This window comes from Curtobacterium sp. NPDC098951 (assembly GCF_044759965.1).
Classification (GTDB): Bacteria; Actinomycetota; Actinomycetes; order Actinomycetales; family Microbacteriaceae; genus Curtobacterium.
The window spans coordinates 288,585-344,496 of record NZ_JBIWAG010000001.1; the positions used below are offsets into that span (position 1 = coordinate 288,585).

The 55,912-nt window shown below is 72.3% G+C and carries 51 protein-coding genes and 1 other RNA gene (2 of these 52 only partly in view); 31 read left to right on the top strand and 21 right to left on the bottom strand.

What is annotated here, in order from left to right:
- Positions 1-205 carry the 5' portion of an SDR family oxidoreductase gene (locus ACIQUC_RS01345; protein ID WP_022906491.1) on the bottom strand. The gene continues 695 nt to the left of window position 1, outside the view, so only the first 205 of its 900 coding nucleotides appear in the window; its start codon is at positions 203-205; its stop codon lies beyond the left edge, outside the window.
- A gap of 84 nt (positions 206-289) precedes the next feature.
- On the opposite strand from ACIQUC_RS01345, the gene ACIQUC_RS01350 reads away from it, so the two are divergent.
- Genes ACIQUC_RS01350 through ACIQUC_RS01360 form a run of 3 tightly spaced genes read left to right on the top strand, consistent with a single transcriptional unit; the run spans position 290 to position 1,146 of the window.
- Positions 290-625, top strand: a complete 336-nt coding sequence (locus ACIQUC_RS01350; protein ID WP_031261847.1) for a DUF3140 domain-containing protein — start codon at positions 290-292, stop codon at positions 623-625.
- Between the two features lie 25 nt (positions 626-650).
- Complete coding sequence (locus ACIQUC_RS01355; RefSeq protein ID WP_031261845.1) at positions 651-905, top strand: Rho termination factor N-terminal domain-containing protein; 255 nt, start codon at positions 651-653, stop codon at positions 903-905.
- 22 nt (positions 906-927) lie between these two features.
- Positions 928-1,146: a hypothetical protein gene (locus ACIQUC_RS01360; protein WP_022906489.1), complete on the top strand. Its 219-nt coding sequence runs from the start codon at positions 928-930 to the stop codon at positions 1,144-1,146.
- Positions 1,147-1,195: 49 nt separating this feature from the next.
- On the opposite strand, the gene ACIQUC_RS01365 is transcribed toward ACIQUC_RS01360, so the two are convergent.
- The 3 genes from ACIQUC_RS01365 to ACIQUC_RS01375 form a co-directional block, all read right to left on the bottom strand.
- The gene (locus ACIQUC_RS01365) at positions 1,196-2,029 is read right to left on the bottom strand and encodes a glycoside hydrolase family 16 protein (protein WP_402262375.1); all 834 of its coding nucleotides are present in this window, start codon (positions 2,027-2,029) and stop codon (positions 1,196-1,198) included.
- Between the two features lie 110 nt (positions 2,030-2,139).
- The gene (locus tag ACIQUC_RS01370) at positions 2,140-3,450 is read right to left on the bottom strand and encodes a PP2C family protein-serine/threonine phosphatase (RefSeq protein WP_402262378.1); all 1,311 of its coding nucleotides are present in this window, start codon (positions 3,448-3,450) and stop codon (positions 2,140-2,142) included.
- Between the two features lie 61 nt (positions 3,451-3,511).
- Positions 3,512-3,772, bottom strand: a complete 261-nt coding sequence (locus tag ACIQUC_RS01375; protein ID WP_402262381.1) for a hypothetical protein — start codon at positions 3,770-3,772, stop codon at positions 3,512-3,514.
- 102 nt (positions 3,773-3,874) lie between these two features.
- Here ACIQUC_RS01375 and ACIQUC_RS01380 point away from each other — a divergent pair, with 102 nt between their 5' ends.
- Positions 3,875-4,837 (top strand): SDR family NAD(P)-dependent oxidoreductase, encoded by a 963-nt coding sequence (locus tag ACIQUC_RS01380; RefSeq protein WP_402262384.1) that lies wholly within the window; start codon positions 3,875-3,877, stop codon positions 4,835-4,837.
- A 79-nt stretch (positions 4,838-4,916) separates the two neighbouring features.
- On the opposite strand, the gene ACIQUC_RS01385 is transcribed toward ACIQUC_RS01380, so the two are convergent.
- The 6 genes from ACIQUC_RS01385 to ACIQUC_RS01410 form a co-directional block, all read right to left on the bottom strand.
- The gene (locus ACIQUC_RS01385; protein ID WP_402262386.1) at positions 4,917-6,275 is read right to left on the bottom strand and encodes a glycoside hydrolase family 125 protein; all 1,359 of its coding nucleotides are present in this window, start codon (positions 6,273-6,275) and stop codon (positions 4,917-4,919) included.
- On the bottom strand, positions 6,272-7,303 hold the full coding sequence (locus tag ACIQUC_RS01390) for a Gfo/Idh/MocA family protein (RefSeq protein ID WP_402262389.1): 1,032 nt from the start codon (positions 7,301-7,303) through the stop codon (positions 6,272-6,274). The genes ACIQUC_RS01385 and ACIQUC_RS01390 overlap by 4 nt, the downstream gene beginning before the upstream one ends.
- Positions 7,304-7,334: 31 nt before the next feature.
- Entirely contained in the window at positions 7,335-8,315 is a 981-nt protein-coding gene (locus tag ACIQUC_RS01395) for a Gfo/Idh/MocA family protein (protein WP_402262392.1), read from the bottom strand.
- Positions 8,316-8,398: 83 nt separating this feature from the next.
- On the bottom strand, positions 8,399-9,787 hold the full coding sequence (locus ACIQUC_RS01400) for an extracellular solute-binding protein (protein ID WP_402262395.1): 1,389 nt from the start codon (positions 9,785-9,787) through the stop codon (positions 8,399-8,401).
- Complete coding sequence (locus tag ACIQUC_RS01405) at positions 9,784-10,692, bottom strand: carbohydrate ABC transporter permease (protein ID WP_402262397.1); 909 nt, start codon at positions 10,690-10,692, stop codon at positions 9,784-9,786. The genes ACIQUC_RS01400 and ACIQUC_RS01405 overlap by 4 nt, the downstream gene beginning before the upstream one ends.
- A 4-nt stretch (positions 10,693-10,696) precedes the next feature.
- Complete coding sequence (locus ACIQUC_RS01410; RefSeq protein ID WP_402262399.1) at positions 10,697-11,701, bottom strand: carbohydrate ABC transporter permease; 1,005 nt, start codon at positions 11,699-11,701, stop codon at positions 10,697-10,699.
- Positions 11,702-11,855: 154 nt separating this feature from the next.
- On the opposite strand from ACIQUC_RS01410, the gene ACIQUC_RS01415 reads away from it, so the two are divergent.
- Together ACIQUC_RS01415 and ACIQUC_RS01420 are read left to right on the top strand one after the other, a co-directional pair.
- Entirely contained in the window at positions 11,856-13,067 is a 1,212-nt protein-coding gene (locus ACIQUC_RS01415; protein ID WP_402262402.1) for an ROK family transcriptional regulator, read from the top strand.
- A 95-nt stretch (positions 13,068-13,162) separates the two neighbouring features.
- Positions 13,163-13,969, top strand: coding sequence for a DUF1684 domain-containing protein (locus ACIQUC_RS01420; protein ID WP_022907231.1), 807 nt, complete (start codon positions 13,163-13,165; stop codon positions 13,967-13,969).
- A gap of 268 nt (positions 13,970-14,237) precedes the next feature.
- Here the strand turns inward: ACIQUC_RS01420 and ACIQUC_RS01425 are convergent, their stop codons facing one another.
- On the bottom strand, positions 14,238-14,798 hold the full coding sequence (locus ACIQUC_RS01425) for a histidine phosphatase family protein (protein ID WP_402262405.1): 561 nt from the start codon (positions 14,796-14,798) through the stop codon (positions 14,238-14,240).
- 97 nt (positions 14,799-14,895) lie between these two features.
- On the opposite strand from ACIQUC_RS01425, the gene ACIQUC_RS01430 reads away from it, so the two are divergent.
- The 5 genes from ACIQUC_RS01430 (at position 14,896) to ACIQUC_RS01450 (ending at position 21,042) form a co-directional block, all read left to right on the top strand.
- Positions 14,896-16,380, top strand: coding sequence for a reverse transcriptase domain-containing protein (locus ACIQUC_RS01430; protein ID WP_402262408.1), 1,485 nt, complete (start codon positions 14,896-14,898; stop codon positions 16,378-16,380).
- 593 nt (positions 16,381-16,973) lie between these two features.
- Positions 16,974-17,336 (top strand): carboxymuconolactone decarboxylase family protein, encoded by a 363-nt coding sequence (locus ACIQUC_RS01435; protein ID WP_402262411.1) that lies wholly within the window; start codon positions 16,974-16,976, stop codon positions 17,334-17,336.
- Positions 17,337-17,348: 12 nt separating this feature from the next.
- Positions 17,349-18,545: an LLM class flavin-dependent oxidoreductase gene (locus tag ACIQUC_RS01440; RefSeq protein ID WP_402262414.1), complete on the top strand. Its 1,197-nt coding sequence runs from the start codon at positions 17,349-17,351 to the stop codon at positions 18,543-18,545.
- Positions 18,542-19,903, top strand: a complete 1,362-nt coding sequence (locus ACIQUC_RS01445; RefSeq protein ID WP_402262417.1) for an NtaA/DmoA family FMN-dependent monooxygenase — start codon at positions 18,542-18,544, stop codon at positions 19,901-19,903. The genes ACIQUC_RS01440 and ACIQUC_RS01445 overlap by 4 nt, the downstream gene beginning before the upstream one ends.
- Positions 19,900-21,042: an LLM class flavin-dependent oxidoreductase gene (locus ACIQUC_RS01450; protein ID WP_402262420.1), complete on the top strand. Its 1,143-nt coding sequence runs from the start codon at positions 19,900-19,902 to the stop codon at positions 21,040-21,042. The genes ACIQUC_RS01445 and ACIQUC_RS01450 overlap by 4 nt, the downstream gene beginning before the upstream one ends.
- A gap of 686 nt (positions 21,043-21,728) precedes the next feature.
- On the opposite strand, the gene ACIQUC_RS01455 is transcribed toward ACIQUC_RS01450, so the two are convergent.
- The 3 genes from ACIQUC_RS01455 to ACIQUC_RS01465 form a co-directional block, all read right to left on the bottom strand.
- Complete coding sequence (locus ACIQUC_RS01455; RefSeq protein ID WP_402262423.1) at positions 21,729-22,745, bottom strand: ABC transporter substrate-binding protein; 1,017 nt, start codon at positions 22,743-22,745, stop codon at positions 21,729-21,731.
- Between the two features lie 78 nt (positions 22,746-22,823).
- A complete protein-coding gene (locus ACIQUC_RS01460; RefSeq protein WP_402262425.1) occupies positions 22,824-23,597 on the bottom strand; it encodes an amino acid ABC transporter ATP-binding protein in 774 nt (257 codons plus the stop codon).
- Positions 23,597-24,724 carry an amino acid ABC transporter permease gene (locus ACIQUC_RS01465; RefSeq protein WP_402262428.1) on the bottom strand — a complete coding sequence of 376 codons (1,128 nt, stop codon included), beginning with the start codon at positions 24,722-24,724 and terminating at the stop codon, positions 23,597-23,599. Before ACIQUC_RS01465 ends, ACIQUC_RS01460 begins: the two co-directional genes overlap by 1 nt.
- Before the next feature lie 132 nt (positions 24,725-24,856).
- Here ACIQUC_RS01465 and ACIQUC_RS01470 point away from each other — a divergent pair, with 132 nt between their 5' ends.
- Together ACIQUC_RS01470 and ACIQUC_RS01475 are read left to right on the top strand one after the other, a co-directional pair.
- On the top strand, positions 24,857-25,108 hold the full coding sequence (locus ACIQUC_RS01470) for a DUF4287 domain-containing protein (RefSeq protein ID WP_402262430.1): 252 nt from the start codon (positions 24,857-24,859) through the stop codon (positions 25,106-25,108).
- Positions 25,109-25,189: 81 nt separating this feature from the next.
- Positions 25,190-26,161, top strand: coding sequence for a hypothetical protein (locus ACIQUC_RS01475; RefSeq protein ID WP_022907235.1), 972 nt, complete (start codon positions 25,190-25,192; stop codon positions 26,159-26,161).
- Between the two features lie 18 nt (positions 26,162-26,179).
- Here the strand turns inward: ACIQUC_RS01475 and ACIQUC_RS01480 are convergent, their stop codons facing one another.
- Both ACIQUC_RS01480 and ACIQUC_RS01485 read right to left on the bottom strand, forming a co-directional pair.
- A complete protein-coding gene (locus tag ACIQUC_RS01480; RefSeq protein WP_031262492.1) occupies positions 26,180-26,752 on the bottom strand; it encodes a GIY-YIG nuclease family protein in 573 nt (190 codons plus the stop codon).
- Positions 26,753-26,818: 66 nt separating this feature from the next.
- Positions 26,819-27,664, bottom strand: a complete 846-nt coding sequence (locus ACIQUC_RS01485; protein ID WP_022907237.1) for a siderophore-interacting protein — start codon at positions 27,662-27,664, stop codon at positions 26,819-26,821.
- Between the two features lie 74 nt (positions 27,665-27,738).
- Here ACIQUC_RS01485 and ACIQUC_RS01490 point away from each other — a divergent pair, with 74 nt between their 5' ends.
- From ACIQUC_RS01490 to ACIQUC_RS01535, 10 genes are all read left to right on the top strand, one after another.
- Positions 27,739-28,440, top strand: a complete 702-nt coding sequence (locus ACIQUC_RS01490; protein ID WP_022907238.1) for a heme oxygenase (biliverdin-producing) — start codon at positions 27,739-27,741, stop codon at positions 28,438-28,440.
- Between the two features lie 135 nt (positions 28,441-28,575).
- On the top strand, positions 28,576-31,233 hold the full coding sequence (locus ACIQUC_RS01495; protein WP_402262436.1) for a phosphoenolpyruvate carboxylase: 2,658 nt from the start codon (positions 28,576-28,578) through the stop codon (positions 31,231-31,233).
- 143 nt (positions 31,234-31,376) lie between these two features.
- Positions 31,377-32,597 (top strand): multidrug effflux MFS transporter, encoded by a 1,221-nt coding sequence (locus ACIQUC_RS01500; protein ID WP_402262438.1) that lies wholly within the window; start codon positions 31,377-31,379, stop codon positions 32,595-32,597.
- A gap of 56 nt (positions 32,598-32,653) precedes the next feature.
- Positions 32,654-32,992, top strand: coding sequence for an STAS domain-containing protein (locus ACIQUC_RS01505; protein WP_022905596.1), 339 nt, complete (start codon positions 32,654-32,656; stop codon positions 32,990-32,992).
- Positions 32,989-33,402 carry an ATP-binding protein gene (locus ACIQUC_RS01510; RefSeq protein WP_402262441.1) on the top strand — a complete coding sequence of 138 codons (414 nt, stop codon included), beginning with the start codon at positions 32,989-32,991 and terminating at the stop codon, positions 33,400-33,402. Before ACIQUC_RS01505 ends, ACIQUC_RS01510 begins: the two co-directional genes overlap by 4 nt.
- 211 nt (positions 33,403-33,613) lie before the next feature.
- The gene (locus ACIQUC_RS01515; RefSeq protein WP_402262444.1) at positions 33,614-34,573 is read left to right on the top strand and encodes an AraC family transcriptional regulator; all 960 of its coding nucleotides are present in this window, start codon (positions 33,614-33,616) and stop codon (positions 34,571-34,573) included.
- 24 nt (positions 34,574-34,597) lie between these two features.
- The gene (locus tag ACIQUC_RS01520) at positions 34,598-35,161 is read left to right on the top strand and encodes an RBBP9/YdeN family alpha/beta hydrolase (protein ID WP_402262446.1); all 564 of its coding nucleotides are present in this window, start codon (positions 34,598-34,600) and stop codon (positions 35,159-35,161) included.
- A gap of 231 nt (positions 35,162-35,392) precedes the next feature.
- Positions 35,393-36,514, top strand: a complete 1,122-nt coding sequence (locus ACIQUC_RS01525) for a hypothetical protein (RefSeq protein WP_402262449.1) — start codon at positions 35,393-35,395, stop codon at positions 36,512-36,514.
- A gap of 98 nt (positions 36,515-36,612) precedes the next feature.
- Positions 36,613-37,458, top strand: coding sequence for a Nif3-like dinuclear metal center hexameric protein (locus tag ACIQUC_RS01530; RefSeq protein ID WP_402262451.1), 846 nt, complete (start codon positions 36,613-36,615; stop codon positions 37,456-37,458).
- 2 nt (positions 37,459-37,460) lie between these two features.
- Positions 37,461-38,195 (top strand): zinc ribbon domain-containing protein, encoded by a 735-nt coding sequence (locus ACIQUC_RS01535; protein ID WP_402262454.1) that lies wholly within the window; start codon positions 37,461-37,463, stop codon positions 38,193-38,195.
- Positions 38,196-38,973: 778 nt separating this feature from the next.
- On the opposite strand, the gene rnpB is transcribed toward ACIQUC_RS01535, so the two are convergent.
- From rnpB to map, 3 genes are all read right to left on the bottom strand, one after another.
- Positions 38,974-39,332: RNase P RNA component class A (gene rnpB / locus ACIQUC_RS01540), an RNA gene on the bottom strand.
- Between the two features lie 154 nt (positions 39,333-39,486).
- Positions 39,487-40,236 (bottom strand): polyphosphate--glucose phosphotransferase, encoded by a 750-nt coding sequence (gene ppgK, locus ACIQUC_RS01545; RefSeq protein WP_022906369.1) that lies wholly within the window; start codon positions 40,234-40,236, stop codon positions 39,487-39,489.
- Between the two features lie 22 nt (positions 40,237-40,258).
- Positions 40,259-41,122 (bottom strand): type I methionyl aminopeptidase, encoded by an 864-nt coding sequence (map, locus tag ACIQUC_RS01550; protein ID WP_402262457.1) that lies wholly within the window; start codon positions 41,120-41,122, stop codon positions 40,259-40,261.
- 317 nt (positions 41,123-41,439) lie between these two features.
- On the opposite strand from map, the gene ACIQUC_RS01555 reads away from it, so the two are divergent.
- The 6 genes from ACIQUC_RS01555 (at position 41,440) to ACIQUC_RS01580 (ending at position 51,094) form a co-directional block, all read left to right on the top strand.
- Complete coding sequence (locus ACIQUC_RS01555) at positions 41,440-41,619, top strand: SPOR domain-containing protein (RefSeq protein ID WP_022906735.1); 180 nt, start codon at positions 41,440-41,442, stop codon at positions 41,617-41,619.
- Positions 41,620-41,664: 45 nt separating this feature from the next.
- Complete coding sequence (glnA, locus tag ACIQUC_RS01560; RefSeq protein ID WP_402262460.1) at positions 41,665-43,002, top strand: type I glutamate--ammonia ligase; 1,338 nt, start codon at positions 41,665-41,667, stop codon at positions 43,000-43,002.
- 22 nt (positions 43,003-43,024) lie between these two features.
- Positions 43,025-45,997, top strand: coding sequence for a bifunctional [glutamine synthetase] adenylyltransferase/[glutamine synthetase]-adenylyl-L-tyrosine phosphorylase (locus tag ACIQUC_RS01565; RefSeq protein ID WP_402262462.1), 2,973 nt, complete (start codon positions 43,025-43,027; stop codon positions 45,995-45,997).
- A 504-nt stretch (positions 45,998-46,501) separates the two neighbouring features.
- The gene (locus tag ACIQUC_RS01570; protein WP_402262464.1) at positions 46,502-48,109 is read left to right on the top strand and encodes a glycosyltransferase family 2 protein; all 1,608 of its coding nucleotides are present in this window, start codon (positions 46,502-46,504) and stop codon (positions 48,107-48,109) included.
- Entirely contained in the window at positions 48,102-49,679 is a 1,578-nt protein-coding gene (locus ACIQUC_RS01575) for a glycosyl hydrolase (RefSeq protein ID WP_402262466.1), read from the top strand. Before ACIQUC_RS01570 ends, ACIQUC_RS01575 begins: the two co-directional genes overlap by 8 nt.
- Positions 49,676-51,094 (top strand): UDP-glucose dehydrogenase family protein, encoded by a 1,419-nt coding sequence (locus ACIQUC_RS01580; protein WP_402262468.1) that lies wholly within the window; start codon positions 49,676-49,678, stop codon positions 51,092-51,094. The genes ACIQUC_RS01575 and ACIQUC_RS01580 overlap by 4 nt, the downstream gene beginning before the upstream one ends.
- 496 nt (positions 51,095-51,590) lie before the next feature.
- Here the strand turns inward: ACIQUC_RS01580 and glnA (ACIQUC_RS01585) are convergent, their stop codons facing one another.
- Entirely contained in the window at positions 51,591-53,015 is a 1,425-nt protein-coding gene (glnA, locus tag ACIQUC_RS01585) for a type I glutamate--ammonia ligase (RefSeq protein ID WP_022907114.1), read from the bottom strand.
- A gap of 141 nt (positions 53,016-53,156) precedes the next feature.
- Here glnA (ACIQUC_RS01585) and ACIQUC_RS01590 point away from each other — a divergent pair, with 141 nt between their 5' ends.
- On the top strand, positions 53,157-53,624 hold the full coding sequence (locus tag ACIQUC_RS01590; protein WP_402262471.1) for an RDD family protein: 468 nt from the start codon (positions 53,157-53,159) through the stop codon (positions 53,622-53,624).
- Between the two features lie 709 nt (positions 53,625-54,333).
- Here ACIQUC_RS01590 and ACIQUC_RS01595 read toward each other — a convergent pair.
- Entirely contained in the window at positions 54,334-55,062 is a 729-nt protein-coding gene (locus tag ACIQUC_RS01595) for a DUF4191 family protein (RefSeq protein ID WP_402262474.1), read from the bottom strand.
- A 127-nt stretch (positions 55,063-55,189) separates the two neighbouring features.
- Here ACIQUC_RS01595 and ACIQUC_RS01600 point away from each other — a divergent pair, with 127 nt between their 5' ends.
- On the top strand, positions 55,190-55,912 hold the 5' portion of the coding sequence (locus ACIQUC_RS01600) for a hypothetical protein (RefSeq protein WP_402262476.1). Its footprint extends 60 nt past the window's final position; only the first 723 of its 783 coding nucleotides appear in the window; it begins with the start codon at positions 55,190-55,192; its stop codon lies beyond the right edge, outside the window.

The window sequence follows — 55,912 nt, forward strand, 5'->3', positions numbered from 1 at the left end:
CCGCGCCGCCGATCCCCGAGTCCGCGCCGGTGATGAGCGCCTTCCGGCCGGCGAGCCGGCCGCTCCCGCGGTAGGTCGACTCGCCGAGGTCCGGCACCGGGTCCATGCGGCTCTGGAGGCCCGGCTCGGCTTGCGTCTGCGGCTCCGGTCGGACGTCGGGGTAGCGGGTGCGCGGGTCGGCGGGCTCGTACTGGTCGGTGGGCATGGTGCGGGTCCTCTCATCGGTTCCCACCCAGCGAACCGGACGGCCTCTGGAACCGTTTCCAGGAGTGCGGTGTTCGGTGGTCGGATGAGTGATGACGACCAGCAGACCCGCGCGGACTTCGCCGATGCCGTGAACATGACGGCGTCCGAGCTCCGGAAGTGGCTCGACACGGACGAGTCGAAGCACGTCGGGCAGAAGCCGCCGGGTGGCGGCGAGTCGACCGGGCACGCCAGCGGTCGGCACATCATCCGGATCCTCGAGAAGCACCAGGCGGACTACACGAAGGACGACTACGCGCACATGCGGAAGGTCGTCGGGTACGTCGCCCGGCACGCCGAGCAGCGGCCCGAGGGCGACGTGCACGACACCCCGTGGCGGTACTCGCTCATGAACTGGGGCAACGACCCCGAGAAGCACTGAGACGCCCGAGCGTACGGTGTGCGCCATGCCGAACCAACTCAAGAAGCCGGACATGTACGAGGAGCTCCGCAAGGAGGGCGCCTCGAAGGAGAAGGCGGCGCGGATCAGCAACGCCGCAGCGGCGCGGGGCGAGCACGCGGTCGCGAAGAAGGGCGGGGAGTCCGGCTCCTACGACGACTGGACCGTGGCGGACCTGAAGCGCCGGGCCAAGGAGCTCGGACTCACCGGGTACTCGTCGAAGCGGAAGGCCGAGCTCATCGAGGCGCTCCGGCAGCACTGACCGCATCTGGCACCATGGAGTCGTGAACGAGACGGGCATGCCGCGCTTCCGACGGATCTGGTCGACGGTGCAGGTCGGCGTGCTCGCGGTGGCCGTCGTGTTCTGCATCGTGATGCTCGTGATCGGCCAGGGCAAGCTCGACCGTGTCTACGCCGTCGCCGCGGTGTTCTTCGGCCTCGCGCTGATCGGGCACAGCACGTACCTGTGGCTCATCGCGCGCAACGGGCGCGGTCGACCCTGACGCGCGACGCCCCCAGCGGTGGCCCGGTCCCATCGGCCTCGGACGGCGCTCAGGCGTTGCTGGAGACCCGCACCCAGTCGACGGTCATCTGCTGCGGGAAGCGGGTCGACGCATCGGGCGAGCCGGGCCACGACCCACCGACGGCGACGTTCAGCACGACGAAGAACGGCTTGTCGAACACCCACGGGTTCGTCCCGACGTCCTGTCGGGTCACCGTCCGGTAGGCGGTGCCGTCGACCGTCCAGGTGACGGCGTCGGGGCGCCAGTCGACGCCGAACACGTGGAAGCCGTCGGCGAACGCGGCTCCCGTCGGGTTCCGGTAGGCGGCCGACACGCCCTGCGCGCCGGAGTACCCCGGTCCGTGCACCGTCCCGTGCACCACCGCCGGTTCGTACCCGACGTTCTCCATCACGTCGATCTCACCGCAGGCCGGCCAACCGACCGACCCGATGTCGGCGCCGAGCATCCAGAACGCCGGCCAGATCCCCTGTCCGCGGGGGATCCGGATGCGTGCCTCGATCCGGCCGTACTGCGCCGTCGTGGTGCCCTCGGTCTTGAGCCGTGCCGAGGTGAACGAGCCGTCCGCCTCGCGCCGGGCCGTGATCACGAGGTTGCCCGCTCCGTCGAGGGCCGCGTTGCGCCGCGAGTCCGTGTACGTCTGGAGCTCGCCGTTGCCCCAACCGCCGCCGCCGAGGTCGAACCGCCAGACGGCGCTGTTCGGGGCACTGCCGGCCGGGCCGTCGAACTCGTCTGCGGCGAGCAGCGTCCCGGCGGCCGCTGCGGCGGGGGCCGACCGTCCGAGGGTGCTCGCGCCGAGCACCGCGGCGGCCGTGACGGCGATGCCGGAGGTCATGAACCGGCGACGGTCGACCGTGTCGTCCATGTCGTGCTCCCTGGGCGCGGTGGGTGTGCGGTCGTCGGATCATGCCCCATCCGCGCGGGCGCCGCCACCCCTCGCGGTCGATCCGTCCGGTCCGCGCCGAGTCGGAGGCGTCAGGGACGGTAGGCGACGCAGAGCACCGTGACGTCGTCCGGGTGCTCACCGCGGTGCGCGAGCTCGGCGATCCCGTCGACCAGCTGCTGCGGGTGCGACCGCTCCGCGACCCAGGCCTCGAAGCGGTCGAGCGCGTCGAGGTCGCCACCGAAGAGGTCGAGCACGCCGTCGCTCACGCTCACGATGAGGTCACCGGGGGCGAGGTCGGTCGTCTCGCTCGACCACGACGTCCCGACGCCGATCGGCAGGTGTCCGGAGCGGAGTGACCGGACCGACCCGTCGGCGCGGCGGAGCAGGGTCAGCCCGTGCCCGGCGTCCACCCAGCGCGCGTGTCCGTCGCGGTCGATCCGCACGTGGAAGCAGGTCGTGAACTGCGCGCTCTCGACGTCCGACGTGCCGGTGGCGAGTCCGGCGGCGGCACGGCGGATCGCGGTGGCCGCGTCCGTCTCGTCGACGGTGCTGCGGACGAGGGAGCGGACGGCGGCGGCGATCATGCCGGCACCGACGCCCTTGCCCATGACGTCACCGAGCGTGAACGCGGCGCCGTCGGGGGTCGGGAACCAGTCGTAGAAGTCGCCGCCGACGGTCTTCGCCGGGATGCACACCCCGATCGCACGGAGCTCCGGCGGCAGCCCGTCGGTGGACGCGGGCAGGAGCGACTGCTGCACGAGCGCGGCCCGGTCGATCTCGCCCTCCGCCACGCGTCGCCGACGCTGCGCGGTGCTGAGCCGGCGGTCCGCCTGCCGGGACAGCTCGTTGGTGACGGCCGCGGTCGCCCCGTAGACGATGACCGCGAAGGCCAGTCGGACGAGTTCGCTCGCGCGCGGCTCGGTCATCTCCAGAAGGAACGGCAGCAGCAGTGTGGCGCAGGTCCCGAGGAGCGGGTAGAGCACGTGTCGACGTCCCGGGCGCGCCGCCATCCAGATCACCGGCAGGACCACGACGGCGAGGAAGACCGACCGCGAGTCGCCCGTGCCGTACCGGAGCAGACCGATCGCCACGAAGTCGATCGCGGGCACGACGAGTTCCGCCCGTGCCACGCCGGGCCAGCGCGCCATGACGCCCGCGAGCAGCAGGCCGGCCACGGCGAGCGCGACGCCGGTCCACATCCGTGGCGCGTCGGTGACCGTCAGCCACGGGGTGGTCACGCTCAGGACCGCGGCGACGACGACGAGCGCGGCGACGACGGTCTGCTTCGCGAGGGGTGCCCACGACGAGCGGAGTCCGACGAGCACGATCGGACCGGTGTCCTCTCTCGCGGAGACGGTCCAGGTCCTGGGGGTCGCGGTGGGGCCCGCCGTGCTGGTCATCGTGTCGAGTCAACCGGGTGCAGCTGAGCGGAGCAAGTCTCGACACTCCGGCGCGCCGCGGTCACCCGATCCGGACGGCGAGCGGCACGAGCAGTCCGGCGACCCAGACGAGCACCATCACGAGCGCCCCGATCGCGATGACCTTCCGCCGCCGCCGGAGTCGGGGACTCGGTTCGTCGCCCCACATCTGCGCCCGGACGAGGACGCGGTTCGCCTGCTCGACGACCTTCCGCACCTCGGGGTCGTCCAGCTCCAGCACGCCGTCGCGGGCGTGCTGGGCGATGACGGTCGCCTCGTCGACGGTGAGGTCGTCCTTGCGCATGCGCCCATCGTGACAGCTGCCCCGGGTCAGCGCACGTGGTCGCGCCGCACGGCCACCCGGCCCTGGACGGGGACGGAGCCGCCACCGCGTAGCACTGACCCCATGTCACAACGGTTCCGCGGGAAGATCGTCGTCATCACCGGTGCATCGAGCGGGATCGGGAGGTCGGCGGCACACGCCTTCGCCCGGCAGGGTGCCACGCTCGTCCTCGCCGCCCGGAGCCACGAATCGCTCGAGGCCGCCGCCGCGGAGTGCCGCGCGCTCGGCGCCGAGGCGGTCGCGATCCCGACCGACGTCGCCGACGAGCACCAGGTCGCCGACCTCGTCGCCACGGTCACGTCGCGGTTCGGCCGCATCGACGTGTTCGTCGGCAACGCCGCGCTGTTCGTCTACGGCCGCTTCGAGCAGACCCCGACGGCGGCGTTCAAGCGCGTCGTCGACACGAACCTCTACGGCCACCTCAACGCGATCACGCACCTGCTCCCGCACTGGCGGCAGCGCGGCTCCGGCACGTACGTGCTCGTCGGTTCGATCCAGTCGTTGCTCTCCGCGCCGTACCAGTCGGCGTACGTCACGAGCAAGCACGCCGCGCTCGGCCTGATCGACGTCCTCGGCGACGAGTTCGCGCACACCGGCATCCGGTTCACGACGCTGCTCCCGTCCACGATCGACACCCCGATCTACCAGAACGGCGCCAACTACACCGGGAAGAACTCGCACCCGCTGCCGCCGACCGTCTCGGTGGACCGCGCCGGTCGCGCGGTCGTCCGGGCGGCGGCGCACCCGAAGCGCTACCGGTACGTCGGGCGGGTCCAGGCCTCGCTCGTGCCGCTGCAGTACGTCTTCCCCGGGCTGTTCCACAAGATCACGAAGCCGATGGTCGAGCTGTTCGCGCTCCGCGGGACCGGCGCGCCGACCGACGGCAACCTCTGGACCCCGGCGGACGCCGGCAACGCGACGGACGGCGGCTGGGTCGCGAAGCGGCGTCGCGTCACCCGCCCCCTCCTCGTGCTCGGAGCGGTGGCCGCGGTCGCGACCGTCGCCCTGGGTCGCGCGCGACGGTAGACCGGGGGAGCCGGTCCCCGGGCGCGACGACGTCACGGACGGGAGGCGCGGGGCGGGTCCGACCCGCGCCTCCCGTCCGTCAGGTGGTCACCTCGGCGACGGACGGGGCGCTCGTGATCGACGCGCCGGCGTCCGCGACCGCGGCGAACGCGAGCTCACAGAACATCGCGTCCGCCCACGAGAACCACGGCCGCGAGAACGCCGACGGGTCGTCCACGTCGAAGGACTCGTGCATGCGTCCCGTGCCGGCGTCCGTCCCCAGCAGCACGTCGAGCAGCTCCAGGCGGCGTGACGGCGTGCCGGTGAGGCCCTCGACCGCGAGCGCGATCGGCCACACCCGGTGCGGTTCCGTGTGCGGGCTCCCGATGCCCGCGGCGACCGCACCGCTGAACCAGTAGGGGTTGTCCGGCCCGAGTGCGAACGCCCGGGTCGCGGCGGCGACCGACGGGTCGAGGACGTCCGGCGCGTCGAGCGGCAGGGACAGCAGCGACGGGGTGTTCGCGTCGTCCATCAGGACCACGCCGCCGAGGCCGTCGACCTCGTATGCGTAGATGCGGGCGTCGGGGTCACGCGGGTGCGGCACGACGCCGTGCTCCGACACCCCGCGGAGGATGCCCTCGCGGAGCGCGGTCGCGTCCGCAGCCAGTGCGTCGTCCGACCAGACGTCAGCGGCGAGGGTTGCCAGGTCGCCCAGCGCCGCCGCGGCGTGGAGGTTCTCCGGCACGTTGTACCCGTACGTGCAGGCATCGTCCGAGGGGCGGAAGCCGCACCATGTCATGCCGGTCACCGCGACGGGGGTGCCGCGGCCATCGCGGACGAGCGTCTCGGTCGGCTCGGGCACGTCCCGGACGAACCGGTACGGCGAGCGCTCGTGGTCGGTCTCGAGTCGGAGCTGGTCGACGATCGTCCGCGCGACCGCGTGGGCCTCGGGGCCGAGGTGGTCGGTGCGGCCGGAGGCGCGGTGGACGGCCGCGGCGAACTGCACCGGGTAGGCGAGGCTGTCGACCTCGTACTTCTGCTCCCACACGGTGGGGTCGTCGCAGAGGTCGCGGTCGTCGTAGTGCGCTCCGGTCGGACCACGGTTGAACGCGTTGGCGTACGGGTCGTGCGCGATGCTGGCGAACTGCCGACGGGCCACCGCGACGAGGACGTCGGCGAGCTCTCGGGCACCGGTGGCGAGCGGCGCGGTCGCCGACGGGCCTGCCGCCTGGACGAGTCGCAGGTACGGGAGCATCTGCGTCGTCGAGTCACGCATCCACATCGCCGGGATGTCGCCGGTGATGACGAACGCGGTGCCGTCGTCCTCGATCGTGATGGTGTGCTCGAGCGTCCGGTGGAGGGCGTCCTCGACCACGTCCCCGGCGCGTTCTCCCACGCTCGACCGGACGGCGTCGGCCGCGGCCCGGACGAGCGCGGAGACGCCGTCGCTGACGATCACACCGACACCGGGCGGTCGGCCGTCCGCACCGGCGCGATCGTGCCGGAGCGAGCGCCCTCGTAGGCGGCGAGGATCATGCCGAGCACGGCGAGCCCCTCACGCTCGGTGTGGATCGGACGTGTGCCGTCGCGGAGGCACGCGCCGAACGCGGCGATCTCGGCCGAGAACGTGTCGACCTCGTCGAACGTCACGGTCTCGCTGGTGCCGTCGCGGAGGTCCCACCGGAGCGTCGTCCCGTCGCTGGTCAACGACCCGGCCTCGCCGACGACGCTGAACCGCTCCGTCCCGGCGGCCGGCTCGTACGCCCAGCTCGTGACGAGCTGTCCGACCGCGCCGTTGTCGAAGCGGAAGAGGCACTGCGCGGAGTCCTCGCCCTCCATGAACGCCAGACGGTGGGTGGAGAGCATCGCGGTCGCCGACACCGGGACGCCGCCCGCGAGGTGCATGAGCAGGTAGCTCGGGTGGTAGCCGGTGTCGATGAGCTCGCCGCCGCCGCTCGTCGAAGCATGTGCGCGCCAACCCATGTTCCACGGGTCGAACTCGTTCCGGAACGAGTCGGTCGTGCGGACCTCGTACACGGTGCCGAGTGCGCCGCCGTCGATGAGCTCCTTCGCCTTCGCGACCGCGGGCATGAAGAGCTGGTTGTGGGCGCACATGAGTGTGACACCGGCCTCGCGGACGGCGGCTTCGACGTCGGCGGCCTCCTCGGGCGTGAGGCAGAGCGGCTTCTCGCAGAGGACGTGCTTGCCGGCCCGGGCAGCGGCGACGATCGCGTCGCGGTGCAGGTGGTGCGGCAGGCAGATGTCCACGGCGTCGATGTCCGCCAGGTCGAGCATCTCGCGGTAGTCGGTGAACGACGGCACGCCGAGTTCGGTGCCGCGGGCCTCGGCGGTCGCGGGGACGGCGTCGGCGACGGCGCCGATCGTGATGGTCTCGGCGTGCTCGCGGTAGCGGTTGATGTGGAACGTGGCGATGCCGCCGCCGCCGATGAGGCCGACGCGGATCGGGGTGGTCAGGGTCGTGGTCATGCGTGTTCTCCGGTTGGTGGTGTCGTGCGGGTCAGGCGGGCACGGGTGTCGCGGCCGCGGCGTTGGCCGCGGCGACGAGCCGGGTGAGTTCGATCGCGCGCACGAGGTTGTCGTCAGCCCGGGTGCCGTCCTGGGCGTGCGCCACCCATCGTGCGAAGGCGTCGGGGGCGTCGTCCGGTACCGGCAGTTCGACGGTCTCGCCGCCGTACGCGGGTCCACCGGCGGTGAGGCGGTTGCCGTCGTCGGTGTACGACACCCGTCCGGTGGTGCCGAACAGGTCGATCGTGAACGGCGTCGCGGCGACGAACCCGGCCTCGATGACGCCGATCGCCTGCGAGGCGTAGCCGACCGTGACGACCGCGTGGTCCTCGACCGCGCGGCCGGTGACCGAGCGGTACACGGCCTCCACCGTCTCCGGTGCGGCGCCGAGGAACAGCTGCGTCAGGTACACCGGGTGGCAGCCGAGGTCGGTCAGGGCTCCGCCGATCGCCGTCGCCGGGTCGAAGAACCGCTCGGGCAGCCACGGGGCGATCGCGCCGTCGTGCGACAGCCGCACTCGGGCCGAGGTGAGCTCGCCGAGGCGGCCGCTCGCGATCTCGTCCGTGATCGCCCGCGTGTACCCGTGGTACAGCCGGGGGAGCGACACGACGAGAGCGACGCCGGCGTCGTCGCAGGCGCGCACGATCGCCTCGCTCTCCTCGACGGTCGGTGCGAGCAGCTTCTCGGTGAAGACGTGCTTGCCGGCACGGGCCGCGCGGGTGATGACGTCGTGGTGCACGTCGGTCGAGGTGGTGATCGTCACGGCGTCGACGTCGTCCCGGGCGAGGAGCGCGTCGAGGTCGTCGGTGTACGGCACGCCGAAACGCTCAGCGCCCTCGCGGCCGCGAGGCTCGTCGTCGTCCCAGACGGCGACGAGTTCAGTGTCGAGGTGGTCGACGGCCTGCTGGGCGTAGTCGCCGGCGTGGACGTGCCAGAAGCCGAGGACGGCGACCCGGATCGGGGCGGTGGGCATGGGGAGGGTCCTTGTCGGTTCGCGGTGGTCGGTGGGTCCGTCCTGGAGGCACAAGGTGTGCCGGCTGGTCGGGTCGTGGTCCGCTAGACGCGGACCTTGTCGTAGTCCTTCGGCAGCGCGAACGGTGCGTAGGTCTGCATCATCGGGTCGACGCGGTTCTGTGCCCGCTCGACGGCCTGCTCCGGAGTGGCGGTGCCGAGGAGCACGCTGGAGCGCGCGTCGGCGAGGGAGTCCCACCACGCGCCGCCGACGGGCAGCGGCGGGCGGCAGGTGCTCGCGGTGATCGACTCGACGAAGTACCGGATCGACTTCGCGGAGCCGTTCGGGTCCTCGAGCGCGGCGATGTTCGTCGGGACGCTCGTCGCGGGGACCATGTAGGTCTCCTGGCCGCGCTTGCCCGTGAAGTACTTCATGAGCTCCCACACCGCCCTGGTCTTCTTCGACCCCTTCGGCAGGCAGAGCGCGAAGCCGCCCGACCAGGTGTACTTCGGGTCGCCCTCCTGCTGCACGGGCAGGTACGCGGTCGTCCAGTCGAGGTCCTTCGGACCGTAGTTGTCGAACGTCTGGATGGTCGACGGCACGCTGACCATGAAGGCCATGCGGTTCGCGAGGAACGCGGTCTGCCCCGGCGGGTGGCCGGTCGGTTCGTAGGTCGCGATGAAGGTGTCGGCGTCACGGTACCCGTAGCGCTTCGCCCACTCGGCGTAGAAGTCGTAGATGCCGCGGACGCTCGCGGAGTCCATCGTCATCCGGGAGTCCTGTTGGTCGTAGTACGACGCCCCGAGTCCGAGGCCCCAGGTGAACGGCCAACCCTCGCCGTACCACGGCAAGAGCCCCATGTGCGTGTAGTCGCCCGCCGACTTCTTCGTGACCTGCTGGCTGACCTCCCACATCCGGTCCATCGTCACGGGGCCGTTCTGCTCCCAGTCGAACTCGTCGAGGTCCACCCCGGCGTCCTTGAGCATCGTGCGGTTGACGAACATGCCGCGGGCATCGGTGTCGTGCGGGAGGCCGTACGTCTTGCCCTCGTAGGAGACCTCGCCGACCGCGAAGCCGAGCCACTGCGACAGGAACTCCTCCTTCGACTGGTCCTCGTACTCGGCGATGAGGTCGTCGATGGGTTCGATGAGTCCGATCGCCGCGTACTGCGCGGCACTGAACCGGTCGAGCAGCCAGAGGTCCGGAGCGGTCCCGCCGCGGACCGCCGTGATGATGCTCGTCGCGTCCCCGGTGCCCTGTGACGGGACGACGTCCACCCGGACATCCACCTCGGGGTGCAGCTGCTTGAACTGGTCGATCACCTTCGTCTGGAACGGGACGAACGTGCCCGTGACGCCCCAAAGCGACACCTGGTTCGGGTTGGACGACCGGGATCCGGTCGCGCACCCCGCGGCGAGCAGTGCGAGCGCACCGGCACCGGCCGTGGCGGTCGCCCCCCGCAGGAAGGATCGGCGGCTGAACGCGGAGGTCATTTGAAGCTCCCGATCTGGACGCCCTTGAGGAACGTCCGCTGGAACACGAAGAACAGGATCACGAGCGGCAGGATGATGAGCACCGCGGCCGCCATCAGCTGGTTGAACTGGAAGTCCTGCGAGTTGTTGAGCCGGAACACCTGCAGACCGATCGACAGCGTCTGCACACTTTGGTCCTGCAGGTAGATGAGCGGTCCGAGGAAGTCGTTCCACGCGCCGACCGCGGCGAAGATGCCGACCGTCACGAGGGCCGCACGCGCCTGCGGGAACACGATCGTCCAGAGGATGCGCCACTCGGACGCCCCGTCCATGCGGGCGGCGTCGAGGAGGTCCTTCGGGATCTGCAGCAGGAACTGTCGGAGCAGGAAGGTGTAGAACGCGGACCCGAACAGCGCCGGCACCACGAGCGGCAGGAAGGTGTTGATCCAGCCGAGCCGCGCGTACAGGTCGAACATCGGGATGAGGGTCACCGGGAAGGGGATGAACAGCGTCGCGAGCACGACGTAGAACAGCCGGTCGCGGCCGCGCCACTCGATGCACGCGAACCCATACGCGATGACGAGGTTCGACACGACCGAGAACATCGTCACGAGGACCGTGATGACGAGCGTGTTCCGGAAGAACGTGAAGAACGGCATCGCCTGCACCGCTTGGGCGAAGTTGCCCCAGTCGAGCCAGTGCGGGAACCACGTCGCGGGGAAGGCGCCGAGCTCGGTGTTGCCCTTGAGCGCCGAGATGACCATCCAGTAGATCGGGATGAGGAACAGCACGCTCATGGCGATGAGCACGATGCGCGCCGTGACCGACGACCAGACGGAGCGGACGGACCCGTCGGCGTTGCGGGACGCCCCGCGGTCACCCTTCGCAGCGGCGGTGGTGATGGACTTCGTCACTTCGGTGGTCATGGCGTCACTCCCCGGTCACGTCGTAGTTCACGAACCGCTTGGACAGCCAGTAGACGAGCCCTGACAGGAGCATCCCGGCGAGGAACAGCAGGACGGCCATCGCGCTCGCGAACCCGAGCTGCGCGTAGCTGAACGCGTTCTTGTAGAGGTACAGCATGTAGAACAACGTCCCGTTGTCCGGCGACCCGAGGCCTCCCGTCCCGGACGAGATCACGTACGCCTCGGTGAAGACCTGCAGGCCGTTGCTGATCCCGGTGATGAGGTTGAACAGGATCACGGGGGAGAGCAGCGGCAGCGTCAGCGCGAAGAACTGCCGCACCGGACCCGCGCCGTCCACGCGCGCGGCCTCGTAGAGTGTCTTCGGGATGCCCCGCATGCCGGCGAGGAAGATCAGCGCCGCGTTGCCGGCACCCATCTGGGCGAGGGCGATGATGACGAGCTTCGCCGTCGTCGGGTCGCCGAGCAGGTTCGTCGCCGGCACGCCCACGAGCTTGAGCGCCTGGTTCACGAGCCCGGTCTGCGGGTTCACCAGCACGACGAAGATGAACGCGAGCGCGAACGTCGGGATGAGCGACGGAATGTACAGCGCCGTCCGGTACCAGCTGATCTCGCGGACGTCCTGGTTCATGGCGATCGCGATGATGATCGCCACCACGATGCCGACCGGCACCGCGATCACCGCGTAGAACACCGTGTTGCCCACCGCGGTGTGGACCAGCGGGTCGATGAACGCTGCGACGTAGTTGCCCAACCCGACCCAGGTCGCGCCCTGCATGCCCGAGTACCGGGTGAGGCTGATCGCGAAGGAGTACACGAGCGGGTACCCGATGAACACGAGCACGCCGACGATCCACGGGGACACGAACGCGAGCCCGATCCGCAGACGGCGCTTCTCGGCAGCGGTCCACGGGCGCTTCTCGCGGTGGCGTCGGCCGGAACCCGCGGTGGTGATGCTGCGGGTCGTCGGCCTCGGAGGTGCTGCGGTCCCAGTTCGTGTCGTCGTCGTCACGAGCGTCCTCTCGGATCCCGGGCCACCTCGTCGTGGCCTCGGTCGAACTCGAGGTCCGCCCGACGGGATCGGTTCAATCCAATCGATTGACAAAACCTCTCGGGCAAGGATGCTAGGGAGCATGGAGCAGCCCCGTCAACCATCTCGGCACACCGTGCTGCATGGTGGAACGCCCCACGGCGGGACGAACATCGCCGACGTCGGGACGCGCAACCGCGCCCTCGTGCTCGACCTCGTCCGCCGCTCCGGCCCGCTCCACCGCGTCGCCCTCGCCCGCAGCACCGGACTCAGCGCCCAGACCGTCTCGAACATCGCCGCGCGGCTCGTCGCCGAGGGACTCGTGCGCGAGGACGGGGAGCGGGCGCTCGCCGTGGTGCCGTCGGCGCGGACGGGGATCGGCGTGCACCTCGATCCCGCCGCGTTCGAGGTCGTGCTCGTCGACCTCACGGGGACCGTGCTCGCGGCCGAGCACCACGACATCGCGGCGCACACGGCTCCTGGAGCGGTGGTCGACGCGATGGCCGCCGCGATCGGACGCCTCCGGACCGAGGCTCCGGGGCGGACCGTGGACGGGGTCACGGTGGCCGTTCCCGGTCCGATCGACACCGTCTCCGAACGGCTCGGGACGCCCGCCCAGCTGCGGCCGTGGTCCGAGTACCCGCTCGCCCTCGAGCTCGCCGCACGCACGGGCGCCGCGGTCCACCTCGAGAAGGACGCCACCGCCGGGGCGTTCGGTGAGGCCTGGACGGCGCCGGAGCCCGAGGACCTGGTGGCGGTGCACCTCGGCAGCGGGGTCAGTGCTGCCGCGGTGGCCTCGGGCGAGGTCGTCCGGGGATCGACCGGGAACGCGGGGGAGTTCGGCGGCATGCCGGTGTTCGCCCACGGTCGGTGGACCGCGGTGTGGGAGGCGTGCCAACCGCTGCAGCAGGTCCGGCGCGCCGTGTCCGCGGGGGTCCTCGACGCCGAGGTCGCGTCCGACGACGCCGCGGCCGTCCGCGCCGCCTACGCCCGGATGTGTCGGGAGCCAGCCGCTGCCGGCCTCGTCGCCGAGGGCGGGTCGGCGCTCGGCTCGGCGCTCGCACACGTGGTCGAGCTCCTCGACGTGCCGCGGGTCACGATCGGCGGCAGCGCAGCGGTCCTCGGTGGTGAGCGGTTCCTCGACGCGGTCCGCTCACGACTCCGCGACCGATTGCCACGTGGGCCGTTCGCCGAGGTCGCGTTCTCCACCGCCGGCGTCGTGGCCGTCGCACGCGGCGCGGCGTGCTCCGCGATCGCGCGGAGCCTCACGACAGCGGCTCCGGTCCCGACGGCGCGGCAGCGGACGGGAGGCTCGGTGCAGGCCCGCAGCATCAGCCATCCCTGGTGAGCGACGTGCGTCGGGCAGGCGGGGCGTGCCTCCAGGACGGCACTGTCGTCACGCGCCGCGTCGCGGCGGCGACCAGGACGCCGTAGGTTCGCTGCATGACGACCGCGACGACCGCTCCCGACTTCGCCACCGCCTGGACGACCTGGCACGACGCCCACGAGGCAGCCCGGGCCAGCGAGCACGGGTTCCTCGCGATCACGAGCATCCGGTGGCTGCAGGCCGAGCCCGAACGGTTCGAGGACGCACCCGGCGCCTGGTCGACCTCCGAGGACGGGCCGGTGGTGGCGCTCGACCCGGGGCAGTCGATCGAGGTCGACGGACAGGTCGTGACCGGCACCCACCGGTTCGGGTCGCTCGCCGAGCGGTCCGGCGTCGACGTGGTGTGGCACGACGGTGACGAGTCCGTCGTCATCGAGGTCGCGCGGCGCGGCGGCAGCGACATCGTCCGGCCGCGGCGTCCCTCGGCGCCGCTCCGCGTGTCCTACCGGGGCACACCGGCGTACGCGCCAGACCCCGCGTTCGCCGTCGAGGCACGGTTCGAGCCGTTCGACGAGCCGCGCGAGGTCACGGTGGGATCGGTCGTCGACGGGCTCCAGCACGTGTACACCGCGCCGGGTGTGCTGCGGTTCGAGCTCGACGGGCCGCGCGCGCTCACGGCGTTCAACGGGTACGGCGACGGGCTGCTCGTGCTGTTCACCGACCGGACCTCGGGCGTGACGACGTACGCCGCGACGCGGAGCCTCGACGTGCCGGCCCCGGACGCCACCGGCCGCACGACGATCGACTTCAACCGGGCGACGAACCTGCCGTGCGCCTACACCCCGCACGCGACGTGCCCGCTGCCTCCCGCGGAGAACCGGCTCGACGTGGCCGTCGAGGCCGGGGAGCGCCTGCCCGCCTGACGCGGGGCGCGGGGGCGCGGACTCCGTACGACATCGTCGATGTCGTACGACGTCGGCGTAGTCGTTGATTGCGTGCGCGGGGTGTTGCGCACGCCAGGTTGCGACGAGCCCGCTGTCGTACGACGTCGACGTCGACGTTGTCGTTGATTGCGTGCGCGGGGTGTTGCGCACGCCAGGTTGCGACGAGCCCGCTGTCGTACGACGTCGACGTTGTCGTTCGGCGTCAGCACGCGCGTCGGCGGCAGCGGCCCCCGGACCCCCGGACCCGTCAGGGCGCCCCGACCCGGACCCACCCGCTCGTGGCACGCCACGTGACCGGGTCGAACGAGAACACGCTGCCCATGCCCGGCTGGTCGAGCGCACGGGAGACCGGGACGCCCCGCAGATCCGCCAGCAGCAGCGCTCCGACCGCACCGTGCGACACGATCGTCACGTCGCCGTCGTCTGCCAGCGCCCGGACGGCACGGACGATGCGCGCCCGGGTGTCGTCGGCGCGCTCCCACCCGCGGACCGACACCTCCGGCGCGGCGAAGAACGCGTCGACGACACCCTCGAACTCGTCGAACGGCAGGTGACCGGTGGCGCTCCGGTCGATCTCGCCGAGGGCGGCGTCCGTCGAGGGGACGACCCCCACCGCCGCCGCCAGGATCCCGGCCGTGTCGATCGCCTTCTGCTCGGTGCTCGACACGATGCGACCGACCCCGGGGGCCCAGGCCACCGCGGCGGCACCGGCGGCGCGCTCCCGACCCGCGGCGGACAGCCCCCACGACTCGATCGGACGCGCCGGGTCGACGACCACCTCGGCGTGGGTCAGGAAGAACGAGGGCACGTCCCGACCCTACGCACCCGCGGCGTGCGGACGGGAGGCGCGGGGCGGGCCCGACCCGCGCCTCCCGTCCGTCAGCGGGTCGCCGTAGGGTGAGCGCGTGGAGTTCCCGGGGGAGGCGGCCGACGCGCGTGACGCGTCGACCTCTCCGGGGTCACCCCGGGGCACGCAGGACCAGCAGGACGACACGCCCCGAGCGGGACGGCGCGCTCCGCGCGCGACGCCGCACGGAGGCACCGACGGGTCCTCCGGGAACCCCACGCCCCTCACCGTCGTCGCCGGCGCCCTCGCCGACGCGTTCCTCGCCGCCGAACACTGGCGACCGGACGACCTGACCGCCGCCGGCTGGGCCGTGGTCGGCGTCGAGCGCGCCTACGTCGGACTCGCCGTCGCCGCGGCCCTCGCCGCCCACCCGCGGCCACCGGTCGACGCACCCCGGCAGCTCGCGGCGGTGCTCGAGGCGTCGCCGCGCCTCGCCGAGCAGCACCGCGCCCGCGAGGCCCGTCGTCCGGTGCGGGTCCTCGTGCGTCGGGCGACCGCGGTCCGGGCCAGGCCGGAGACCACGAGCCGACTGCTCGTCGACACCCTCCCGGAGCTGGCACGGGAACTCGACCTGACCGTCGGCCGGCTGCTCTGGCTCGCGGACACCCGCGGATGGAACCGCCGGGCCGGTGCGTCGAGTCCGCTGCACCACCACCGGCACGAGTGGGTTCGTCGCCCGGGTCGGACGCCCCGCCTGCTCGAGAAGCCGATGGACATGCTCCGGCGCACCCAGCGGACGATCCTCGACGAGCTCCTCACCGCCCTGCCCGTGCACGACGCGGCGCACGGCTTCGTCGGCGGTCGCAGCGTCGTCACCGGGGCCGCGCTGCACACCGGACAGCAGGTCGTCGTCACCGCCGACCTGACGTCGTTCTTCGCGAGCGTCACCGCTCCCACCGTGTACGGCGTCTTCCGCACCGCGGGCTTCGCGGAGCCGCTCGCGCACGTGCTCACCGGGGTCTGCACGAACCGGGTGCCCGTGCACGTGCTCAGCGCGATGCCGGACGGCGGGACGCCCGAGGAGCGCCAGGTGCTCCGCAGCATGCTCCGCGAGGCGCACCTGCCCCAGGGCGCACCGACCTCACCCGCCCTGGCCAACACCGCGCTGCGACACCTCGACGCCCGCCTCGCCGGGTGGGCGGCCTCGGTCGGCGCGGTCTACACGCGGTACGCCGACGACCTGACGTTCAGCGGTGACGACCGGCTCGCCGCACGACCGGACGCGTTCCTGCGCGGCGTCGACCGGATCGTCACCGAGCAGGGACTCCGGCTGAACCCGTCGAAGACCCGGGTGCGGCGACGGGGCTCGCGGCAGTCGGTCACCGGGGTCGTCGTCAACGAGCGGACGTCTCCCGGTCGGCGCGAGGTGGACCGGCTGCACGCGATCCTGCACAACGCCGCCGAGCACGGTCCGGCGTCGCAGAACCGTGCTGGGCACCCCGACTTCCGGGCACACCTGCTCGGACTGATCGGCTGGGTCGAGCAGGTGCACCCGGGGCGCGCCCGGCGTCTGCGCGAGGAGTTCGCCCGCATCGTGTGGTGACCCCGGGCTGCTCGTACGCGGGTGTGCCTCGCACGGTGCGAGTTTGTTCCGTGGGTGCGGGGTTGCCCGCTTGGTGCGAGCTTGTAGCGGCGCACGGGGCGGGCAAGCTCGCACGGAGTGGCGGGCGTCGCACCGTGCGGCGAGGCGGTGTGGCGGTTCGCACGGTGCGTGCTCGTTCACCGGGTGCGAGGCTGATCGCTCGGTGCGGGGTTGTAGCGGGGCACGGGGCGGGCAGGCTCGCACGGAGTGGCGGGCGTCGCACCGTGCGGCGCGGCGGTGGGGCGGTTCGCACCGTGCGGGCTCGTTCACTGGGTGCGAGGCTGATCGCTCGGTGCTGGCTTGTAGCGGCGCACCCAGCGTGCAAGCTCGCACGGGGTGGCGGAGGTCGCACCGTGCGGCGCGGCGTCCAGACCCCTGCCCGCCGCTCCGGCCCGCCGCCCCACCCCGCCTGCCCGCACTCCCCACCCCGCGCATGACGCCCGGTGACGCCACGCGGCGCCGACCTCGCAGACACCACGTCACACGGGGCAACGCCCGGTCACGCTCCGCAACACCCGTCGCCCCGGAGCACGGTCGGACGTAGCGTCGCCGACATGACCGACTACCTCGACCGCGAGCACGACAAGACCTTCACGAAGGTCTACAAGCAGCAGACCCCGGACATCCTCTCGGCCTTCGTGCAGTTCGACGAGTCGGTGTTCCGGGCCGAGGGGCGCGAGATCCCGCTGAAGTACCGGGAGCTCATCGCACTGGCGGTCAGCATCACCACGCAGTGCGTCTACTGCATCGACGGCCACAGCCAGCGCGCGGTCACGGCCGGCGCGAACGAGGCCGAGCTCGCCGAGGCCGCCTGGGTCGCCACGGCCATCCGCGCCGGCGGCGGGTTCGCCCACGGCCGCCTCGGCTTCAAGTTCGGCGTCGACGCCGCGGCTCCCTCGGAATCCCACTCTCACTAGGAAGCGCACTCCATGCCCGACCGCACCACCCTCGTCACCGCCCTGCAGGGCGCCGGCTGGCACCCCGCCGCCTGGCGCACCGCCGGTCCGGCTGCCAAGCGACTCACCAGCCTCCGGCACTGGCGCGACGTCGTCGTCGAGCAGGACCGGCTCGGCATCGACGCCGTGACGATCGAGGACTCCTTCACCGCCGGTCCGGTGGACGCGGCCGGCGAGCTCGACACGAGCACGGTCGTCGGCCGCCTCGACGCCCTCCTCGTCGCGAACGCGGTCGCACCAGCGACCCGCGCCCTCGGGTTGGTGCCGACCGTCTCGGTGACGCACACCGAACCGTTCCACGTCGCCACGGGCCTCCAGACCCTCGACCACGTCTCGCAGGGGCGAGCCGGGTGGCGGATCCAGATGAGCCCGACGCCCCGCGAAGCAGCGCTCTTCGGGCGCCGTCCCGGCGGCGACGACGCGTCCGTCCTCTTCGCCGAGGCACGCGAGGTCGCCGAGGTCGTCTCCCGCCTCTGGGACAGCTGGGACGACGACGCCATCATCCGCGACGTCACCACCGGCCGCTTCATCGACCGCGACCGCGTCCACAACGCCGAGTTCGAGGGGTCCTTCGTCTCGGTCCACGGCGCGTCGATCGTGCCGCGATCGCCGCAGGGCCGTCCGCCGGTCTTCTCGCTGGCACACCGCGCGGACGCGGCCGCCTTCGCCGTCGACGTCGCGGACGTCGTCCTGGTCACCCCGGGCTTCGCCGGCCGGGAGGCGCGGGACCTGATCGACGAGGTCCGTCACCTCGAGCAGGCGGCAGGGTCGGACGTCCGCCGTCCGGTCCTCGCGGACCTCGCGGTGCTCATCGGGTCGTCGACGGCCGAGGCCGAGGACGAGCTCGCCGCACTCGACGCGGCCGCCGGCGCGCCGTACGTAGTCGGTACCGGCTCGGACACCTCGGTCCTCGCGACGACGGTCGCCGACCTCGTCGCCCTCATCGCTGACCTGGGGACGCTCGGGTACGCGGGCGTCCGGCTCCGTCCGCTGCGCATCCCGGTCGACAGCACCGCGATCGCCCGGCAGCTCGTGCCGGCGTTGGTCACCGCGGGCCTCCGCGCGGACGTCGCCTCCCGCCCGACCGCCGACCTCCGCACGAGGCTCGGCATCGCACCGGCCGTCAGCCGGTACACCCGCACGACGACTGCCCAGGGGGTCCCAGCATGAGCGCCAAGCGTCAGGTCCACCTCGCCGCCCACTTCCCGGGCGTCAACAACACCACGATCTGGAGCGACGACCGGGCCGAGAGCCAGATCGCGTTCTCGTCGTTCGAGCACTTCGCCCGGAACGCCGAGCGCGGGCTGTTCGACTACCTGTTCCTCGCCGAGGGGCTGCGCCTCCGCGAGCAGAAGGGCCGCATCCACGACCTCGACGTCGTCGGGCGCCCGAACACGCTCGCGATCCTCGCCGCCCTCGCCGGGGTCACCGAGCACATCGGGCTCGTCGGGACCCTGCAGACCACGTTCAACGAACCCGTCGAGCTCGCGAAGCAGCTCGCGACGCTGGACCACCTCACCGACGGGCGTGCCGGCTGGAACGTCGTGACCAGCTCGGACGCGTTCCACGGCGCGAACTTCCGTCGTGGCGGGTTCCTGGACCACGCCGACCGGTACACGCGCGCGGCGGAGTTCATCGAGCTGTCCCGCGAGCTCTGGGACTCGTGGGAGTCCGACGCCGTCGTGGCCTCGGCCGTGTTCGCCGACCGCTCCCGGATCCGCGACGTCGACCACCACGGGCCGCAGTTCGACGTGACCGGGACGTTCCCGGTGCCCCGGAGTCCGCAGGGGCACCCGGTGGTCGTGCAGGCCGGGGACTCCGACGAGGGGCGCGACCTCGCCGCGGCGCACGCCGAGGTGATCTTCTCGCTGCACACCGAGTTCGACGACGCCCAGGGCTTCTACCGCGACGTCACCGGACGACTCGAGCGGGTCGGTCGGTCGGAGGACGAGCTGCTCGTCATGCCGGGCGCCACCTTCGTCATCGGAGCCACCCCGGCCGAGGCGGACGAGCGGGCACGGGCCGTCCGACGCGCCCAGGTCAGCCCGGCCACGGCCATCGCGTTCCTCGAGCAGGTCTGGAACCGCGACCTGTCCGCCTACGACGTCGACGGTCCGCTGCCCGACGTCGAGCCGGACGTCGATGCCGACACCATCACCCGCGGCCGGGTCCGCCACGTGCGGGACCCCCGTGCCCTCGTACAGTCCTGGCGCGACCGGGCCGAGGCGGAGCACCTGTCGATCCGCGACCTCGTCATCGCGGTGTCGACCCGCGGCGGGTTCGTCGGGACACCATCGCAGATCGCCGCCGAGATCGACCGGTACGTCCAGGAACGTGCGACGGACGGCTTCGTCGTGGTCCCGCACACCAACCCGTACGGCCTCGACGAGTTCGTCGACACGGTCGTCCCGCTGCTGCAGGAGCGCGGCGTGTACCGGGAGTCCTATACCGAGGGCGCGACGCTCCGCGAGACGCTCGGTCTGCCCGGGACGGTCCGGTCCGGCGAGCGGTCGGGGGTGCTCGCATGACCGCCGTCCCCCTGTCGGTCCTCGACCTCGTCCCGGTCAGCGCAGGGTCGACGCCCGCCGAGGCCCTCCACCGCACCATCGACCTCGCGCAGCACGCCGAGCGCGCCGGCTACGCCCGGTACTGGCTCGCCGAGCACCACCTCAACCCCGGGGTCGCCGGCAGTGCGCCGACGATCGTGATCGGTGCGGTGGCCGCAGCGACCTCGACCATCCGGGTCGGCAGCGCCGCGACCCTCGTCGGCAACGTCCGGGGGCTGCAGATCGCCGAGGGCTTCGGCACGCTCGCCGCGCTGCACGGCCCGCGGATCGACCTCGGGCTCGGCCGCTCCGGTGCCCCCGCGCCCGGTGCGCCGAAGCCGCCGTCCCTCGCGCCGCGCCGGGACGAGGTCGTGGACGGGCTCCTCGTCCCGGCACCGTTCGACTTCCGGATCGCCCCGCGGAGCCGGTTCGCGCTGCAGGGGGAGCTGCTCGGCCGGGTCCCCGGGGACGTCGACCGGTTCGAGGGCGAGCTCGACCTGATCCGGGCGCTGTTCGCCGGCACCTGGTCGAGTGACGGCGCGGTCGTCGAGGCACCGCCCGCCACCGGTACCCCCGTCGAGCTCTGGATCCACGGCTCGACCGGCGGCGCGAGCGCGCGGGCCGCCGGAGCGCTCGGCCTGCCCTACGGCGCGAACTACCACACGTCGCCGGGCACCGTCCTGGCGTCGGTCGAGGCGTACCGCGCCGCGTTCCGCCCCGGCGTCCTCGACGCCCCGCACGTCATCGTGTCGGCCGACGTCGTCGTGGGCCGGGACACCGCCGAGGCGTCCGAGCTCGCCCTCGGCTACGCCCAGTGGGTGCACTCGATCCGCTCGGGGGTCGGGGCGATCGCGTACCCGACCCCGGACTGGGCGCGGGAGCACCCCCTGGACGACGCGCGGGCGGCATCGGTCGCCGACCGCCTCGCCACCCGGTTCGTCGGCGACGCGGCCTCGGTGGCGGACCAGCTGGAGACGCTGCGCCGGGTGACGGGAGCGGACGAGCTCCTCGTCACGACGATCACGCACGACCACGCCGCGCGGGTGCGCTCCTACGAGCTGCTCGCGGCGGAGTGGGCGCGACGGGCCGAGCAGGTGGTGCCGGCCGCGGCGGCGCGGTGATGCGGGTCGAGCGTGCCTGCGCCGGCCGTCGCGGCCTGAGACACGACTGATCGACGAACGGGAGGCGCGGTGTCGGCTGGCACCGCGCCTCCCGTCCGCCGTGCGTGCGCGTCCCGACGCTCGCGGTGCAGGCGGGCCCTTCGGGTCGCCGGGCGAGCACCATGGAGGCCGAGGCGTGAGGAGGGTGTGACGCAGCGCACCCTCCACGGCTGGAAGACGTACGACGTGTTCGCTCCGTGATGGGGTGCGCAGGTCGGTGACGGCGGGTCCGGCGACGCCATCAGCTCGAAGCCGGAGGACCTGGTCTCGAGCACGAGCTGGTCGACGAACTCGACCTGGTGCGGTTCCCGGTGGTCCTCGGCGAGGGAGAACAGTTCTTCCCGTCGCACGGCCCGGACCTCGCTCTCGAGCTGCTGTCCCACCGGGTGTTCCGGACGGGGGTCGTCGCGCGGGGGCGTCGGATGAGCGGGGCCACCGACTCGATGCGACGTCGTCGTCGTCGTCCGACATCGACCATGTCGCTGACCCGCGTCCGCGAATGTGCGCGTGCGCAACGGGCGACGAGGTCGCTGTCGTACGACGTCGACCTTGTCGCTCCGGGGCCGCGTCCGTGCCGCATCCGTGGGCCACGCACGACGACACCCCCGCGGCCGGATCGGCCACGGGGGTGTCGGACGGAGCACGGGTCAGCTGTTGTCGAGCGGAAGGCCCTCCGGGTTCACGTCCGAGTTCTTCACGGCTTCGTTCGAGAGGTTGTACGCCTGCAGCCACTTCGCGTAGGTGCCGTCCGCGATCAGCTCGTCGATGGCGGCGGCCACGGGCTTCGCGAGCCCGCTGTCCTTCTTCGTGGTCGCGGCGATCAGACCCTGCAACGACGAGCCCGCGCCGGAGAACGTGCCCGCGGTCTTCGTCGGCTTCGCGCTGCCCGTGCTCTGCCTGTTCTGGTACGCGATGGTCGGGTTCGGACCGAAGTACGCGTCGATCTTCCCCGAGTCGAGCGCGAGCTTGATCGCGTTGCCGTCGGGGTAGTACTTGACGGTGAAGTCCTTGCCCTCGGCCTGGAGCTGCTGCTGCCACTCGAGCAGGATCTTCTCCTGGTTGGTGCCGGAGCTCACCGCGACGGTCTTCCCGGCGAGGACGGACGGGTCACCGTCGAACGTCCACGAGGCCGACTCGAGCACCTGGAACGCGAGGTTGTCCTGACGGTACGACGCGAAGTCGTACTTCTCCTTGCGCTGCTCGGTGACGGTGATGTTCGAGAAGCCCGCGTCGTACTTGCCGCTGTCGATCCCCACGAAGAGGTTGTCCCAGGTCGCGTTCTGCACGTCGGCCTCCAGCCCGAGCTTCGCGGCGACGAGCCGTCCGAGGTCCGGCTCCGAGCCCGTCAGCGTCTTCTGGTCGTCGCCGGTGAACGCCAGGGGCGGGAACCCGGACGGCAGTGCGCCGATGCCGATGGTGAGCGTGCCGGACTGCTTGACCTCGGCCGGGAGTTCGTCGTGGAGCTTCGTGTCCTCCTCGACGGTGAGCGTCGTCTCGGTCGCCGCGCCGTTGGCGTGGGCACCGATCGTGACGGTCCCGTCGGCATCGGTGGAGGTGCCGGCCGAGGCGTTCGCGGCGCAGCCGGCCAGTGCGACGACGACGCCGGTGGCGAGGACGAGGGCGCCGGCGCGGTGACGCGAGCGGGGCGGGGTGGTCGTGGGCATGGTTCTCCTGGGTCGTGATCGGGTCGTGATCGGGTCGCGATCGGTCGGGGTGCTGTGGGGTGGGACGGAACGGGGAGGTCAGCGGACGCGGGACAGGAAGTCGCGCGTGCGGGGGTGCTGCGGGTCGTCGATGACCTGCGCGGGCGGGCCCTCCTCGACGATGCGGCCGTGGTCGAGGAACACGACGTGGTCGGCGACCTCGCGGGCGAAGGCGACCTCGTGCGTCACGATCACGAGCGTCGTGCCGGACGCGGCGAGGTCCGCGATCACGCCGAGCACCTCGCCGACCAGCTCCGGGTCGAGCGCCGAGGTCGGCTCGTCGAGGAGCACGACCGAGGGCTCGAGCGCCAGCGCGCGGGCGATCGCGACGCGCTGCTGCTGCCCGCCGGAGAGCTGGCGCGGACGGGTCGCCCCGCGGTCGCCGAGGCCGACCCGTTCGAGCAGGGTCTGGGCACGGGCCTTCGCGGTGGCGGCGGGGACGCCCGCGGCGATCGGTCCCTCGGCGACGTTCTCGAGGGCCGTCAGGTGCGGGAACAGGTTGAAGTGCTGGAACACGAACCCGATCCGCGAGCGCTGCCGCAGGATGCGTCGCTCGGGCAGCTCCTTGTAGCGGGGGACACCGTCGCGGCCGGTCCGCACCCGGACGCCGATGGTCTCGCCACCGACGGTCACAACGCCACGGTCGAGGGGCTCGAGGTGGTTGATCGCCCGCAGCAGCGTCGACTTGCCGGACCCGGACGGGCCGAGGATCACGGTGACGCTCCCGGACGGCAGCGTCAGGTCGACGCCGTCGATGACGACGTGCTCGCCGAAGGCCTTCACGGCCCCGTGGATGCCGATGCTCGCGCTCATCAGATCGCCCTGTCGTTCGCGGCGGAGGTACCGGAGGCGACCGCACGCGCGGCCGCGGCTGCGTCGGCGCGGCGACCCGCGCCTCCTGGCCCGTCGCCGGGACGGCCGCCCCGGCCGCGCCCGGAACCACGGCGCACCGCGGACCGCAGCCGCTGGAGGGGCGTCGGCGGCAGCGTGCGGACCGAACCCCGCGCCGTCCACCGCTCGACGTAGTACTGCACGACCGACACGGCGCTCGTGAGGGCGAGGTACCAGATCGTCGCCACCACGAGCAGCGGGATGATGTCGGTCGGGTAGGTGCTCGACAGGTTCTGCACGACGCCGAACAGGTCGAGCAGCGACACGTAGAACAGCAGCGACGACGCCTTGAGCAGCCCGACGATCTGGTTCACGAACGCCGGCACGATCGAGCGGAGCGCCTGCGGGAGGATCACCCGGACGAACTGCCGCCGCCGGGGGAGGCCGAGCGCCTGGGTGGCCTCGTGCTGACCGTGGTCGACGGCGAGCACCCCGGCGCGGACGATCTCGGACGCGTACGCGATCTCGCTGAGGCTCAGGCCGATCACACCGATCGCCAGGTCACCGAGGACGTTCGCGGTGGGGACCTCGAACTGCGGGCCGAACGGGATGCCGATGCCGATCGTCGGGTACAGCGACCCGAGGTTGTAGAGGAAGACGAGCACGAGGATGAGCGGCACCGAACGGAACAGCCACACGTACCCCCACGCCAGGCCGGACAGCACCGGGTTCCGCGACAGCCGTGCGATCGCGACGACGATCCCGCCGGCGAAGCTGATCACCGCGCTGAGGGCTGTCGCCACGAGCGTCAGCTGCAGACCCGTCAGGACGGCCGGGCTGAACAGCCACTTCCCGACGGCGGGCCAGCCCCACTGCTCGTTCGTGAACAGCGTCTCGACGAAGTTCAGCAGCACGACGAGCACCAGCGCCGCGGCGATCCACCGCAGCGGGTGGCGCAGCGGGACGACGGGCCGGTCGAGCGCGGCGCGTCCGGCCGCGTCGATGGTCGGGTCGGTCCCCGGCCGGGAGGCGCGGCTCGCGTCGGTCGCGCCGGTCACGCCGTCGACGTCGGTCGCGTGCCGTGGCGGGGCCTCGGTTGTGTCGGTCATGCCGCGACGGTAGGAGCTGTCGGCGTGCCCCGACAACGCCCGTCGCAACACACCGGCACGGGAGGGAACGCGGCGTCACACGTGCCGTCCGGATGACGCTCCGTGACGCACGCCGGGGGCTATCGTGACGCCATGACCGCACACCGCGTGACCGCTCCGGAGCCCGCCGCCGACGGCAGCACGCCGAAGGGGCCGGCGTCGTACTTCCCGAGCATCGAGAAGACGTACGGTCGCCCGGTGCAGGAGTGGCTCGACCTCGTCGCCGACCGGCTGGACGACCACCGGCACATGGAGGTCGTCGGCTGGCTGAAGGCCGAGCACGGCATGGGGCACGGGCACGCGAACGCCCTCGTCGGGTACGTGCGGAACGCCCTCGCCGGCTGACGGCCGTGCCCGTCGCCGTCGCCGTGGTGGTCGGTGCGGGCGTGTCGGGCGGTTGTCGGTGGTGCTGCCTAGCGTGGGGGCGTGGCCGAACCCGTCGACGCGTGGTGGCGCCGCCGACAGTGGTCGCGCGGCGTCCCGGTGCCGTACGCCGTGGGCGAGTTCCGCGCCGAGTGGTCCTCGTACCCGGTGCTCGTCCGGCAGTACCACCCGGAGTGGAACCACGGCGTCGTCCTCAGTCAGGTGCCGCCCGCTGCCGAGGTCCTGCTGACGTGGGAGTGCGACGTCGGACACGTGTTCGTCGCGACGCCGGCCGAGCAGCGCTCCCGCCCCGGCCGTGAACGGCGCCGGTCGGTCTGGTGCCCCGAGTGCGCCGTGCAGGCGCAGCCGCAGCGCTGGCCGGTGCTGCCCGCGGACTGGCCGAGTGCCGTGCCGACCCCGCAGCGGGTGGTGCGGGTGACCGGTCGGCAGACCCTGCCGGCGGCCCCGGCCAGGGGCGTCCCCGCGGGTGCGGTCGCGTCCTCGCGGTCGGGTCCTCGACGCCCGGACCCGGGAGCACCCCGCAGGCCCCGTGCCGCGGGGGTCCCGCGGTCGATCTGCCCGAAGACACCGCGGCTGCCATCGGGGGAGTCGTTCACGAGCGTCTGCGCCCCGGCGACGGCGTCCGCGGTCGAGGCCGAGCTGCGAGCGGCCCTGGCGGAGCGGTTCGCCTTCACGTTCGACCACTCCGCGATCCGGCTCGACCGGCCCTTCTTCGACCACGTCGAGGTGTGGCCGGACGTCATCCTGCCGGAGCTCCGTGTCGCGATCGAGTACGACTCCACCGGTCGGCACGGCCTCGAGCACGTCGGGCCCCGGCAGGAGACCGACCGCCGGAAGGACCGGGCGGTGCGCGGCGTCGGCTGGGAGGTCGTGCGCGTCCGCACCGGGCGGCTGCAGGCCATCGGGCCGTACGACCTCGAGGTCTCCGGGATCTCCGGCCGGACGATCGCCCGCCTGGTCGACACGCTGCGCGAGGTCCGCGGCGCCCTGTTCGTCGACGCGTACGCGCGCTGACGCGCGGGCGGCCGGGCGTCAGCCGCGCAGTGCCAGCGCCTCGCTCGTCCACCGGGCGTGCAGCTCCCACGGGTCGCTCACCCCGGCGGACACGACGGCGACGTGCTCGAGCAACTCCGGCGTCACCCGGAACCACTCGGTGCCCGGGTACCGCGTCGCCCGGAACTGCCCGTGCCGCCGTCGCTCGAGCGTCCGGTCGCCGCGCTCGAAGCCGAGCAGGTCCTGGTGCGGGATCGCCGCCAGCCGCTGCCGCGGGTTCGTGGTCGTCCCGATCTTGATCCGGTCGCCGAAGTCGTCCCGCATCCGCAGGTAGTAGACGACGTCGACGCGGGGCGGGGCGAGGTCCCCGTCCGGCACCTCACCCCAGCGCCACTCGCACCGCGCGCACACCGCGCCGGACGGGAAGCGCACGCCGACCCCTGCTCCGCAGACCGGGCACGGGCCGGGGAGCACGTCTTCGACGCCGGGGTGCTCGGCGGCGGCGTCGGCCACGAGCAGGACGTGGGTGCCGCACAGCGGCACCGCCGGCACCGTCCACCCGGGGTCGGCACCGGCGTCGCAGCCGGGCACGCAGCACGAGAGGGCGACCATGCCGGGAACGCTATCCCGACCCACCGACGCGAGCCGCGCCTCCCGACCGGCCACCGCGGCACGCGGTCACTCCGTGAAGATGACCCCGATCGGTTCGCGCTTCTCCTCCTGGAACCGGTCCTCGGCACGGCCGAGCGCCCAGTACGCGGACAGCGACATCTCGGACTTCTCGAGCCCCCAGTCGTCCTGCAGCAGCCGCCGGATCGCCTTCATCGCGGTCCGCTCACCGTGCGCGAACACCTGCACCGGCCGGGAGGCGCGCTCCAGCGAGCGGGCCGCCTCCAGCAGGAGCGTGCCCGGCCGGGCGCCGGTGGCGTCGCGGTGCAGCCAGCGCAGGTCGACCCCGGCCGGGTGCGCGACGGCCTGCTCGTCGGCGGGACCGGCGACCTCGACGAGGGCGACGCCGGTGGCGGTGTCGGCCATCGCCTCGAGCGCGGCGGAGATCGCGGGCAGGGCGCTGTCGTCGCCGAGCAGCACGTGCGTGACGTCCGGGTCGTCCGAGGGCGTGTAGCCGCCGCCGGGGCCGGAGAGCGCGAGCAGGTCGCCGGGCTCGGCGGAGGCGGCCCACGGTCCGGCGAGGCCCTCGTCGCCGTGCACGACGAAGTCGACGGCGATGGTCCGCGCGTCGTGGTCGACCGCGCGGACGGTGTACGTCCGCCGTGCCGGGCGGTCGTGCTTCGGCAGGCTCTCGCGGAGGGACTCGAGGTCGTACGGCGGCGTGAGCCCGAGCGACGGCTTCGCGAGCAGGAGCTTCACGTACTTGTCCGTCGTGCGGAGCCGCTCCGGGTCCGCGGCGCCGACGAACGCGTCGAAGGCGGGACCACCGAGGTGGACGCGGACCATGTGCGGCGAGAGGCGTTCGGTGCGCTGGACGACGAAGACGTGCTGGGGACGTGCGGGTTTCGAGCTCATCGGTGCGAGCTTCCTCTCTCGACTTCTGGGTGCGCTGTGCTTGACGCGCAGGTGACTGAGGTTAGCCTTACCTCATGGACGACACCGTCACCCCGTTCTCCGAGCTGCTGCGCCGCCGCACCCGTCGCACGCAGGGCTCGACGGACGGGGTCGGGTTCATGCCGGACCTGCTCGCCGGACGCTGCGACGTCGCCGAGTACGCGGCGCTGCTCGGACAGTACGCGTTCGTCTACGACGCCCTCGAGCGTGCTGCGGAACGGATGGCGGACCACCCCGTGGCGGCCCCGTTCGTCACCTCGCAGCTCACCCGCATGCCGGCCATCCGCGCCGACCTCGAGTACCTGATCGGTCCGGACTGGTCCGAGCTCGTGTGCCCGCTGCCGGAGACCACCGCCTACGTCCGACGCCTGAACGAGGTCGCGGCCACCTGGCCCGGCGGCTTCGTCGCGCACCACTACACGCGGTGCCTCGGCGACCTGTCCGGCGGACGGCTGATCGGCGGGCTGCTCGCCGAGCAGTTCGGCTTCGAGACGAACGGCGTCCTCTTCTACATCTTCGACCAGGTGGCGGACCCGCGGGCCTTCGAACGGACGTACCGGGAGCAGCTCGACGCCGCCCCGTGGTCGGCCGGAGAACGCGAGCGGGTGATCGCCGAGGTCGAGCTCGCCCACCGGCTCGACAGCGGTCTGCTCGCCGGGCTCGACGCGACGCGCGGCCCCGCCGTCCGGCGCCCGGCGGCCGGGCACGCGGGCGGCGACGTCGCCGCGACCGCGTGAGCGCTCCGACCTGATCCCGGCCCGGTCCCGGGCGTGCAGGCGGTCCGTCCGGACGGTTGTCGTCACCGTCCCCGGTGGGCCGATACGCTGCTGGGATACCGGGACGATGCGCCCGGCCGACCCGGAAAGGACCACATGACGGCGATCGACGGTCAGACGCGGCACGGACGCGCGCGGGACGACGTCAGCGGCGCGGTCGACAGCGACCTGCGCTCCGACGTGCGGTACCTCGGCAAGCTGCTCGGACGGGTGCTCCGCGAGACCGGCGGCGAGGACCTGCTGCACGACGTGGAGAGCCTCCGCGCGGCGGTCATCGACGCGTACGAGGGTGGCGAGGCCGCCGGGGCCGCCCGGGCCGAGGCCATCGTCGCGGAGCTGTCCGCCGAGCGTGCCGAAGCCGTGGCCCAGGCCTTCACCACGTACTTCCACCTGACGAACCTCGCCGAGGAGCACCACCGCGTGCGCGTGCTCCGGCACCGCGGGGACGACGGCGGGCTCGCCGGTGACTCGTTCCCGGCGACCTACGCCTCGCTCGTCGAGCAGCTCGGCGACGAGGCCGCTGCCGCCCGGCTCCGCGAGCTGCGGTTCCACCCGGTCCTCACCGCACACCCGACCGAGGCCCGCCGACGCGCGGTGACCACGGCGGTGCGGCGCATCACCGACCTCATCGACGAGCGCGACCGGACGACGAACGCCACGGCCCTCGCCGAGAACGAGCGACGCCTGCTCGAGGAGATCACCACGCTCCTGCGCACCTCGCCGCTCCGCACGACCCGGCCGACCCCGCTCGACGAGGTCCGCACGGCGATGAGCGTGTTCGACCAGACGCTGTTCGAGATCGTCCCGCAGGTGTACCGCCTGCTCGACGACCGACTGCTCGGCGAAGACGCCGGCCGGGTGCCCGTCACCGCACCGGCGTTCGTGCGCTTCGGCACCTGGATCGGCGGCGACCGCGACGGCAACCCGCACGTGACCGCGGACGTCACCCGCCAGGCGGCGGAGATCGCGGCCGAGCACATCCTGCTCGGGCTGTCCCGTGCCGCGACCCGCATCGGCAGCACCCTCACGCTCGACGCGAGCGAGACCCCGGCCGACGCCGGCCTGACCGCGCTCGTCGCCGCGCAGGAGTCCCTCGACCCGGGGATCGCCGAGCGCATCGGCGTCCGCGCACCGAACGAGACGCACCGACGGGCGCTCCTGTTCGTCGCCGCCCGCATCGACGCCACCCGCCGGGGCGAGGCGGACCTGGCCTACCCCGGTCCGGAGGCACTCCTCGCCGACCTCCGCACCATCCAGACCTCGCTCGTCGCGGCCGGTGCCACGCGCCCGGCGAACGGTGAGCTGCAGAACCTCGTCTGGCAGGTCGAGACCTTCGGGTTCCACCTCGCCGAGCTCGAGGTCCGCCAGCACTCGCAGGTGCACCGGAACGCCCTCGCCGAGATCCGCGCCGGTGGCGAGCTGAGCGAGACCACGGAAGAGGTCCTCGCCGTCTTCCGCACGATCGCCGAGCTGCAGGCTCGCTACGGCGTCCGCGCCGCCAACCGCTACATCGTGTCGTTCACACAGTCGGCGGCGGACCTCGCGAACGTCCACGAGCTCGCCGTCGCCGCGCTCGGGTCCCCAGAGGCCGCACCGGTGCTCGACGTGATCCCGCTGTTCGAGACCTTCGCGGACCTGCACGCCAGCGTCGACATCCTCGACGAGGCAGTCCGCACCGAGCCGTTCCAGCGTCGTCTCGCCGCGACCGGTCGGCGGCTCGAGGTCATGCTCGGCTACTCCGACTCCTCGAAGGACGTCGGCCCGGTCTCGGCGAACCTCGCGCTCTACGACGCCCAGGCCCGGATCGCCGACTGGGCGAAGCAGCACGACGTCGAGCTGACGCTGTTCCACGGCCGCGGCGGCTCGCTCGGCCGTGGTGGCGGCCCGGCGAACGAGGCCGTGCTCGCGCAGCCCCGTGGCTCCATCGACGGGCGCCTCAAGCTGACCGAGCAGGGTGAGGTCATCTTCGCCCAGTACGGCGACAAGGACATCGCGGCCCGGCACCTCGAGCAGATGGCCTCGGCCACGCTGTTCGCGTCGTCGCCGTCGAACGAGGACCGCACCGCCGTCGCCGCCACGCGCTTCGCGGACCTGGCGCAGCAGCTCGACGACGTCTCGCGCGAGGCCTTCTACGGCCTGGTGAAGGCCGACGGGTTCGCCCCGTGGTTCGCACGCGTGACCCCGATGGAGGAGATCGGTCTCCTGCCGCTCGGCTCCCGCCCGGCCCGCCGCGGGCTGAGCGTCGAGTCGCTCGAGGACCTCCGCGCGATCCCGTGGGTGTTCTCGTGGACGCAGGCCCGCATCAACCTCGCGGGGTGGTACGGTCTCGGTTCCGCGCTCGAGTCCGTGGGCGACGTGGAGCTCCTCCGCACCGCGTACACCGAGTGGCCCCTGTTCGGCGCCATGATCAAGAACGTCGAGATGTCCCTCGCGAAGACCGACGAGCACATCGCCCGTCGGTACCTCGAGCTCGCCGACCGTGACGACCTCGCCGCCAAGGTGCTCGACGAGATGCTCCGCACGCGCGAGTGGGTCCTGCGGGTCTCGGGCGGGAGCGACGTCCTCGAGGACCGTCCCGTCCTCGCCCGCGCCGTCCGGCTCCGCAGCCCCTACGTCGACGCGCTCTCGCACCTGCAGCTCCGGGCGCTCCGCGCGATCCGCACCTCGGGCAGCACGGACCCGACGGACGGTGACCACCGGCTGCTCCTCCTCACCGTGAACGGGATCGCGGCCGGCCTGCAGAACACCGGCTGATCCGCGCGGACCGACCGACGGTCGTCGACGCGACCGCGTCGGTCCAGGAGGCGCGGTGCCAGCCGGCACCGCGCCTCCTGTCCGTGTCGATGCGGGTCCGCACCCCTTGTCGAATCGATTCGGGGGCGCGTAGCGTTGCCCACGTGACGACGGAGCGCACCGGATCGACCAGGCCGACCACGAGCCTGCCGCCGATCCTGCCGCTCGCCCTGATCGTCGGCGTCTCGCCGTTCGCGACCGACATGTACATCCCGGCCCTGCCGGCGATCGCGCGGGACCTCGGGACGACCCCGGGTGCCGTCCAGCTGTCCCTGACGGCGTTCCTCGTCGCGTTCGCGGTCGGCCAGCTGCTCGCCGGTCCCGTGAGCGACGGCATCGGCCGGCGTCCGCTGATGCTCGTCGGCACGGCGGTCTTCGCGGTGGCCTCCGTCGGCTGCGCGCTGGCGCCCGACGTCGGCACGCTCGTCGTGGCACGGGTGTTCCAGGGGTTGGCGGGGGCGGCCGCCGCGGTCGCCGGACGGGCGATGGTCTCCGACGTGGTCGGCGGTCCGCGCATGGCGAAGGTGTTCGGGACGCTCGCGGCCATCAACGCGATCGGGCCCGTGGTCGCGCCGCTGGCCGGGGGAGCGGTGCTGACGATCGGTACCTGGCGGCTCATGTTCGTCGTGCTCGCGGTGCTCGGCACCGTCTTCTTCGTCGCGGTCGTCGTCCGCTTCCACGAGACGCTGCCGCGGGCGTTCCGCGGTGGGGTGGGGCTCGGTGCGAACTGGGCGCGCATCCGTGAGCTGATGGCGATCCCGCGGTTCCGTGCGTACGTCCTGACCGGGGTGCTGTCGACGATCGGGTTCTTCGCGTACATCGCCACCAGCTCGTTCGTCTTCCAGACGGGGTTCGGGTTCTCCGAGGGGATGTACACGCTCGTGTTCGCCACGAACGCCTCGATGATGATCGTCACGACGCTCGTCTTCCGGCGCGTGGTCGGCCGGTTCTCCGAGGACGCGCTGCTGTCGTCCGGGCTGGCGCTCGGCACCCTGGGCGCGACCGGTGTGCTCGTCTCCGCCCTCGTCGGGGCCGGGCCGGTGGCGGTCTGGGTCTGCCTCGCGGTCGTGACCGCCGCGTGGGGGTTCGTGCTCCCGGCGGCGATGACCCGGACGCAGCACGTCGGCGCCGCGCACCCCGGGACCGCCGCGGCGCTGCAGGGCGGGTTGACGTTCGGCCTCGGTGGGCTCGGCACGCCGCTCGCGGGGGCGCTCGGCGGGACGGCGGTCGCGATGGGCGCGGTGATGGCGGTGCTCATGGCCGCTGCGGTCGTCGTCCAGCTCGCGGCGACGCGGCGGGACGGACGAGCCTCGACGAGTTCGTGACCCGGACCCGGTAGGTTGCTTGGTGCACCCATGCACCGACACCAGGAGGCACCGACATGGACATCGTCGTACACGAAGCGGACGCGGGTTCCGCCGTGCTCGAGTGCAGCGGCCGGCTCAACATGGTGTCGGCGCCGACCTTCCGCGAGACCGTCGCCAAGGTCGTCGGCGAGGGTCGGAACCGCGTGGTCGTCGAACTGTCCGGCGTGGAGTTCATGGACTCCTCCGGGCTCGGCGCGCTCGTCGGGTCGCTGAAGGCCGCGCGACAGGCCGGGGGCGACCTCCGCATCGCGGCGCCGTCCGACCAGGTCGAGATGGTCCTCAAGCTCTCCAACATGGACAAGATCCTCCGCACGTACCCGGACGGGGACGCCGCGGTGACCGACTGGGCATGAACGCCGCGGTGGGCGGGCACCGCCTCGACCTGGCGTGTCCGCCGGACGACGTCACGGCGGTGCACACGTTCCTCGCGGGCGTGTGGGACACCGAGCCGACCCTCTCGGCCGAGGACCGGATGGCCCTCGAGCTCGCCCTCGTCGAGCTCACCTCGAACGTCATCGAGCACGCCGCGGCCGGTCGTGGCGTGTCGTGCTCGCTCCGGCTCGACGTCGGGTCCGACGCGGTCGAGGTGCACCTGACCGACGACGGCGTCCCCGTCCCGATCGACCCGTCGGCCGCCCGGCTCCCCGACGCCCTGGCCGAGAGCGGGCGCGGGCTCGCCCTCGTGCAGATGGTCGTCGACGACCTGCGGTACGAGCGGGTCGCGGACCGGAACCGCTGGACGGTGCGGCGCGGGCGGCACTGAGCGCCGTCGCCGTCGCGGTCGCGGTCGCGGCTGCTGCCGGTGCAGCGGCGGCGCCGGCGACCGTGCCGACGCCCGCGGTTGCGGCCGGATCGAAAGGGGTGCTCGTCTCGATCCGGCCACGTCGTCCGGATCGCGCACCCGGTGAGCCGGTATCCGCAATACGTGCGTATCGATCCGATGACTGGCGCGGCGTCGTGTCACGATCCAGTCGATGAACGTCGAGCCCGACCCCAGGATCAGTTTCGAGACGTCCGGGGCCGACCTCGACGCGGCGGTCCACATGTACGAGGACGCCTACGCGAGCGTGGGGTTCCGGGCGCAGCGGACCGAGCGGCCGTTCGCCTACCGCTTCCGGGTCACCGGTGACGAGACGATGTCATTCCGGTCCACGCGGTTCGACGCCCGGATGCAGGGGGAGCTCGAGGCCGGCGACGAGTACGTCGTCATGTGGCTCGCCGACGGCGGCGGGACCGTGGACGTCGGCCGGGACGAGGTCGCCTTCACGCCGGGCACGCCGATGATGTTCCCGACCGGCCGGCCGTTCGCGTTCGACCTGCAGGACGTCCGGCAGAGCCTCGTCCAGTTCGACCGCACGTTCCTCGAGCGGGTCGCGGCCGAGGAGCACGGCACGCAGCCGGCGCCGCTCGTCTTCGACCACACCACGCCGCCGCGACGCGAGGCCCTGCAGGGGTGGAACGCGCAGGTGCGTCGGGCTGCCGAGACCGTGCTCGGGGAGGCATCCGTGTCCCCGCTCGTCCTCGCCGAGACCGCCCGCGAGACCGCCCTCGCCCTGCTCCGCACGTTCCCGCACACCGTCCTCGCTCGCGACGTCGCCCTGCCCCAGGGTGCCACCGGGCGGGTGCGTGAGGCGGTCGAGTACATGCACGCGTTCGCGCACACGCCGATCACCACGACGGACGTCGCCGAGCACGTCGGGCTGAGCGTGCGCGGGCTGCAGCAGGCCTTCCAGCGCCAGGTCGGTTCGGCCCCCAACGCGATGCTGCGCGGGATCCGGCTCGACCGCGTCCACGAGGAGCTCCGCCGTGCCGCCCCGGGCGAGGTCACGGTCGCTGCGATCGCGGTCCGGTGGGGGTTCGCCCACCTCGGACGCTTCTCCGGGGCCTACGCCGCACGCTTCGGCGAGTACCCGCGCGACACCCTGCACGCCTGACCCGCTCCCCGCTACGCTTCGAGGGTGCAGCGACCTCGACCGTGGGTGATCGTCCCCGGGATCTGGAACTCCGACCCGGACCACTGGCAGTCGCGGTGGCAGGACGAACTTTCCGCCGCCGGTCCGGACGCCGGGGGCGTCGTGCGGATCGCACCGACGTCGTGGAGCGGACCCGACCCGGACGACTGGTCCGCCGCGATCAGCCGGGCCGTGGCGAGTGTCGACGAGCCGCCGCTGCTCGTCGCGCACAGCCTGGGCGTGCTCGCGGTCGCCGCGTGGCTCGGGCAGCCCGGACACGCCCCGGTGGCCGGTGCCTTCCTCGTCGCGCCGCCGGACCCGCTCGCCCAGGGGTTCCCGGCGGCTGCCGCGGGCTTCACCGGACCCGCTGCGCGGTCCGTGGTCCCGACGCGGCTCGTGGTCAGCGACGACGACCCGTACTGCACCGTCGACCGTGCGCTCGTGTTCGCCGACGCCCTCGGTGCCGACGTCGTCCGGGTGGGGGCGCTCGGCCACGTGAACGTCGCGAGCGGCATCGGAGCGTGGCCGGCCGGCCGGGCCCTGGTCGAGGACTTCGAGCGCACGCTCTGAGCCCTCCGCCGGTGCTTCCGCATCGGTCCGTACGGGTCCGTGCGCGTCCGTGCGGGTGTCCCGTGTGCCGTCGGCGTCGTGCCCCGCGGACGACTCCGCCGTGGCCGCGTCGCGGCGGCGTCCTGGTCTTCGTTCGACACGCCGTTCACGTTCGAGGCGATATGGCACGGACTCCGGCGACACACCGCGGATGTCCGCGGAGTTGAGCGTCGCGATATTTATGCTGCGGACATGGAAACGCAGTCCGGTGCACGCACCCCCCTCGTGGACCCGTTCGGTCGCGAGCTCGAGGAGTGGCTCCGTGACGCCCCGGCGACGCGCGCCCCGTACCTGTCGGACCTCGTGGTCCCGCCGGTCACCGGTCCCGTGCAGCGTCCGGACGCAGCGTCGGACGCCCCCGTCGAGTCCGCTACGACCGTCCCCGCTGCGGCCGACACCGCTGCGGCCGTCCCCGCCGACACCGCTGCGGCGCTGCCCGCCGCCGTCGAGCCGGCCGCCGTCGTCGCCGCCGTGTCGACCGACGAGGTCGTGTCGGACGCCGCCGCCTTCCGCCGTCCCCGGGACCGTGCCCGGCACGCAGCTGCGTGCGCCCCGTCCTTCCCCGAGCCGCCGGAGCGCATCGCCCTCCGCATCGAAGACCTCGCCGTCGAGGTGTCCTCGACCAGCGGGCGCACGACCATCGAGCGCATCGTGATCCTCGAGGACGAGGTCCGCCGTCGCGACGAGGACCTCGCGCGTCTCGCCGCGTGGGAGGCCACCGTCGCCGGACAGCGCGACCCCGAAGTCGAGGCCGCCCGTGCCTTCGCCCACAGCGTCTTCGCGGACCTGCTGGCCGACGCCGCACTCGAGGCCGATCGTCGCGACCGTGCCGCGGCGCGTCGCGCCGCCACCGGGAGTGTGTCCGTCGCCGCCGTCCGCGCCGCCACCCCCGCTCCCGTCCACCCGGCCGGCGAGACGGGCGCGGCTGCCCCTGCGCTCGTCGAGGCGACCGACGTCGACGACGTGATCGACGCCCCGGACGCGACCACGTCCGAACGCGAGGTCGCCGTCCGACCCGTGCTGTCCCTCCCGGTCGTCTCGCCGGTGTCCGCGAACACGCGACCGACGCCGCTCGTCCAGCCGGCGACCGGACCGACGGTCATCGACCGCGCCGCGTTCGCCGCCGCGCTCACGGCGCACGCCGGCGCGACGGCGAGCACGCCGGTCGTGCTGCCGGACGCCGTGGTGCCGCCGACCGTCGACGGTGCCGCCGCCCACGTCGCGACCGCCGACCACGCGTCGGCCGACCACGCGTCCGCCGGCTGGTGGACCCGGCTCGTGGCCCGCATCCTCCGCGCGTTCGGTCGTCGCTGATCCCCGGTCGGTGTCGGAGGTCGTCCACAGGGGCGATCGGCACCGCCGTCGTCCACAGGACGCCCGGGGTCGCCCGGTCGGCTCGGTAGACTGACGGGATGCCGACGCTCCGCGAACTCCAGGCCGTGATCGAGGACCTGTGGCCCGCCACCGGCGCCGAGTCCTGGGACTCCGTCGGGCTCGTCGCGGGCGACCCCGACCAGACCGTCGACCACGTGCACCTCGCGGTCGACGCCGTCCCGGCCACCGCGCGTGAGACGGTCGAGCTCGGTGCCGACCTCCTGCTCACGCACCACCCGCTGCTGCTCCGCGGGGTCACGACCATCGCCGAGTCGACGTACAAGGGCAGCGTGCTCGCCACCCTCGTGCGCGGCGGCGCGGCACTCGTCGCGGCCCACACCAACGCCGACGTCGTCACGACGGGCACCTCGGCCGTGCTCGCCGACCGGCTCGGGCTGACCGACCAACGGCCCCTCGAACCCGGCACGGACCCGTCGACGGGCATCGGCCGTGTCGGCGAGCTCACCGAACCGACCACCCTGGGGGCGCTCGCCCGTGCACTCGTGGACCTCCTGCCGGGCACCGCGACCGGTGTCCGCGTCTCGGGTGACTTCGACCAGCGGATCCGGTCCGTCGCCCTCTGCGCCGGTGCCGGTGACGCCTACCTCGGGCACCCCGCCGTGCTCGGGGCCGACGTGTACGTCACGAGCGACCTCCGTCACCACCCGGCGTCCGAGTTCCGCGAGCAGGCGCTGCTCGGCGGCGGGCCGGCCCTCATCGACACCTCGCACTGGGCCACCGAGTGGCTCTGGCTCGACGTCGCCGCCGAGCAGCTCCGCCGTGCGGCGGGCGTCCGCGTCACCGTGAGCGACCTCCGCACCGACCCGTGGGACTTCGCCGTCCTGCCGGCGGCCGAACCCACCACCGACACACAAGGAGTCTGACCATGAAGGCAGCACCCGAGGACCAGGTCATCCTCCTCGACGTCCAGCGCCTCGACAACGACGTCACCCGCATCGCGCACCGCATCACGTCGCTGCAGAAGGGCGACCGGCTCACCGAGCTCAGCACGGCGGCGGCGGGGCTCCGTGCCCGGCTCGCGGCGGCCACGGGCGAGGTCGAGGACGCCGAGCGCGAGCTCGCACGCCTCGAGTCCGACACCGCCACGGCACAGGCCAGGGTCGAGCGCGACACGACGATGCTCCAGAACGTGTCGAGCGCGAAGGACGCCGCGGGTCTGCAGAGCGAGCTCGAGTCGCTGCAGCGTCGCATCGGCGACCTCGAGACGGCCGAGCTCGAGGTGATGGAGCACCTCGACGGCTTCCGCGCCCGGGTCGGCGACGTCGAGGCGCAGCTCGCTGACGTCGAGGCGCAGCGCACCGGGCTCGTGGCCGAGCGCGACGCAGAGATCGCACGGCTCGAGGCCGATCGCGAGTCCGCCACGCAGAGCCGCGCCGCTATCGCCGCGAAGGTGCCGGCCGACCTCCTCGCGCTCTACGACCGGCAGCGGGCGCGTTACGGCTTCGGTGCGTCGTTGCTGCAGGGTGGCGTGTCGACGGCCTCCGGCGTCACGCTGACGAACTCCGACCTGCAGACGATCCGGCGTGCGGCGCCCGATGACGTGGTGCTCTGCCCGGACAGCGACGCGATCCTGGTGCGGACGGCAGAGTCCGGGCTGTAGTCGCTGGCCGCGGTGCGGACACGGGAGGCGCGGCGCCAGGGGGCACCGCGCCTCCCGTGCGTCCGGGGCGGGCGCGGGCAGGATTGGCGCGGGATTGGCGCGGGCGGCGCGGGCGGCGCGGGCGGGCGCGGGCGGCGCGGGGTCGTGCACGGCCGCTGCCCGCATGGTGCGCGCTTCGTCAGCTGGTGCGCCGCTGCCAGCTCCGTGGCAGGTTGAAGCGGCGCACCGGGCGGTCAACCCGGCACGGGTTGGCGTACCGCGCACGGTGCGCTGCGCCCCGCGGCACGCGGGCTGTCGCCGGGGCGGCAGTGAGGCGCGATGCGGGCGCACACCGCGCCTCCCGTCCGCCGCGACGCGCGTCATAGCGCCGGCACGGTGCGCGCTTCGTCAGCCGGTGCAGCGCTGCCAGCTCGGTCACGGGTCGAAGCGGCGCACCTAGCGGTCAACCCGGCACGGGTTGGCGCACCGCACACGCTGCGCGGCGCGGCGCGCGGGCTGTCGCCGCGGTGGACGGGAGGCGCGGTGCGGGCGCACGCCGCGCCTCCAGTCCGCCGCGACGCGCGTCGTGGCGACCGCACGGTGCGCGCTTCGTCAGCCGGTACGCCGCTGCCAGCTCCGTGGCAGGTTGAAGCGGCGCACCCAGCGGTCAACCCGGCACGAGTCGGCGCACCGCGCACGGTGCGAAGGAGCGCCGCACCGCGCGAGAGAGCGAAGGCGCGAGCGCCCGCGCGCGCCGCCCAAGCGCCCGCGCGCGCCGCCCACCGGTAAGTACGGGGTGCGAACGGGCCGGCCGTACGCCGGGTTCTGTCCCGCCGCAAGCGGCGGTGACGGCCATCTCTCTCGGACCGACGTTGCCGTCGGCCTCCAGCGGTCTACCCGAGGACTCGGCGAGCAGCCTCAGCGTCCTCTGTCTGACCTTGCTCCGGGCGAGGTTTACCGAGCGGATCCGGTCACCCGGACCCCTGGTGGTCTCTTACACCACCGTTTCACCCTTACCGACGTCGCCGCCGGCGGTCTGCTTTCTGTGGCACTGTCTCGCGGATTGCTCCGGGTGGGTGTTACCCACCGCCCTGCTCTGTGGAGCCCGGACGTTCCTCGGCACTCCCGGGGGAGTGACGCGACCGTCTCACCGACCCGTTCGCGATGACGAGTCTAGCGGGCACGGACGCCGAGGTCGCCCGAATTGCTGTCCGGCCGAGACGCGAACGGCACCTCGTGCGACCTCGACACGAAGCGCGCGGCGTGTCGTGCGACGTCGACGTCCGGGCGCGCCGACGCCGACGCCGACGTGTCAGGCGCTCTTCGCGGCGAGGGTCGCCGCGCCGATGATGCCCGCGTTGTTCCGGAGCGTCGCCGGGATGATGTCCGCCTGCAGGTCGAGCAGCGGCAGGAACTCCTCGTACTGCTTCGACACTCCGCCGCCGACGACGAAGAGTTCCGGGGAGAGCAGGGCCTCGAGCGTCGAGTAGTACTTCTGCAGCCGCTTCGCCCAGTGCTTCCAGGACAGGTCGTCGCGTTCCTTGGCGGCGAACGAGGCCCGCGACTCGGCGTCGTGTCCGTCGATCTCGAGGTGCCCGAGCTCCGAGTTCACGATGAGCACACCATCGTTGATGAGCGCGGTGCCGATGCCCGTGCCGAGGGTGGTGACGACGACGAGGCCGTCCTTGCCCTTCGCCGCACCGAACTGCTGCTCGGCGAACCCGGCGGCGTCGGCGTCGTTGACGAAGTGGATGGAGCGGCCGAGCTCCTTCTCGAAGAGCGCCTCGGCCTCGAAGCCGATCCACTTCTTCGACACGTTCGCGGCCGACATGGTCTTGCCGTCGCGGACGATCGCGGGGAAGCAGACGCCGACGGGGACGTCCGAGGCCGGGGCGAGCTCCTCGAGGATGGACGCGGCGACGGCGACGATGTCGTGCGGCTTGCCGCCCTCCGGCGTGGCCTTCTTGATCCGGTCGGTGGTGAGTTCGCCGGTGGAGACGTCGACGATTGCGCCCTTGATGCCCGTACCGCCGATGTCGACGCCGACTGCGAGGGAGGTCATGAGGAGCCTTTCGGTGTGGATGTCAGGAGACGGTGAGGAGTTCCGCGCCGCGCTCGGTGACGACGAGGGTGTGTTCGAACTGTGCGGTCCACGACTTGTCGCGGGTGGAGACGGTCCAGTCATCGGCCCAGATGTCCGCCTCGATGCCGCCGAGCGTGAGCATGGGCTCGATCGTGAACACCATGCCGGGCTCCATGACGTCGTCGAAGCGCGGGGCATCGTAGTGGGGGATGATCAGCCCGGAGTGGAACGCGCGGCCGACGCCGTGGCCGGTGTAGTCGCGGACGACGCCGTAGCCGAAGCGCTTCGCGTACGCCTCGATGGCGCGGCCGATCACGTTCACCTGCCGCCCCGGGGCGACGGCCTTGATACCGCGCTCGAGCGCGAGCCGCGTGCGGGTGACGAGGTCCTCGACCTCCTGCGATGCCTGACCGACGATGAAGGTGCGGTTCGTGTCCCCGTGCATCCCGTCCTTGTAGGCGGTGATGTCGATGTTGACGAGATCGCCCTCCTGCAGGACGGTGTCGTCGGGGATGCCGTGGCAGATGACCTCGTTGAGGCTGGAGCAGAGCGACTTCGGGTAGCCGCGGTAGCCGAGCGTCGACGGGTAGGCGCCGTGCGCGACGACGAACTCGTGGCCGATCCGGTCGAGCTCGTCGGTCGTGACACCGGGACGGATCGCTCGGCCAACGGCGTCGATGGCCTGCGATGCGATGCGTCCGGCGACCCGGATCCGCTCCACCTCGTCGGGGGTGTACGTGTCGCCGAGGCCGTGCTCGTGCGGCTCGGCCTTCCCGACGTACTCCGGGCGCTCGATGTCCTTCGGGACGGACCGCTGCGGGGAGATGCGGCCGGCGGTCAGGTGTCCGTGTTCGTCCCGGGGCATGCCGACCACTCTAGTCGGGGCCGCGCGCCGCGCGGACGCGCGCGGTGGGGGTGCCGACGCGACGGCCTGGAGGCGCGGTGCCGGCCCGACGGACCGGCACCGCGCCTCCAGGCCCTCACCCTGCGCGCGGGGCGCGCCCCGAGACTCGGGCCTGCGGACGGAACTTGCGCTCCGGCGCCGCGAAACTGTCCGCCGAGCCGAGACTCGGCCCCCGCCGACCGCGCCCGGCGCGGGCGGCGCACCCGGCGCGCGCGGCGCGCGCGGCGCACCCGGCGCGCGCCCGGGCCACGCACGCGCCCCGTGGGTACGGTGGCGGCATGAGTGACGAACGCATCGAGTCCCAGTGGTGGTTCAACGAGAAGACGCACGCCGTCGAGCAGGGCCCGCAGTCGCCGCAGCGCGACCGCATCGGCCCGTTCGACACGCGTGAGGAGGCGCAACACGCCCTGGACCGCATCAAGGCGAACAACGAGCGTTGGGACGACGAAGACCAATAGGCTGAGACTCCCAGCTGGACCAGCTGCACCACGGAAAGGGCGTCAATGGACAAGCAGACGGACTTCGTGCTCCGCACCATCGAGGAGCGGGGCATCAAGTTCATCCGACTCTGGTTCACGGACGTCATCGGGACCCTCAAGTCGGTCGCGATCGCACCGGCCGAGGTCGAGGGCGCCTTCGCCGAGGGCATCGGGTTCGACGGGTCCGCGATCGAGGGCCTCACCCGCTCGTACGAGGCGGACGTCCTGGCGCACCCGGACCCGTCGACGTTCCAGATCCTCCCGTGGCGCGGCGAGATCGACCCGACCGCGCGGATGTTCTGCGACATCACGACGCCGGACGGGCAGCCCGCCGTCGCCGACCCGCGCAACGTGCTGAAGCGCACGCTGGCGAAGGCGAGCGAGCGTGGCTTCACGTTCTACACGCACCCCGAGATCGAGTTCTACCTGCTGAAGAGCCGTGACTGGAAGGACGGCGGCCCCCAGCCCGTCGACCGCGCCGGCTACTTCGACAACGTCCCCGGGGGCAGCGCGCACGACTTCCGTCGCCGGTCGGTCCGGATGCTCGAGGACCTCGGCATCTCGGTGGAGTTCTCCCACCACGAGGCCGGCCCCGGGCAGAACGAGATCGACCTCCGCTACGCCGACGCGCTGACGATGGCCGACAACATCATGACCTTCCGCACGGTCGTGAAGGAGGTCGCGATCGAGCAGGGCGTCTACGCCACCTTCATGCCGAAGCCGCTCTCCGGGCAGCCGGGCTCGGGCATGCACACGCACGTGTCGCTGTTCGAGGGCGACCAGAACGCGTTCTACGAGGCGGGCGGCCAGTACCAGCTGTCCGACACGGCGAAGCACTTCATCGCCGGTGTCCTCAAGCACGCTCCCGAGATCACCGCGGTCACGAACCAGTTCGTGAACTCGTACAAGCGACTCTGGGGCGGTGACGAGGCCCCGTCGTTCGTGACCTGGGGCCACAACAACCGCTCCGCGCTCGTGCGCGTCCCGCTGTACAAGCCGAACAAGGGCCAGTCCGCCCGCATCGAGTACCGCGGCATCGACTCGGCGGCGAACCCGTACCTGGCGTACTCGCTGCTGCTCGCCGCCGGACTCAAGGGCATCGACGAGGGCTACGAGCTCCCGCCCGAGGCCGAGGACAACGTCTGGAGCCTGTCCGACTCCGAGCGGCGCGCGCTCGGGTACAGCCAGCTCCCGGCGAGCCTCGACCATGCCCTCAGCCTCATGGAGGACTCGGAGCTCGTGGCCGAGACGCTCGGCGAGCAGGTCTTCAACTTCGTGCTGCTGAACAAGCGGCAGGAGTGGAAGGCCTACCGCGACCAGGTCACGCCGTTCGAGCTCGACACCAACCTCGGCGCGCTCTGACGGCACCGGGAGCGCGCACCAGATGACCGGTCGGACGACGACGTCGCGTTCCGAGTTGGCCCGGTTGGGCTTCGCGGAGCTGTCGGAGAGCCTCGAACGCATCGCCGACCTGGAGGCGCGGTTCGGCCCCGACCTGCCGGTGCCGGTGAGCGCCGCCCCGGCCCTCTGGGAGTCCACGGCCGATCCGGACGGCGCGCTCCGCGCGCTCGAGCGGCTGCTCGAGCGCGCGCCGGACGAACTGCGTCCCGTCCTCGCGGACGAGGCCGCGGCCGAGCGCCTCGTCCGGCTGCTCGGCGCCTCGGTCGGGCTCGGCGAGTTCCTGCACCGGCGTCCGGCCGAGATCGACCTGCTGCTCGCCCCGGTGACGGCGCCGTGGTCGCAGGAGGCATACACCGCGTCGCTGCTCGCGGCGATCGACGGCGCCACCGGTGAGGACGCGCGGCTCCGGCTGCGCGTGCGCTACCGCCGGCACCTCGCCCAGATCGCCCTCTTCGACGTCCTGAACGCCGCGCCGACCGAGGCGTTCCCCGCCGTAGCGGCCGGGCTCGCCGACCTCGCGGGCGCCGCGCTCGAGGCCGCGGTGGACGTCGCCCGGCGCGAGGTCCCGTTCCCGGCGGCCGACGTCGCGGCGACGCCGCTCGCCGTCATCGCGATGGGCAAGGCCGGGGCGCGCGAGCTGAACTACGTCAGCGACGTCGACGTCATCTTCGTGACCGAGCCGACCCGTGACGACGAGGCCGACACCGGCGTCGGCACCGACCGGGCCGTGCTCATCGCGACCCGGCTGGCCATCGCGGCGACCCACGCGATCACCGACCTCGCGGCCGAGCCGGCGCTCTGGGAGGTCGACGCGAACCTCCGTCCGGAGGGCAAGGACGGCGCGCTCGTCCGGACGCTCGACTCGCACGTGGCGTACTACGAGCGGTGGGCGAAGGAGTGGGAGTTCCAGGCGCTGTTGAAGGCGCGGCCGATCGCCGGCTCCGTCGACCTGGGGGAGCGCTACGCCCAGGCGGTCGCCGGGTTCGTGTGGACGTCCGCGCAGCGCCCGGGGTTCGTCGAGTCCGTGCAGCGCATGCGACAGCGGGTGACGGACAACATCCCCGACGACGAGGTCGACCGGCAGCTCAAGCTCGGCCCCGGCGGGCTCCGCGACGTCGAGTTCACCGTGCAGCTCCTCCAGCTCGTGCACGGCCGCGACGACGAGACCGTGCGGGTCCGGTCCACGCTCGAGGCGATGGACGCCCTCACCGCCGCGGGCTACGTCGGTCGCCCCGAGGCCGCGCGGTTCGGCCCGGACTACGCCCTGCTCCGCCTGCTCGAGCATCGCATCCAGCTGCGCCGTCTGCAGCGCACCCACCTGATGCCCTCCGACGAGGAGGAGCTCCGCGTCCTGGCACGCTCGAGCGGCCTCGCCCGGTCGGCGTCGGCGCTCGAGACCCGGTGGCGGGCCGTGAAGCTCGAGGTCCGCGGACTGCACGAGCGCCTGTTCTACCGACCGCTGCTGTCGGCGGTGGCGGCGAGCGACGGCGACATCGTGCTGACGAGCGACCAGGCCGTCGACCGCCTCGGCGCGATCGGCTTCGCGGACCCGGCGGGCGCGCTCAGCCACATCCGCGCGCTGACCCAGGGGACGAGCCGTCGCGCCGCGATCCAGCGCAACCTCCTGCCCGTGCTCCTGCGGTGGATGGCCGAGGGGCCGGCACCCGACCGGGCGCTCCTGGCCTTCCGCCGGCTGAGCGACACCCTGGGGGAGTCGAGCTGGTTCCTCCGCATGCTCCGCGACTCGTCCGGTGCGGCGCACTCGCTCACGACGGTGCTGTCCGAGTCGGCCTTCCTGTCCGGTCTGCTCGAGCGCTTCCCCGAGGCCGTCGCCTGGCTCGACGAACCCGAGACGCTGCTGCGGCCCCGCCCGGTCGAGTCGCTGCTCGCCGAGGTCAGCGCGACGACCGCCCGGCACGGCGACGACGTCGACGGCGCCGCGGCACTGGTGCGGTCCGCCCGCCGTCGTGAGACCCTCCGCCTCGGCATGGCGGCGGTGCTCGGGCACCTCGACGTGGACGCCCTCGGGCCCGCGCTCAGCGACGTCACCGAGTCCACCCTCGCCGGCGCCCTCGTGCTGGCACGGCGGGACGCCCCGGCCGGGCTCGAGTTCGGCGTCATCGCGATGGGACGGTACGGCGGGCGCGAGCTCGGGTTCGGTTCCGACGCCGACGTGCTCTACGTCTACCGCGCGCCCGAGGACGTCCCCTCGGAGCAGGCCTCGCGGGCGGCGCAGACCATCGTGCGGGAACTCGGGCGGCTCACCGACGACGCCATCCACCCGCTCGACCTCGACATCGACCTGCGTCCAGAGGGCAAGAACGGTCCCGTGGTCCGCACGCTCGACTCCTACGGCGCCTACTACGCCCGCTGGTCGCTCACGTGGGAGGCGCAGGCGCTGCTCAGAGCCCGGGGTGCGGTGGGGGACGCGCAGCTCCTCCGTGACTTCGAGCACCTGGCCGACCGGACGCGGTACCCGGACCGCATCGACGACCAGCAGGTCCGCGAGGTCCGGCGCATCAAGGCCCGCGTCGAGTCCGAGCGGCTCCCGCGCGGTGCGGACCCGGCACGCCACCTCAAGCTCGGACGCGGTTCACTGAGCGACGTGGAGTGGTTCGTCCAGCTCCTGCAGCTCCAGCACGCGCTGACGATCCCCGGCCTCCGGACGACCTCGACGCTCGAGGCCCTCGACGCCGCACGCGACGCCGGGCTCGTGGCACCCGAGGACGCCGAGCGGCTCGGGGCAGCGTGGCGGTTCGCGTCGCGGACCCGGAGCGCGCTCGTCCTCTGGTCGGGCAAGACGACCGACGTGCTGCCCGTCGACCGTGTGCAGCTCGAGGGCATCGCCCGGCTCATGGAGTACCCGCCGGGGTCGGCGTCGGAGCTCGAGGACGACTACCTCGGGATCACCCGCCGGGCCCGTCAGGTCTTCGAGCGCGAGTTCTACGGCGCCTGACCCCGGTCGCGACACGCCCGAGGTGACGTGTTTCGCAGTGAGTTGACACGTCCTCGGAAGTGAATTCCCCGTAACGCGCAGCGTCCCCCGTTCGACATCTCCGTGTACCCCGGGGCACAGGTGGCCGCCCGTCGTTACCTCGTCGTGATCGTTCCCCGTCGGGTGTCGGGGAGGCGTGCCGGAGCCACGCGGCGACGCGCCCGGCGACCATGCTCTGAACGGGGCTTTCCTGCGGTGGTACGCCGTGCCTCCCGGAACTTGCTCGTGCTCGTGACGGCCATCCGGCACCGCTTCCGGTCCACCGGAGTGCTGTCAGCACCAGTGCGGACAGGATCTTCCCACCGCGAGGGGGACCGACGTGTACCCCGTAACACGCTCGTAACGCCCCCGGACGGGGGCCGCGTTGCGCGTGCGGTCACGGTTCTGCATCAATGGGGTCACCCGAACCGACCCTGATTCCCCGATGAAGCGGAATCTCCACCTCGAACGTTGAAGCAGGGATCGATGTTCACCTTCATTCTGCAGATCAGGCAGATGGTCGAAGGGCATCCCGAGTTCTACCTGTTCGCCGTGTACTCCGCGGTGATCTGGTTGCTCTGGTTGCTCAAGGTCGTCCTGTCCGCCCGCTACCGCCCCTTCACCGGCACCTACACCGGTACCACCAGCGTCGTCGTCCCCGTCGTGGACGAACCGCTCGACCTCTTCCGGGACGTCATCGGCCGCATGGTCGAGCAGGGTCCCGGCGAGATCATCGTCGTCATCAACGGCGCGAAGAACGAGGCCCTCGAGATGGTCTGCGACGAGTTCGCCCCGCTCGTCCGCTGGACCCACACGCCCATCCCGGGCAAGCGCAACGCCGTCAAGGTCGGAACCGAGATGTCGAACGGCGACATCACGATCCTCGTCGACTCCGACACCGTCTGGACGCCGGGCACGCTCCCCGAGCTGCTCAAGCCGTTCGCGGACGCGTCCGTCGGCGGCGTCACGACCCGGCAGCGCATCCTCGAGCCGACCCGCAGCTGGATCACCCGCTGGGCGGACTGGCTGGAGAACTCCCGCGCGCTCTACTCGATGCCCGCGCAGAGCGTGCTCGGCCAGATCGGCTGCCTGCCCGGGCGCACGATCGCCTTCCGCCGCGACATCCTCGTGCGGGTCATGGACCGCTTCATGCACGAGAAGTTCATGGGCGTCTTCCTCGAGGTGTCCGACGACCGGACCCTGACGAACCTCACGCTCAAGGAGGGGTACCGGACCGTCTACCAGTACACGTCGCTGGTCTACACGGACGCCCCGCTCCAGGTGAAGAAGCTCTTCAAGCAGCAACTCCGCTGGGCCCGTGGATCGCAGTACAACACGCTCCGGATGCTCCCGTGGATGCTCGGCCACGCGCCGATCCTCGCGGTGTTCTTCCTGACCGACATCATCCTGCCGTTCATGCTCTTCGGCGTGATCGCCGGCTGGATCTACCGCGCGTTCACCGGGCAGGGCGAGAACCTGTACCAGGGGATCCTGCAGCAGTACGGCTTCTCGACCGGCTTCGTCTACGTGGCTGCGCTCATGGTCGTCTCGTCGGTGCTCAGCATGGCGATCCGGCAGATGCGGCACCTCGCCGAGAAGCCGAGCGACTTCTTCCGGCTGCCGATGTTCATCATCGTGTCGACGTTCTTCCTCATGCCGATCCGGCTCATCGGCTTCTTCCGCCTGGCGCACGCGTCCGGCTGGGGGACCCGCGCCGGCGCCTACGCCGGTGGCCCGATGGAGGAAGACCCGGCCGACGCCGTGCAGCCGCAGGCCGTCGCCACGCAGACGCCGGTCAGCCCGGTCGACGCGGCGCGGTACCCCGACGACCAGGCAGCCGCCGACCGGGCGTTCGACGAGATCTTCGGCGCCGGGGCCAGCGCCCGTCGGACCGGGTTCGACCCGGGTGCCGACGCGACGACCAACTCCACCGCGACGGTCCTCGCCACCCGCCGGGACCGCGAGGGCGTCGCCGCACCGGCTGCCGCGCGCGCCGCCCGGTCGACGAAGGTCCGCCGGTACAACCCGTACGCCGCGATCCCGTACCTGATCGGCTTCGCGATCTTCGCCCTGGAGGCCTTCCTCATTGTCTGACCTCATCCGCTCCTCAGGTGCCTGGTGGGCCCAGTCCAGCAAGCACGCACGGCTCACCGCGGTCGGCACCACCGCCATCGTCCTCGTCCTCGGCCTCATCACCTGGAACGTCTGGGTCTCCCCGGCCGGCTCGGTGTCGACCGCGGTCCACCAGGCGCTCGGGGTGACGCCGCCGAAGAAGAAGATCTCGGCCGCGGAGCTCCAGCAGCAGCTCACGGCAGCGCAGGAGAAGATCTGGGCGCTCGAGGGCAAGCTCGACTCGTCGACGGCGCAGGCCGGGTCGCGTGCCGACCAGATCGCCTCGCTCAAGGCGCAGATCGCGTCGCTCCAGTCCGACCTCGGTTCGGCGAAGGCCGCGGGCTCCGGGTCCGGGTCGGACTCCGCCTCCGGCGGGTCCGGTTCGGGGTCCACCGGTTCCGGTGGCTCCGGGTCGGGCTCCGGTTCCGGCGGGTCCGGGTCCGGCGGCTCGGGTGGTTCCGGGTCCGGCGGCTCCGGATCCGGCGGGTCGGGCTCCGGCTCCGGCTCGGGCGGCGTGACGAACCCGAACCCCGGCCCCTCGACCGACCCGACGACGACGCCGATCAGCACGCCCACCAAGGCGGAGATCCTCGGCCAGCAGTCCCGCTGGTACGGCCTCTACACGGCGCAGTCACCCTTCAACTGGTCCGAGTACGACCAGGTCTCGAAGGAGGTCGGCAAGGCCACGAACATGGTCGGCTTCTTCCAGGGCTTCGACCAGGACTTCAACGCCAACGCGGTCCAGCGCTCGTGGGCGAACGGACGCCTGCCGATGATGACGTGGGAGTCCGTGCCGGCCAAGACGGGCAACGACCAGCCGTACGTCCCCGGGTACACGAACGAGGACATCATCTCGGGCAAGTTCGACGCCTACCTCACGCAGTACGCACAGGCGCTCAAGGCGAACGGCATGCCGCTCGTCATCCGCTTCGACCACGAGATGAACGGCCAGTGGTACAACTGGTCCGAATCGTCGAAGCAGCAGAACGCCGCCGGCTCGTACACCGCGATGTGGAAGCACGTCTGGCAGGTGTTCCAGGACAACGGCGCGAACCAGTACGCGATCTGGGACTGGTCGCCGTCGCGCATCGACAAGCTCGGCAACACGAAGTACCAGACGCTCGAGTACCTGCAGAACTACTACCCGGGTGCCGAGTACGTGGACTGGGTCGGCATGAGCGGCTACTACCGTGACGCCTCCGAGCAGCCGACGTTCGAGAACACGTTCGGGGCCACGCTCGCCCAGATCCGGCAGGTCGCACCCGACAAGAACATCGTGCTCAACGAGATCGGCGCGACCGAGACCGGTGGCAGCGTGTCCGACTCGCAGAAGTCGCGCTGGATCACCTCGCTCTTCGACGCCCTCGCGGACCCCGCGAACGACGACGTCATCGGCTTCGCGTACTTCAGCGAGACCGCGACGACCATCGTCGACGGCACCCGCACGACCAACGACTGGCGCCTCGACTCCCGATCGGACAGCCTCCAGGCCTTCGCCGACGGCATCAAGCGCACCGACATCGACTACGACCTGCAGGAGGTCAAGCAATGACCGCTCAGAAGAAGACCGCGGACTCCCGTCCCGCCCCCGTCATCAGCGTGATCGGCACCGGCTACCTCGGCGCCACCCACGCGGCCGCGATGGCCGAGATGGGCTTCGAGACCATCGGCGTGGACGTCGACCCGGCGAAGCTCGCGGCCCTGTCGGCCGGCGAGGTCCCGTTCTACGAGCCCGGCCTGCCGGAGCTCATCACGAAGCACGTCGCCAGCGGCAAGCTCCGCTTCACGGCCTCCCTGCCCGAGGCGGTGGCCGCGGCCGACGTCCACTTCGTCTGCGTCGGGACCCCGCAGCGCGCCGGATCGCACGCCGCCAACCTGACCTACGTCGAGAACGCCACGCGCGGCGTCGCCGAGCACTTGACGCACCCCGGCCTGATCGTCGGCAAGTCCACGGTCCCGGTCGGCACCGCCGAGCGGCTCCGCGGGATCGTCCGCGAGTTCACGCCGTCCGGGATCGACGCCGAGCTCATCTGGAACCCCGAGTTCCTCCGCGAGGGCAAGGCGGTCGACGACACCCTGCACCCGGACCGGCTGGTCTGGGGCGGTGCCTCGGCCGCGGCCGACGCCGTCATCCGCGAGGTCTACGCGGCACCCATCGCCGAGGGCACCCCGGTCATCACGACCGACCTCGCCACGGCGGAGCTCGTCAAGGTCAGCGCCAACGCCTTCCTCGCCACGAAGATCTCGTTCATCAACGCGATCTCGGAGATGTGCGCGATCACCGGCGCAGACGTCTCGACCCTGGCGGACGCCCTCGGGCACGACGCCCGCATCGGCCGGAAGTTCCTGAACGCCGGCCTCGGCTTCGGTGGCGGCTGCCTGCCGAAGGACATCCGCGCGCTCATGCACCGCGCGAACGAACTCGGTGCCGGTCGCGTCGTGGGCCTCATGCAGCAGGTCGACGAGATCAACATGGGCCAGCGCGAGCGCGTCATCGACATGACGATCGACGCCCTCGGCGGCTCCGTGCTGAACCGCCGGGTCGCCGTCGTCGGGGCCGCCTTCAAGCCCCTCACCGACGACGTCCGGGACTCGCCGGCGCTCAACGTCGCCGCCGCGCTGCACCTCCGCGGCGCCCAGGTGACGCTCTGGGACCCGGAGGCGATGGAGACCGCCCGCCGCTCCTTCCCGACGCTCACGTACTCGTCGTCGATGACCGGTGCGATCGAGGACGCGGACGTCGTGCTCGTCCTCACCGAGTGGGACGAGGTCATCGCCGCCGACCCGGCCGAGCTCGGCTCGATCGTCGGGCGTCGCACGGTGATCGACGCCCGCAACTGCCTCCCGGTCGCCGACTGGGTCAAGGCGGGTTGGACCGTCCGTTCCCTGGGACGGCCCACTCCGGTCACGGGTGCACCCGTGAGCGTCGCCGCGGGGACGAACGACGCGGTGGCCACCGCGCGGTAGTCGTCGGACGCGAAGCGGGGTCCGTGCCGGGGCGGCACGGGCCCCGCTCCCGTGCGCCCGGCGCCGGTGTCCCGGGGGCCGACGTGCGCCTGGGCCGGCGTTCGCCAGGCCGGCGTTCCCTGGCGTACCTGGTGGGATCGGGCGTATCCGGTCCGATCGGGCGTACCCGGTCGGATCGGGCACACCTGGCGGAATCGGGCGTACCTGGCAGTCTTTTTCGACCAGGTACGCCCGATCCCGTCCGGCATCGCGGGTGCTGTGGGAAGGAACGTACCGGGCGAGCCGCCTGGAGGCGCGGTGCCGGTCCGGCGGGCCGGCACCGCGCCTCCAGGCGGTCACGTCTCCACTCGCACGGCCGGGCCCGCCGACGAGACTCGGCCATGCGGACACCTGCGAGGTGCTGCGCCCCGCGTGACGTCCGCCCTGCCGAGTCTCGGCACAGCGGAACGCCCCCGCGCCGGAGACCGGTGCGGGGGCGTTCGTGGTGCGGTGCGTGTCAGACGCCGAAGTAGAGCTCGTACTCGAACGGGTGCGGGCGCTGGGCGAGCGGGAGGATCTCGTTCTCACGCTTGTAGTCGATCCAGGTCTGGATGAGGTCCTCGGTGAAGACGTTGCCCTTCACGAGGAACTCGTGGTCGGCCTCGAGCGCGTCGAGCGCCTCGTCGAGCGAGCCCGGGACCTGGGGGATGCCCTTGGCCTCCTCCGGGGGGAGCTCGTAGAGGTCCTTGTCGACCGGCTCGTGCGGCTCGATGCGGTTCTGGATGCCGTCGAGACCCGCCATGAGCTGCGCTGCGAACGCGAGGTACGGGTTGCCCGAGGCGTCCGGCGCGCGGAACTCGATGCGCTTGGCCTTGGGGTTCGTGCCCGTGATCGGGATGCGGATCGCGGCGGAGCGGTTGCCGGCCGAGTAGACCAGGTTGACCGGGGCCTCGAAGCCCTTCACCAGACGGTGGTACGAGTTGATCGACGGGTTGGTGAAGGCGAGCAGCGCCGGAGCGTGCTTGAGGATGCCGCCGATGTACCAGCGGGCGACGTCCGAGAGGCCGCCGTAGCCGTTCTCGTCGTAGAACAGCGGCTTGCCGTCGCTCCAGAGCGACTGGTGGGTGTGCATGCCCGAGCCGTTGTCACCGAAGAGCGGCTTCGGCATGAACGTGGCGACCTTGCCCCACTGGTCGGCCGTGTTCTTGACGATGTACTTGAACTTCAGGATGTCGTCCGCGGCGTGGACCATCGTGTCGAACTTGTAGTTGATCTCCTGCTGGCCGCCGGTGCCCACCTCGTGGTGCGAGCGCTCGAGCTCGAAGCCCGCCTCGATCAGCTTGAGGGTGATGTCGTCGCGCAGGTCCGCCGTCTTGTCGACCGGCGAGACGGGGAAGTAGCCGCCCTTGTACGGGGTCTTGTTGGCGAGGTTGCCGCCCTCTTCCTCGCGGCCGGTGTTCCACGCGCCCTCTTCGGAGTCGACCGAGTAGAACGACTTGTTCTGGGTGACCGAGTAGCGGACGTCGTCGAAGATGTAGAACTCGGCCTCGGGGGCGAAGAACGCGGTGTCCGCGATGCCCGTCGACGCGAGGTACTTCTCCGCCTTCTTGGCGACCTGGCGCGGGTCGCGACCGTAGATCTCGCCGTTCCGCGGGTTGTAGATGTCGAAGATCATGATCAGCGTGCGCTCGGCGCGGAACTGGTCGATGTACGCCGTGGTCACGTCAGGGATGAGCTGCATGTCCGACTCGTGGATCGACGCGAAGCCGCGGATCGAGGAGCCGTCGAAGAGCTGACCGACCGAGAAGAAGTCCTCGTCGACCGTGGATGCCGGGATGTTGAAGTGCTGCTGCACGCCGGGCAGGTCGGTGAAGCGGATGTCGAGGAACTTGACGTCCGTGTCCTTGATGAAGGCCAGGACCTCGGAGGAATCGCTGAACATGTGTGTCGATCTCCTGGGGGTTTGGGTGATGTGGAGGTGCCGCGGGTGCACCCTCCGACGAGGCTATTGACACAGGGTTTCCCGGACATGACTGGATTGTTTCGTGCGTGTTACGTCGACCGGTTCGCCTACGCTTGGGGCATGGCCCGCAGCACCAGTTCGTCGTCCGCGTCGTCCTCCGGGGGATCGGGGCACCCGGACGGCTGGCCGGGGAAGGACCTCGGTCTGCCCGAGGAGGGGCCGCGCAGCGTGGGGCGGATCGGCCGTCGCGTCGTGGCCCTGCTCATCGACGGTGCACTCGCGGACCTCGTGTCGTACGTGACCGGGGTGTGGTCGCCCGTGAACGGCTCCGGCGACATCGCGCACTCGTGGATCCAGATCGCGATCTTCGCGGCGCTGCAGATCCTGTTCATCTGCCTGCTGTCCGGGTCGTTCGGGCACATCTGCGTCGGGCTCCGGGTGGTGCCGATGCGCGGCGGGTACGTCGGGGTCTGGCGGCCCGTGGTGCGGACGCTGCTGCTCTGCCTGGTCGTGCCGGCGTTGATCATCGACCGCGACAGTCGCGGGGCGCACGACCGGATCGCGGGCACGGTGCTCGTCCGGCGCTGACGCGCGGGGGCGCGGTGGTGCGGGCCGGTCCGTCCGCACGGTGCGGGGCGGAGGCGCGGGGCGGCGCGCCGGCGCGCTCAGTCTGCACGGTGTTCTGTCCGCACGGTGTTCTGTCCGCACGGTGCGGGGCGCGGAGGCGCGAAGTGCGGGGGCGCGGGGCGGTCTGTCCGCACGGTGTTCTGTCCGCACGGTGCGTGGTTGTTCGGCTGGTGCGAGGTTGCTCGCTGGGTGCGGCGCTGCGGGCTCGCACGGTGCTGCCAACCTCGCACGGATTGGCGTGACCCGCACCGTGCTTTGCGCCGGACGGGGCCCGTCGGCCGGTGCCGCACGGTGCGTGGTTGTTCGGCCGGCGCGAGGTTGCCCGCTCCGCGCGGCGCTGCAGGCTCGCACGGTGCCGCCAACCGCGCACGGATTGGCGTGGCCCGCACCGTGCGCCGCGTGCGACGAAGCCCGTCGGCCGGAGCCGCACGGTGCGTGGTTGTTCGGCTGGTGCGAGGTTGCTCGCTCGGTGCGGCGCTGCAGGCTCGCACGGTGCCGCCAACCTCGCACGGATTGGCGTGACCGGCACCGTGCGCCGTCAGTCGGACCGAGCCCAGCCGAGCCGAGCCGAGCCTCGCCGCGTCCAGAGCCGACTCCACCACGCAGCCCGCACGCGGAACGCCCCCGACCTGGCACGGTCGGGGGCGTTCTCGGTGGACGGGGGAGTCGCTCAGCGCGGACGGCCGGCGCGGGCACGCATCGGGTCCATGCCCTTCGGGATCGACGCGGCGGGGCTCTGCGTGAGCGAGTCGAGCCGGTTCGCGACCGCCAGGACCTCGTTGCGGTTGAGTGCCTTCTTGAACTTGTTCATCGCACGGGGGAGCTTGTGCAGCGTGACGGCGTCGTCAGCCTTGTCGTCCGCGCCACTCGCCACGTGCACGACGTGCACGGGCACGTTCGGGACGATGCGCTGGACCTTGCGGCGCTCCTCGTCGACCTGGCGGTTGAGGTTGCCGCGCTGGCCCTCGGTGATGAGGACGACCCCCGGGGTACCCACGGCCCGGTAGACCGCGGCCTGCGAACGACCGTGCACCGCGACGGGCATCTCGCTCGAGCGCCACTGGCGACGGAGCGAGTTCGACAGGACGGCACCGACGGCGCCGGGCTGCCCCTCGATCTGCGAGTAGGCGGCGCGCTCGGCGAGCCGGCCGAGGACGATCAGGAAGAGCAGCACGCCGAGCAGGACGCCCGCGACGATCCAGAGGGTGATCGCGAGCCAGTTCTGTCCGGGCAGGAGCAGTGCGAGCAGGACGCCCAGGACCACCGGGATGACGAATGCCAGTGCGAACCACCAGACGGAGCTCGGGTCCGCCCGACGGGTCATCGTGAAGACCTGGTACATCTGCTTGAGACGACCCGGCTCCTTCGCCGCCGTACCTTGTGAACTGCTGCGTGCCATGCGACCAGGATACGGCCTGCGTCGAGTTCCGAGGACCGTCGTCGGTCCGGCTGTGGGCGAACGGGGTTCTCCACAGAACGGTGTCCCGCCCGACCGCGGGCGACCGGTCCCGACGAGGCTGTTCGACATGCAGACGATGACCGATCACGACCGGTGGTGCGCCGTGGCCGACGAGCGAGCGTTCCTGGCGTGGCTCGCGGACCGTGCGGCTGTCTCCCGAGACCGCGCGGCCCGCCACCTCGCGCCGGTCGTCGACGTCGGGCGGCTGCCGGACGGACGTCTCGCGGTGGACGTGCTCCGGCCGCCAGGGACGGTCCTCGCCGCTGCGCTCGACATCGTCGGTACCCCGACGACCGGCGTCGCCGTCACGCTGACGGTGCCGCTCCTCGAACTCGCGGTGGCCGAGCGGACCGGCGCGGTGCGCATCGGTTCGGCGGGACTCGACGACGTCCTCGTCGACGATGCCGGCGCCGTCGTGCTGTGCGATCGACCTCCTGGGTCGGACGGAGTCCGGCGATCCGACGAGCACGGTGCGCGGCTCCTGGTGCTCGCGGCTCGGCTGGTGTGGGAACGGACCGACGCACGTTCGGACGAGCGTCCTCGCATCGACGAGGCCCTGGCCGCGGCGCTCGACGGCGAATCGGCGGCGGTGATCGAGGCACTGGCCGTGGTCCGTGCCGCAGCGGCGCCGCGGCCGGTCCGCTGGGACCCGCCGGTCCACGACCTGCTCGTGGGCCTGCCCGAACGCGCGGTGTCCAGAACCGAGGCGTCGCCCTGGGCGGTGCTCGGTGAGCTCGTCGAACGCGGGGTGCCGATCGGACGTGGGCGACGACTCCCGCTCCGCCGCGCG

Bases quoted from the DNA above. Each gene is read 5' to 3' on its own strand.
- ACIQUC_RS01350 (WP_031261847.1), top strand. From the start codon at position 290: ATGAGTGATGACGACCAGCAGACCCGCGCGGACTTCGCCGATGCCGTG.
- ACIQUC_RS01355 (WP_031261845.1), top strand. From the start codon at position 651: ATGCCGAACCAACTCAAGAAGCCGGACATGTACGAGGAGCTCCGCAAG.
- ACIQUC_RS01365 (WP_402262375.1), bottom strand. From the start codon at position 2,029: ATGGACGACACGGTCGACCGTCGCCGGTTCATGACCTCCGGCATCGCC.
- ACIQUC_RS01370 (WP_402262378.1), bottom strand. From the start codon at position 3,450: ATGACCAGCACGGCGGGCCCCACCGCGACCCCCAGGACCTGGACCGTC.
- ACIQUC_RS01375 (WP_402262381.1), bottom strand. From the start codon at position 3,772: ATGCGCAAGGACGACCTCACCGTCGACGAGGCGACCGTCATCGCCCAG.
- ACIQUC_RS01380 (WP_402262384.1), top strand. From the start codon at position 3,875: ATGTCACAACGGTTCCGCGGGAAGATCGTCGTCATCACCGGTGCATCG.
- ACIQUC_RS01390 (WP_402262389.1), bottom strand. From the start codon at position 7,303: ATGACCACGACCCTGACCACCCCGATCCGCGTCGGCCTCATCGGCGGC.
- ACIQUC_RS01395 (WP_402262392.1), bottom strand. From the start codon at position 8,315: ATGCCCACCGCCCCGATCCGGGTCGCCGTCCTCGGCTTCTGGCACGTC.
- ACIQUC_RS01400 (WP_402262395.1), bottom strand. From the start codon at position 9,787: ATGACCTCCGCGTTCAGCCGCCGATCCTTCCTGCGGGGGGCGACCGCC.
- ACIQUC_RS01405 (WP_402262397.1), bottom strand. From the start codon at position 10,692: ATGACCACCGAAGTGACGAAGTCCATCACCACCGCCGCTGCGAAGGGT.
- ACIQUC_RS01420 (WP_022907231.1), top strand. From the start codon at position 13,163: ATGACGACCGCGACGACCGCTCCCGACTTCGCCACCGCCTGGACGACC.
- ACIQUC_RS01435 (WP_402262411.1), top strand. From the start codon at position 16,974: ATGACCGACTACCTCGACCGCGAGCACGACAAGACCTTCACGAAGGTC.
- ACIQUC_RS01440 (WP_402262414.1), top strand. From the start codon at position 17,349: ATGCCCGACCGCACCACCCTCGTCACCGCCCTGCAGGGCGCCGGCTGG.
- ACIQUC_RS01445 (WP_402262417.1), top strand. From the start codon at position 18,542: ATGAGCGCCAAGCGTCAGGTCCACCTCGCCGCCCACTTCCCGGGCGTC.
- ACIQUC_RS01450 (WP_402262420.1), top strand. From the start codon at position 19,900: ATGACCGCCGTCCCCCTGTCGGTCCTCGACCTCGTCCCGGTCAGCGCA.
- ACIQUC_RS01455 (WP_402262423.1), bottom strand. From the start codon at position 22,745: ATGCCCACGACCACCCCGCCCCGCTCGCGTCACCGCGCCGGCGCCCTC.
- ACIQUC_RS01460 (WP_402262425.1), bottom strand. From the start codon at position 23,597: ATGAGCGCGAGCATCGGCATCCACGGGGCCGTGAAGGCCTTCGGCGAG.
- ACIQUC_RS01465 (WP_402262428.1), bottom strand. From the start codon at position 24,724: ATGACCGACACAACCGAGGCCCCGCCACGGCACGCGACCGACGTCGAC.
- ACIQUC_RS01470 (WP_402262430.1), top strand. From the start codon at position 24,857: ATGACCGCACACCGCGTGACCGCTCCGGAGCCCGCCGCCGACGGCAGC.
- ACIQUC_RS01480 (WP_031262492.1), bottom strand. From the start codon at position 26,752: ATGGTCGCCCTCTCGTGCTGCGTGCCCGGCTGCGACGCCGGTGCCGAC.
- ACIQUC_RS01485 (WP_022907237.1), bottom strand. From the start codon at position 27,664: ATGAGCTCGAAACCCGCACGTCCCCAGCACGTCTTCGTCGTCCAGCGC.
- ACIQUC_RS01490 (WP_022907238.1), top strand. From the start codon at position 27,739: ATGGACGACACCGTCACCCCGTTCTCCGAGCTGCTGCGCCGCCGCACC.
- ACIQUC_RS01495 (WP_402262436.1), top strand. From the start codon at position 28,576: ATGACGGCGATCGACGGTCAGACGCGGCACGGACGCGCGCGGGACGAC.
- ACIQUC_RS01505 (WP_022905596.1), top strand. From the start codon at position 32,654: ATGGACATCGTCGTACACGAAGCGGACGCGGGTTCCGCCGTGCTCGAG.
- ACIQUC_RS01510 (WP_402262441.1), top strand. From the start codon at position 32,989: ATGAACGCCGCGGTGGGCGGGCACCGCCTCGACCTGGCGTGTCCGCCG.
- ACIQUC_RS01515 (WP_402262444.1), top strand. From the start codon at position 33,614: ATGAACGTCGAGCCCGACCCCAGGATCAGTTTCGAGACGTCCGGGGCC.
- ACIQUC_RS01525 (WP_402262449.1), top strand. From the start codon at position 35,393: ATGGAAACGCAGTCCGGTGCACGCACCCCCCTCGTGGACCCGTTCGGT.
- ACIQUC_RS01530 (WP_402262451.1), top strand. From the start codon at position 36,613: ATGCCGACGCTCCGCGAACTCCAGGCCGTGATCGAGGACCTGTGGCCC.
- ACIQUC_RS01535 (WP_402262454.1), top strand. From the start codon at position 37,461: ATGAAGGCAGCACCCGAGGACCAGGTCATCCTCCTCGACGTCCAGCGC.
- ppgK (WP_022906369.1), bottom strand. From the start codon at position 40,236: ATGACCTCCCTCGCAGTCGGCGTCGACATCGGCGGTACGGGCATCAAG.
- map (WP_402262457.1), bottom strand. From the start codon at position 41,122: ATGCCCCGGGACGAACACGGACACCTGACCGCCGGCCGCATCTCCCCG.
- ACIQUC_RS01555 (WP_022906735.1), top strand. From the start codon at position 41,440: ATGAGTGACGAACGCATCGAGTCCCAGTGGTGGTTCAACGAGAAGACG.
- glnA (WP_402262460.1), top strand. From the start codon at position 41,665: ATGGACAAGCAGACGGACTTCGTGCTCCGCACCATCGAGGAGCGGGGC.
- ACIQUC_RS01565 (WP_402262462.1), top strand. From the start codon at position 43,025: ATGACCGGTCGGACGACGACGTCGCGTTCCGAGTTGGCCCGGTTGGGC.
- ACIQUC_RS01570 (WP_402262464.1), top strand. From the start codon at position 46,502: ATGTTCACCTTCATTCTGCAGATCAGGCAGATGGTCGAAGGGCATCCC.
- ACIQUC_RS01580 (WP_402262468.1), top strand. From the start codon at position 49,676: ATGACCGCTCAGAAGAAGACCGCGGACTCCCGTCCCGCCCCCGTCATC.
- glnA (WP_022907114.1), bottom strand. From the start codon at position 53,015: ATGTTCAGCGATTCCTCCGAGGTCCTGGCCTTCATCAAGGACACGGAC.
- ACIQUC_RS01590 (WP_402262471.1), top strand. From the start codon at position 53,157: ATGGCCCGCAGCACCAGTTCGTCGTCCGCGTCGTCCTCCGGGGGATCG.
- ACIQUC_RS01595 (WP_402262474.1), bottom strand. From the start codon at position 55,062: ATGGCACGCAGCAGTTCACAAGGTACGGCGGCGAAGGAGCCGGGTCGT.